The sequence below is a fragment of the Phyllobacterium myrsinacearum genome (assembly GCF_002980555.1).
In the GTDB taxonomy this organism is placed as follows: Bacteria; Pseudomonadota; Alphaproteobacteria; order Rhizobiales; family Rhizobiaceae; genus Phyllobacterium; species Phyllobacterium myrsinacearum.
Genome location: NZ_PVBT01000001.1, coordinates 284,520 through 341,435, shown reverse-complemented (window position 1 = coordinate 341,435; position 56,916 = coordinate 284,520). Strand labels below are relative to the sequence as shown.

Below are 56,916 nucleotides of genomic sequence, written 5' to 3'. Positions count from 1 at the left end.
GCGAGATATTGTCGAGCAGCCCGGCGGGTGCCTCGATCAACAGTTCCGTGCAGCCGTTGACGAAGGCGGGATAGCGGAACTGGCGCGTCAGGATGACCGTGCGCCGCGCCCTGTCATAGAGCAGGATCACCGCGCCATTGCCCCGGTCATAGGTCTCCCGGTTCTGCGTCTGCCACGTGCCGTCACGGCGCAGATAATCGAATGTCGTCTTTTTCAGCACGAACCAGTCATCGGCAAGAATTTTTACGGTCCGGACACGGACACGGTCGGCAAGCTTTGTCATTGGGCACCACCATGGGACAGGATAGGCTTGATAAAACGTGCAACTTCGTGCAGAGTCAAGAAATATCGTGCACAATTTTGAGGAACCCATGCTGACGCAACAGCGCAAGGCGCATATTCTCGCGGTTTTGAAGCAAACGGGACAGGTCGTCGCCAAGTCTCTCAGCGAGCAACTCGACCTGTCGGAAGATACGATCCGCCGGGATTTGCGCGAGCTTGCGGCGGAAGGACTGTTGCAGCGGGTGCATGGCGGGGCTCTGCCTGCGTCCCCCGCCCTTGCCGACTTCTCCGGTCGCCAGGCGATTGCCACCGATGGAAAGAAAGCCATCGGCCGTGCGGCAGCGGCCATGATCCGGCCGGGCCAGGTGGTTTTTGTCGATGGCGGCACGACGACCGTGCAGCTTGTCCGCCATCTGCCGCCGGAACTCGAGGCAACCATCATTACCCACAGCCCCAGCATCGCGGTTGAGCTCGTGAGCCATCCCCGCATCACGGTAGAATTGATCGGCGGGCGGCTGTTCAAGCACTCGGTCGTCGCCGTGGGCGCATCGGCCATCGAGGCCATCGCGCGGTACCGCGCTGACATCTACTTTATGGGCGTCACTGGCATTCACCCGGAAACCGGCCTGACAACGGGCGATTCCGAAGAGGCGGCGGTCAAGCGCGCCTTGTCGCGCCATGCCGCGGAAACCATCGTTCTCGCCTCGTCAGAAAAACTGGGGGCGGCATCGCCTTACGTGATCTTACCGATGAATGAAATACAGGGTTTGATCGTTGAACGCGGCACACGGGACGAAACCATGGCGGCCTATCCTGCGGCCGGGGTGAGCGTGACGGTGGCCTAGAACGGCCAACCGGACGCTATTCCTCGTTCAAGGCAATGACGTTCATCACCTGCTCAAACGGCTCACGCGAGCGCAGCATCCGCGCCAATATCCAGGCGCCTTCCAGCGACACCAGAATCTTCATTGCGAATGCCCTTCCATCCTTCTCCGGATGGAACCGCGTGATCTGTTCGGCAAAACTGCCGATCCAGCTTTCCATGACCTCCTTGATCGCCAGCGACAGCCGCTCGGATTTTGGCGTGGTATCCAGAAGCACGCTGGTGATGGGACAGCCAAGCGTCCAGCCGGACGCCTCGAACGAATCGTAGAGCCGTGCGATCATCAGTTCCGCCCCGGCCCGGAACGTCGGCGCATCGCGAAAACTCTTGTCGAGGACGTGAATGATGTAGCCGCCCGCACTGCGCACCGCGTGCTCGGCCAGTTCTTCCTTGCCGCCGGGGAAATGAAAATAGAAGGACCCCTTCGGCGCCTTTGCCTGGGCAATGATCTCCGACAGCCCCACACCATGATAGCCGTGCGCCTGGAACAGGATGACGGCGGTATCGATGAAGCGGGTCTTGGCATCTGATGGACGTGGCATGGTGCGCATTATGCATGTTGTATGGCGATCGGTCTAGTGCTACGTTCTATGGCGATTGCCATAGAACAGATGGCACTATCCGGGAGACGACCGATGTCTGACCAGCGCGAACATGATTTGACCGGGTGCGAGGCGGCTTTCACACCTTCTCCCGTGCCCCGGTTGTGGCAACGATTGCTCGACCTTACCGGTTATTCGGCCCTGCACTGCCTCGGGCGGCGTGCCGCCGATGGGCAGACGCCGCAAAACTGGGACGGCCTGGAACCCTTCGATTTCTTGCGGGGGTGGCGGAGCGGCGAGGACTGAGTAGCAAGAAAAAACCAGATTTGTCCAAAACTTGAAGCAACGGGACGGCACAGACGCCCGCATCCCGTTTTTCGGGAATTTATGCCGGATAAAATACCTCACCTAAGTATATATGAGGATTTATACACAGTCTTAAGTTGTATAATGAAACCGCCAATATCGTGATTCGAACTGATGCGACGCAGAAAGCGAGGTTTCTGATGGAATCTCAAAAATGGAACCAATTATTTCCATTTATTTTACAATGGTTTAATGTTGCAACTGCGGAATCACATCAAATTTGTGACATAATTGCAACGACGCAAGCCCAACCGGAGCACAACTCCGAGTTGGTAGTTGCTGTCCTCGATAAAACTGCACTAAGCAGTATAGGTCAATCAAGACCTTTTGGGGGACCAATATGACTATGAGAAGTATTCTACTGGGCTCAGCTGCAGCTCTCGTTGCAGTAACCGGCGCCCGCGCTGCTGACGCAGTTGTCGTCGCCGAACCGGAAGCCGTCGAATATGTTCGCGTTTGCGATGCATACGGCAAAGGCTTCTTCTACATTCCAGGCACAGAGACTTGCCTGAAGATCAGCGGCTATGTCCGTTACGACGCCAAGGGCGGCGATGACGTGTACTCCGGCGGCCACGTCAACAATGGCAGCGATCCCAACGGTGACGGCACATACTTCAAGCGCTCGCGCGCTGTCGTGCGTTTCGATGCCCGTTCGGAAACCGAACTCGGCACGCTGCGTTCGTACATTGAAACACAGTTCAACTACGACAACGGAGCAAACAAAGGCGCGTCCCTTCCTCACGCCTATATCGAACTTGGCGGCTTCCGCGTCGGTACGACCGATGAAATCTTCGGTTCGTGGACCGGTTATGCCGGCGACGTCATGAACGACGACGTCATCAACTACCAGTCCGGCCAGTCCAACCAGGTCAGCTACACATTCACTGGCGGCAACGGTTTCTCGGCAATCATCGCTGCGGAGCAGGGTTCGGGCAGCTATAGCGCCATTGATCCTGTAACTGGCCTTGCGATTGGCGGGACCAGCCGTTCCTACCAGATCGACGATTACATGCCGCATGTTCTCGCCGGTGCGAAGTATGAACAGGCTTGGGGCGGTATTTCGGGCGTCGTCGGTTATGACTCCGTCATCGAAGAATGGGCTGGTAAGGTCCGTTTGGATGTGAAGTTCACCGACACTGTCAAAGCCTTCGTCATGGGCGGTTATCAGTCGAACTTTGATGACACTGGCAGGAATCAGAACTGGTTCGGTACATGGACCGGTGACTGGGCTGTTTGGGGTGGTCTGTCCGCCAAGGTTTCCGACAAGGCAACCGTCAACGCACAGCTTGCTTACGAATCCGAAGGCACCTACTCGGGTACTTTGAACCTGGCTTACGAACTGGTTCCAGGCTTCACGATCACTCCTGAAGTCACATACACCAAGTTCGATGGCCTGCGTAAGGCGGCTTCGATTGCCAATGGCGGCAACGACGATGCATTCGGTGGCATGATCCGCTTCCAGCGCAACTTCTAATCGACCACGATTTGGAGAGATCCCGGGGGCACGCCCCCGGGTATACGGCTACGGCCCAAAAAGCATTTATCAATTGCATCTGGCCATGTAGAAGGACTGCATGTCCGGATCTCGATGATGAGATCTCCAGTCACGTCATTACCTTAGAACGGTGGGCCGAAGGCCCGCCGTTTTTTGGCGTTTGGCGGGCCCCTGAAAACGATGCGCCGGATCAGGACATTTTGCGATAGTGTACGCTGAACATGGTATCAGCCTGGCAGCAGATTGGATTTCTGAGGCTTGAGGGAACAGATGGCAATTGAGATCAGACCGGCCGTTCCAACGGATCTGGATGCCTTGGCATCGCTGGATACCGTCGCAGCCGCCCGCCCCCAACGCATCGGTGAAATCAGACAATGGATCGCCGCGAACCAGTGCTTTGTTGCGCTCTACGGCGGTGAAACCGCCGCCTACGGCGTTTTCAACTACCATTTCTTTCACGCTGGCATGATTGAAATGATCATGGTCGGAGCGGACTTCCGGAAAAAGGGCATAGGCGCCGCCCTGCTCCGGCATTTTTCAGACATTTGCACCACACCGAAAATCTGGACCTCCACCAACCTCTCCAACCAGCCCATGCAAAACCTGATTGCCCGGGCCGGGTTCATTGCGAGCGGCTACATTCACAACCTGGATGAACACGACCCCGAACTGATCTTCGTCAAGGTTTTGACGTGAACGGAACCGGCGATGATTGCCACAGGGCAATGGAGATTGGGCCTTTTCAGCACCATCATTGCCGTCATCTCTTGCGCGCCACGATATAAGGCCGGTTGTCATTACCGCCGGTTGCGTGATTTTCGGTCGCGACAATGTCAAAGCCGGCAGCAGATATAAGCCCGTTCAGCTCCGCTGCCCGGAACACGCCCGCATAGGGTGCCAGCCGCAACGCCCGCATTGCAGGCAGCAAAGCCAGCCGGATGAGCGGGTTCATCTCGCCGACGCATGGCGTCTTGGAAATGAACAGGCCCTCCGTTGCGAGCAGGGCATGGATACGGCGCAGCGTGCCGGGCAGATCGCGGACGAGATGCAGGTAGTTGAATCCGAGGATCGCGTCGAATTCATCCACGCCGGGCACCAAATCCTCGGCGGTCGCCGTGCGGAAGGCAAGCGCCGGCATGGCAGGGCCGGCGGCCAGTTTCTCTCCGGCAATCGCGATCATGCCGGCGGAAATATCCACCGCAAGATAGGTTTGCACATCAGCCGCCAGCCGGAGCGCCGTCGTTCCCGTTCCGCAGCCCAGTTCCAGCACCCGCCCGGCCGGCGCCAGCAGTGCATGGGTGCGGTCCAGCGTACGCTCATAGCCGGCCGGATCGGCAACCGCGCCCCTGGCATATTTGCGGGACGTGCGGTCCCAGAAGCGGGCATCGCTGGCTGTGTTCATCGCGGTTCTTCTGCCTCTCACCTGCGGGACGGGCCGTTGGCGGGTTGCGGGCATTCCATTCTGCCCGGCATTTCCCTCGCCCGCTTCAGTTCTAACGCACATTTGCCGCCGTTCAAGCGGCCCGTCATTTCCCATTGATTGAACGCGGCGGGAATGCAAAAAAGTTTGCAACAGTGTCGGGAGTCGGTTCTGCGGTTCGTCCTGCGGCCATATCCATGACAGACGACAGGGAGATCGCGCCATGACCGAGGACAACACCGTAAAGGGCCCCGCTTCATACTTTCCGGCCATCGAAAAGAAGTACGCCAAGCCCATCGGCCACTGGCTGACACTTTTGGCGGATTTGCGGGATCAGAAGCATATGGAGATGGTCGCCTTCCTGAAAACCCAGCACAATATGGGCCATGGGCACGCCAACGCCCTGGTTGCGCATTTCCGGGCTCTCAACGGGAGCTGACTGTTCCGCCGCGCTCCCGGCGAAGGGCGGAAAGGTGCCTGCGCTCGGCGCGAGCGCGGCGCGTTTATTTATCCTGACCTTTGCGCGGCCAGTGCTTGTCGTCGCGTTCCAGTTTCCTCACCGTCAGCACCAGGCCCGTTGTCAAAACAGCGGCCAGAATGACGATGATCAGTATCCAGCTTTCTTCCAGTATCTTGATCATTCCGCCTGCTCCTCCTTGCTGCCGGACTACGCCCGGCCCAAACCATGATAGCAGCGATGCGGGTTGAAATAATGACGCCTTTCACCATTAAAACAGCCCCTGATGCGTTTCCAGCAGGGCACGGCGCCGTGCGGCCGGACCGGTATTGTCGGCGGTCGGGTCGCCGGTGTCCGCACTGCCATCAATCACCGCGCATGCGCTGCAGGGTGCTGTCCCCGGCTTGAATGCCTCACGGATCGCTCCCGGCGTCGAGGCATCGACAACACGGCCCGAATTGCGATCAATGCTGTAGAAGGTCATTCCGTCAGGCATTGGAAACGACCCCGCCCCTTTGCCTTTCACGGCGGTTTTCATGAAGTCGAGAAACACCGGCGCGGCAAGCCCGCCGCCGGATTCGCCCGCGCCCAAATGCCTGGGATTGTCATAACCGATGAAGATGCCGGCAACCAGGGACGGAGTAAAGCCGACGAACCAGACATCTTTCTCGTCATTGGTCGTCCCCGTCTTGCCCGCAACCGGCACCCCCAGCCCTCTGACCGCACGGCCCGTGCCGCGCTCGACGACGCCTTGCAGCATCGAGGTCACCTGATAGGCGGTCATCGGATCAAGAATCTGCTCGCGCTTGTCGACGAGCGCAGGCTCCGCTTGCCCTTTCCATGGACCATTGCACTGGAGGCATTCCGTTTCATCCTGGCGGTAAATGGTCTTGCCCGTTCGATCCTGTATCCGGTCGATCATGCTTGGTTTGACTGACTTTCCACCATTGGCAATCACGGAATAAGCAGACACCAGGCGCAGCAACGTGGTTTCTCCGGCACCGAGCGCCATGGGAAGATAGCGATCCAGATGGTCGTAAAGCCCGAAGTTTTCGGCATATTGCGCAACCAGATCGATCCCCACCTGTTTGGCAAGCCGCACGGTCATCAGATTGCGGCTGAGTTCCAGTCCGACGCGCAGCGTGGACGGACCCGAGAATTTCCCGTCATAGTTTTTTGGACGCCATTCCCTGCCTGTTCCGTCCGGCATGGAGAACGGCGCATCGAGAACCAATGTCGAGGGCGTATAGCCGCTGTCGAGCGCCGCGGCATAGACGAACGGCTTGAACGCGGAGCCCGGCTGGCGATAGGCCTGGGTTGCCCGGTTGAATTCCGATTGCGCATAGGAAAATCCCCCGACCAGAGCCACCACGCGTCCCGTGTGCGGGTCCATCGCCGCAAGCGCCCCCTGGATTGCGGGCCGCTGGCGCAGGAGGTAACCCTCCCCCTGCTTCTCGACAAAAACCACATCGCCAACCGAAAGGACTGTGTCGAGCGCCCGTGCGACCAGTTTCTTTTCAGCGACAACCATTCGCAGGGCCCATCGCGAACCGGACAGGGAAAGCGTTGCATTGACATCGGTCATATCGGGCCGGGCTTTAAGCCGGAGCGTCGCCTTGTCCGCGCTCACCGAGCGGACGATGGCCAGCCGCCACTCCGGGACGTCGGCCAGTTCGGCAAAACCATCGAAGGCTGCTGCACTGTCGGGCTCGCCGACCCGCCCGAGCGCGCCCCTGTAGCCTTGTTCCTGGTCGTATTTGACCAATGCAGACCGCAAAGCTTTCACGGCAGCAGTCTGCAGGGGCATGTCCAATGTCGTTCTGACGGAAACGCCGGCGGTATAGATGGCATCCGACCCGAAAGCCGCTGTAATCTGGCGGCGTACCTCGGACGCGAAATACTCCGTATCATTCCCGAACCGCCGCGTGATGGTTGCGGTCGTACCGAGCGGGGCATGGCTTGCCGCGACCGCATCGGCGGCATTGATGTAGCCGTTCTGCGCCATTCTCAGGATAACCCAGTTTCGTCTGCTGACCGCACGTTCCGGATAAAGGAACGGGTTGTAATTGTTGGGTGCCTTCGGCAGAGATGCCAGATAGGCCGCTTCGGCAATGCTCAGCTCGTTCAATGGCTTGCCAAAATAGGTCAGCGAGGCAGATGCGACGCCATAGGAGCCAAGCCCGAGATAAATACTGTTCATGTACAGTTCGAGGATATGATCTTTTGAATAGACATGCTCGAGCCTGATGGCCAGAACCGCTTCCTGAAGTTTGCGCGAGACTGTCCGCTCCGGCGAGAGGATCAGGTTTTTCACGACCTGCTGGGTGATGGTCGAAGCACCGGCCATCCGCTGGCCCGATCCATAATTGAGGGCATTTGACCAGGCGGCGCGCAGGAGCCCGGTCCACTCTATCCCGCCGTGTTCATAAAAATTCTTATCTTCGGCTGAAAGAAACGCCGCCTTGACCAAGTCCGGCACGGCACCGATCGGCGTGTAAAGCCGGCGCTCAATGCCGGTTTCCGCGATCAGTTCTCCGCGGCTGTCATAGAAGCGTGACAGGAGGGGCGGCGTCCAATCCTTCAGATCGCGATAGTCCGGCAGCGTTTTTTCGAATGTTGCCAAAAGGAGAGAGACGCCCAACGTCAGAATGGTCATCAGCGAAACAGCATCCGACGAAAAGCCAACGATGATTTTCTTCATGTTTTACCCGTGAAGCCAGCCGGATTCACCGCAGCGGGCATCTGTTATATCTGTATGTTTCGATGCCAGCGAATGTCGGCGCAGCGGCAGCCATCATGTTTGGCGAAGCAGGCCGTGCCTCTGTCAAGGTCCGGTAGGTCAGATCAGCGCATTCTCTGGTGGCCGGATTTCAACCGGATACCCCTCATAACACAAATGGTAAATTCTATTGTCTGTCATTAGAAAAACTATGTCTTCAAGCCGCCACTGCGGAAATGGCCGGGAGCATGCCTCATCCCCGCCGCCGGCTGAGATTGCCTGGACGCTGCGCTTTTTCACAGGGCTTGATTCTCGGGGCTGAATGTCGTGAACGCAGTTTCGCATATCCGGCTGCAATGGCCGGCCGATTGGCGAGCCTTCGGACCAACCGCTATATAACTATTTGAATTTATAGGAAAATGGTGGGCCCGGAGGGACTCGAACCCCCAACCAAGCGGTTATGAGCCGCCGGCTCTAACCAATTGAGCTACAGGCCCCACCTGAAAGCACCGAACCTGATGGCCGCTGCCCGTCTTCCCCGCGATCAATAGCGGGAAAAATCACGAATGCAATGCCCGATTTGATCTCATTGCCCGATAGGGCAATTTCGAGCCGAAAATCCACAACTCCCGTGGATTTTCATGCGCTTGGACGGCACGCCGGCGCAGCGCGCCAGCGTGCCCGTTTGATCAGCGCTGTTCCTTGCTGGCCAGAACCAGCAGCTGGCGCGCGCTTTCCTCGTCGGTAATGAAAACCGTCGGCCGGATCAGTTTCATCGCGCCCAGCAGCGCATTGATCTTTTCCTTGCCGCCTGAGGTCAGGACGCGCACCGGCACCTTCTGCAGCGTCTCGATGCCCACCGACATGACGAGATCATGAATCGGGTGATCGACGAGACGGCCCTGCTGGTCGTAGAAATGGAACAGGATATCGCCGACCGCGCCGCGTTCCGCCAGGGACGACTGGTGCTCTTCATTGAGGAAGCCGATGCGGTAGGGCGTGCTCGATGCCGTTTCGATGGCGCCGACGCTGAGCAGCACGAGATCGAGATCCTCGGCCATCTCGAACACGCTTTTCAGGCCGCAGCGCTCGATCAGCGCCGTACGGGTCTCGACGCTGTCCACAAGCGCCGGAGCCGGAATGAGATAGCCATTGCCCTGAAACAGCTGGGCAAACTGCCAGGCGAATTCCGCCGGGTTGAAGCGGCGCGGCTGGCTGATGCCGCCAAGCAGGGAAATCACGGTAAAATCATCCAGCGCCCGCGCTTCCAGGTAGGACAACGTGCTGAGCAGCGTGCGGCCCCAGCCGACGCCGACGCGCATGCCGTTGGCCACCACGCCCGAGAGATAATCGCCGGTGGCGGCGCTGATGGCCGGGATCGGGTCATTGTCCGCCTGCGACAGCGGCGCAATGATCACCTTCTCCAGCCCGAACTGCTGCTCGACCTGCCGTTCCAGCGCAATCAGGTCGGACAGGTATCCCTGGATGCCGATCTTGACCTCGTTGCGGGCACGCGCTTCGGCCAGCATGCGCACGATGGTCACGCGGCCGACGCCGAGCACTTCGGCAATCTCGTTCTGGGTCATCTGCTCGATGTAATACATCCAGGCGGCGCGCATGCGCATGCGGCTGATTTTCGTATCAGGCTGCCCGATATCCAGCGGGGCCTTTTTCGGACTGTTCGGCGCGCTGTTCGCCCGCTTGCGTCGATCGGTCAATTCACATCCCCTTAATTGCTCGTATCCATTTCCCGCCGGCAGCAGATTTGTGTGCTGACAAAACAACGCCGCGCACACTACACTCCCGCAGAATATTGTTTAGCAAGTCACCAAAAGCAGATACAAAGCATTATCCACTTTGCAAGTCGAGGTCTGCCACATGATCAGGGATATTTCAAACGAGATTGTCGTTGGCCTCAAGGACCGGTTGCGCGATGTCAGGCACATGATCCGGGCGAGCCGCAGTGACACGATCAGAACGACCGCCCCCGAAGGTCCGGAAGTCCTGCTGGGTCACGCCGCCCGTGTCGTCGACAAGGCACTGACCGTGGCCGAAAAAATCTCGATTTCACTGGTTTCCCAGGACCCGAAGGCCCATTCCGCCACCATCGAGGCGCGCAGCCTCAATGCCTATTTTCCCGGCGACAGCGCCAAGGGCGAAGCATTGTTCCGCCGCGACGTTTATTACCTGGCGAAACGTATTTTTACCATTCTCGGTTGTGAAAATCCGCTGGTGCACGAGGCCACCTTCGCCGCGGTCCATGCCGCCATGATTCGCCGGCATGCCGGCCGGATCAAGGCGGCGACCGGCACGAACGGCCTGGCCGAGATATCAAGCGCCTGCGCCATCCTGGCATTCGAACTGCAGTCGGGCCACCAGGCCCAGCCGCTGCCGCCGCACATGGCGGGGGAAAACACCCCAGACAAAGCAAGCCAGTTCCTGTGCTTTTCCGCCATTGCGCTTGCCATCGGCCTTGCCAGCTACAGCGCCAATGAAGAGCCGGGCGACGAAAAACTGGTGGAGAGCGCGCTTTTGGCATTGAAGGCGCGCCAGACCAGTCTCATCGAGGCGACTGAGGGCAAAAACCGGACAGATGCGCTGTCCGGCCTTTTCGCTTTCCTCATTCCTGTCCTGCCCTAATCTGCCTTAGAACCTTCCAGAACGCACTTCTTGGCACGCTGGATCGATGACGGGCTCATGCTCAGCTCGGTCAGCCCCATGGCGATGAAGGCCGGGATCAGATCCGGGCGTCCGGCAGCTTCCCCGCACATCCCGACCATGATGCCCGCATCGGTCCCGGCTTTTGCCGTCAGTTCAATGGCGGCCATGACGGCCGGATGGGTCACGTCATTGAGCTTGGCCACCGTCGGGTTGAGCCGGTCGGCAGCCATGATGTACTGCGTCAGATCGTTGGTGCCGATGGAAAAGAATGCGACTTCCCTGGCCAGTGCCGGAGCAATCAGCACGGCAGCCGGTGTCTCGATCATCACGCCGAGATCGAAATGTGCGAATGCTGTGCCGGCGGCGGCCAGTTCCGCGGCGCATTCCCCGATCAGCGTCTTCGTTGCCCGCACCTCGCCAACGTCGGAGATCATCGGCAGCATCACCTTGATGTTGCCGTGGACGGCGGCGCGCAGCAGCGCCCGCAGCTGCGGCTTGAAGATGTCCGGCCGGTCCAGGCACATGCGGATGCCGCGCCAGCCGAGGAACGGGTTTTCCTCATCGGGAAAGTCGACCCCGGCAATCGGCTTGTCGCCGCCGATATCGAGCGTCCGGACGATCACCGCATGCGGTGCGAAGGCCCGGGCGAGGCTGGAATAGGTTTCCGCCTGCAAATCTTCCGACGGCAGGTGGATATGCCGCATGAACAGAAGTTCGGTGCGGAACAGGCCAACACCCATGGCGCCCGCTTCCTTTGCCGCATCGATTTCCTCAAGCGAGCCGATATTGGCGGCAATGTCGATGACCGTGCCATCGGCACGCCGGGGCGTAACGTCCCTATAGGCGGTCAGCGCCTGCTTTTCCGCCCCCGCCTTGGCGATGGCCGCCTGAAAACGGCCTGTGATACCGGCATCCGGATCGGCAAAGACCTCGCCGCTGTCGCCATCGAGCGCAACGGTCCGCGCATGCTTCAGATCAAGCACGGCGCGGCCGAGGCCAAGCACGGCGGGAATGCCGTGGGCACGGGCGATGATGGCGACATGCGAGGTGGCGCCGCCATGGCCGCAGATCACCCCGGCGATGCGCTTCAGGGGCGCGCGGGCGAGATCCCAGGCGCCGATATCCTCCGCAACCAGGATCGAACCCTCGGCAATGGTGTCGAGATTGACGTCTTCCTGCCCCAGAAGGGCCAGGCAGATCTGTCGCCCGACCGCATTCACGTCGTCGGCGCGGGCATTGAGATAGGGATCGTCCATGGTGGCAAAATCGGAGGCGATCTTCGATGTCGCCCCGATCACCGCCGAAACCGCATCGATGCCGCCTTCGACGATGGCAATCGCACCGCCGGTCAGTTCGTCGTCATTGGCGATGTCCTTCAGCGCCGCAACGATGCCCCGGTCGCTCTCAGCCAGACCGGTTTCCGCGAGCGAAGCGTCCATGCGCTTCTGCACGGTGGCAATGGCCTGCTTCAGCCGCAAGACCTCGTCGGCGATCGCGTTGGCCGCCAGCGGGCGGTTCTCGTGCTTGATCTCGGCGGGGAAAAACCCGTAGACGGCACCGATGGCCGCCCCTTCGCTTGCAGCGACACCGCGCAGGGCACCATCGGCGGGAAGACCTTGCGCAGGCTTGCGCGCCGCGGGCTTCCCGGTGTCCTGCTTCTGCGGCTGGACCGCGCCGTCGTCTTCCAGTCCCGCATGCGGGTTTTCGAGATAGCCGATCAGCGCCTCGATGGCTTCAATCGCGTCGGCACCGGTCGCGCGGACGGTGATTTCCTCGTTTTCCTTGACGCCAAGCAGCATGAGTTTGACCGAGCTCTTGGCGCTGACCGATCTGTCATCCTTGACCAGCTCGATATCGGATTCGAAACTCTTGGCGAGTTTGACAAACCGGGTGGCCGGCCGCGCATGCAATCCGTCATGCACCCGCACAATCGTCGAGCGTTCCATGCTTTACTCTCTTTGGTATTTCGTTCTGTTTCCGCCGTCAGTCCTGAACCCTATCCGATGGTGATCGTCGCCCCCACCTTGAGGGTTGAGACCAGTTCGCCGGTATCCACTTCCGATGCGCAGATTTCACCGGGGCGGTCAACGTGATCGGACCCGTTGAATGTGATGACAACATGGCCGATATCCCGGACTTTTTGCCAGGCATAGTCACCGATACCGGTTATTTTGGCCGAGAGATCGCCGATGCGGATCACCGTGCCAACAGGCGGCGTTGCTTCCGACGGCGTACCGTCGACCAGGTGCAGGATCGAAACTTCGGCGAGTTCCGGCGGTGCACCATCGGCAAACAGGATGACAACGCCTCCTTCTGCGAGGTCCGCCACCTCGGGACCCACGGCTGTTACCCGTGTTTTCAAAAGAACTGACATGATGGCGAACCTCTTCTTGTTAATCGGGTTTAGAATACGATCAGGCTGACAACCCAGGCGATCAGCACCGAGACGGGACCCATGATCTGACGGCTGATCAGAACCGCGGGAACACCGATCTCGATTGTCTTGGGCTTGGCTTCACCCAGCGCCAGCCCGACCGGCACGAAATCACAACCAACCTGCGTATTGTAGGCAAACAGCGCAGGCAGGGCCATTGCGGGCGAAATCGTGCCATTGGCGATCTGCGGGCCGATGATGGCCACGCCGATGACCTGCGCAATCACCGCGCCCGGTCCCAGAATGGGTGACAGGAACGGCAGGCCGCAAATGGCCGAGATGATCAGAAGGCCGACGATGTTGTTGGCAAGCGGGCCCATCGGCTGAGCCAGCACATCGCCGATCCCCGTGTAGAGGATGAAGCCGATGAGCATGGTCACGAAGGCCATGAAGGGCAGGACGTTGCGGATGACCTGATCGATCGTGCGGCGGCCGGCATTGAAGAAAATGCCGACGACGCGGCCCATGACCCGGCCAACCGAACTGATCAGCCCGATCAGGCCGCCCTCGCCGTTGTCCGATGCCGCAGCCGTGCGGCTGGACATGGCGGCGGCCATTTCCGCCGGTGTCGGCGTTGCGGCCGCCCCGGCAGCCGCGGCGTCCTGCGACCCGTCGGCCAGCTCGATATTGGCTTCCTTGACGCCGGAGACATAAATGTCCTCGGTGATGAACTGCGCGAGCGGGCCGGACTGGCCGACCGGCGTCAGATTGACAGTGGGAATGCGCTTGCGCGGATAGACGCCGCAGCGGGCGGTACCGCCGCAATCGACGACGACAACGCCCATTTCGCCTTCGACCGGCGGCGACTTGAAGCCGTCGACGGCTTCACCGCCGGTGAGTTCGGCGATGCGGCGCGCCACGGGATGAATCCCGCCGCCCGTGACCGAAACAACCTTGTTGCGCTGCGGTGTCAGCTGGATGGTCAGCGGGCCGCCCCAACCGTTCGAGCCCTTGGAAATCTTGACTGGTTTATAGGTCTTCGACATTGTTTTTCTCCCCACCCCTGACTTAAAGCTCGACGCCCTGGCGCCGCGCCATGATGGCGGTGATGCGCTCGGTCAGCATGCCTTTGAGGAGGATGACCACGAGACCGACAATGGCGTACCAGATCGCCACCCGGATGTGATAACCGGCGGGAACAAGGCCCTTCTTTTCCAATTCGAGCAGGGCCACCAGAATGCCGCCCCAGACGAAATACTCGCCGGGATTGATATGCGGGAACAGGCCGAGCGGCGGATGCACATAGGACACGGCAGCGTCATAGAACGCCGGCTTGTGCTTTTCTTCGAGGAACGATCCGAACGTATAGGCCATCGGATTGGTCAGGAAGAACACCGAGAGCAGCGGCAGCACGGTGTAACGGGTCAGGGCAATACGGCCCGCGCCGCGCGCAATGCCATGGACGCGTTCTTCACCGACCAGCTCGGTCAGCGCGTAGAAAGCGGTCATCAGCACGACCAGTGTCGGGATGATGCCGGTGACGAAACCGGCAAAGACTTCGCCGCCCTTCTGGAAAATACCGATGAAGTATTTACCGGCGCTGGTGAGCCAGCCGAGCTGCTCTTCCTTCTGCACGTTCTGCAGCTTGTTCTTGAATTCCTCGACGGAAATATCGCCGCTGGATTGCGCCAGCACCACGAGGTCATTGCCCGTGTGGTGGATGGCCTGTTTGCCGTGCAGCGCAGCATCCGAGACCATCGACCCTGCCACCGACAGATGGTGCATGGTGACGTCGGCATGCTGCGCCAACATTGTTAGAATTGACATGTTCCCTCCTCCTTATCGGCCATTTGCTTGGGTACGGCCACCCCCGGGCTTGCCCCTATGCGTTGACTGTCTTGATTCCTGCCAGCCCCGGCTGCTTCGGCTCGGCACGCGCGCGGTCGATCTGCTCGATGGCGCGTTCTGCCGCCTTGGCCAGGGCCGGGTCTTCCACACCGGATAGGAGCGGATCGGCGCGCAGGGCGTTCAGCGTGATTCCCTCGAACTCCGGCCGCCGCGCAAACTTCGCGAAAACCGAACGGCCGCGCATCACCAGGAAGCGCTGCACCACGAGATCCGGCGTCACCACCACGAGAGCGATGACGCCTTTGCCGAAACGTCCGCGCACATTGCCTGCACCGACATATCCGTCGTTGTATTTCGACGTAATTCCCTTCATCACATCGCCATAATGGCGCATCTGGTACCAGACGCCCAGCGACTGCAAAGCCCAGAGAACTCCAAGGGCAAGCAATCCCCATTGCCACATCGCCATGTCTTCAACCTCCCATTGTCCAGCCAGCAACATATGCTATGCCGGAACGGAAAAATATAGAACATTTGTTTTTTGCAATGTCAATATGTATGATTTCGTGTATCATTGAAAACTTGGCTTCCTGCGCATTGAAGCGTAAGACATTGATGGAACTGATCAGAGAGATACGGCATGGATTTTCTGTTTCGCGATGAGCTGGTGAATACGCCCGACCTGCGTCACCGCCTGCGGCGGCTGCGCTGGTTCCGCATGGCCTTTCGCAAGAATGTCGCGCTCATTGCCGGGCATTACGGCTATCGCTTCGTCATTGACGAAACGAAGCTGACGGCCGCCTTCCTCAACTGGATCGAAACCGTCGAGCAGCAAAAATCCTTTTCCCGCATTGACCGCAAGGATTTCATCATCTTCGCCGCCGGTCTGGTGCTAAAGGAACTTATTGCCGAGGCGCCCGCCAGGGTCGAGGGCCATACGCCGCAGACCAATGCCGACGCCACCGAAATGGCCGATATCATCGCCTTCTGGCCGGAAGGGTTTCTCTACACCAATTTCTGCGTCGGCACGATTGCCGCCATCTACGAACAGGAATTCGGTACAGCGCCGCAAATCGCCAGTTGCGCCAACGACCTGCGGACCTGGTGGTCCTACAAGGAAAATGTCACGGAAATGCCGGGCTATGCCGTGGCCTTTCTCGACAAGTTCCTCGGTGCGGAGCCAAACTGGGTCATGCCCAACCTGGCATCCGCCCGCAGCGCCATCCAGCGTGCTTTGATCGCTTCGAAAGGCGGCAGCCGCTTGACCGCAACTACCCCGCCGACCGGCTGATTTCGCGCAGGATCCGCACGACCTTTTCCCGCTCTTCCAGCTGCGGCATGTGCCCCGTTCCGGCAAAGATATGCACGGCAATCTCGCCCGGCAGCCCTGACGCCTGCGTGGCAGGGATAATCCGGTCCGCCGCGCCGAAAATCACCCGAACCGGCATCGCCAATGCAGCAAGGTTTCTGCGGATATCGAAGACCTGCGTGCCATCGGCAAAGAAGCGGTCGGCCACCAGCTTTTGCGCCTCACGCAACCCTTCGTCCTGCGACTGGGCAAGTGTTGCCTTGACGAAGGATTTGGTCAGGAGACCCTCGTCCTGCACCAGAAGCTTCATCCAGGCGATGAGACTGGCTTCCGCCCTTGCGCGGACGAACCCCTGCAGGAACGCGCCGTTGATCTCAGGGCCAAGCCCGGCAGGCGCAATCAGCGTCAGGGCGCGGATATCGAGGTTGCCGCGCGCCGCGACCTTGGCTGCAATCGCCGCGCCGAAGGAATGCGCCGCCACCACGACCGGTCCCGCATGATGGGCGGCAATCGTCTGTTCGACCCGCGCGGCGATGGTTTCGATATCTGCCGGAATGTCGCGCGGTGATTCGCCATGCCCCGGCAGATCAATCGCCAGGACCGGGCTATCCAGTGTTGTTCCGGCCAGCATCGGCCGCCAGCTGTTGAGATCGGAACCAAATCCGTGGATCAGCACCAGAGGCGCGCGCGTCGCATCATTGCCCTGCCGCAGCCAGACCGCATGCAGCGGCGCCGCGCCGGTTTTGGCCTGCACGGAAACAGTGACAGCCGGTTTGGCCGCCGCCGGCCGTGCCTGCGGAACATTGGCTTCGACGTCCCTGCGCTGAATCCGGCCCTTGGGGCCGGAGCCCGCAACGGACGCAAGGTCGATCCCGCTTTCCCTTGCGATCCGCCGCGCCAACGGCGTTGCGCGGACACCGTCCGCGACAGCAGGCAGGGTTTGCGCGACCGCGGCAACCGGCGCGGCAATGGCGGCCTCCAGCGGCTTGCTGGGAACGGCAGGCTCGACCGCATCCGGCTGACTTGCCGGTGCGGCATAGGTTTCGCCCTCGGCAAAAATCCAGGCGACGCACTGGCCGACGGGCACAACCGCGCCTTCCCCGGCCTTGACGTCACGCAGGATGCCGGAAGCTGGCGCATCCACTTCCATGGCGGCCTTGTCCGTCTCGATTTCGAACAGCAGTTGGCCCTTGGAAACGCTGTCGCCCTCCTTGGCGTACCAGCGCGAGATCTGGCCGGTCTCCATATCCATGTCGACCTTGGGCAGGATGACTTCGGTAGGCATGAGCTATCGCACCCCCTTCACGAGATCGCGGGCGCTGGCGAGAATGCCCGGCACCTGCGGCACGGTGGCCTTTTCCAGCTCCGGATTATAGGGGATGGGTGTTTCCGCCCCGCCCAGCCGCACAATCGGCGCATCGAGATAATCGAAGGCCTCGCTTTCGGCGATCATGGCGCTGACTTCCGCGCCGACGCCGAGGGTTTTCACGCCCTCATAGACGCACATCAGCTTCGACGTCTTCTTGACGCTGGCGATGATGGTGTCCTTGTCCATCGGCCGGACGGTTCTCAGGTCAACGACTTCAACGTTGATCCCTTCCTTTTCCAGCTCCTTGGCCGCTTCCAGCGCCTTGTGCACCATGATGGCCGACGCAACGATGGTCAGGTCCGTGCCTTCGCGCACGACCGCCGCCTTGCCGATCGGCACGGTGTAATAGCCTTCGGGCACCGGGCCCTTCATCTTGTAGAGCAGCTTGTGCTCGAAGATCATCACCGGGTCCGGGTCTTCGATGGCCGCAAGCAGCATGCCCTTGGCATCGTAGGGCGTGGCAGGCTGGATGACTTTCAGGCCGGGAACGTGGCCGAGCCAGGCTTCGAGGCTCTGGCTGTGCTGTGCCGCCGCGCCCGTGCCGGAACCGGCGGGAAAGCGCATGACCAGCGGCACCGAAACGGCACCGCCCAGCATGTAGCGGATTTTCGCCGCCTGGTTGACGATCTGCTCCATGGCCAGCGCCGCAAAATCGGAGAACTGGAACTCGAAGATCGGCCGCATGCCGGTCAGCGCCGCGCCGACGGCAACGCCCGCACCGCCAAGCTCGGAAATCGGCGTGTCCATCACCCGGTCCTCGCCGAAGCGGTGCACGAGATCGCCCGTGACCTGGAAGGCGCCGCCATAGACGCCGATATCCTCGCCCATCAGGAACACCCGGTCATCGGCCTCCATGGCAAGCGCCATGGCTTCCTGGATAGCCTGCGAATAGCTCAGCTCGCGGATTGTCTCATTCATCTGGAAAGTCTTTCAGTCCGTGTACACGTCGCGCGTGAGATTGTTCAGATCAGGGGATGGGCTGTTCCTGGCAAATTCGATCGCCTCGGCGATTTCCTTCTCCGCATCCGCGCGGATGGCTTCGATATCCCTATCGGTGACGAAGCCGAATTCCTTCAGCTGGGTCTCGAACAGGTCGATGGGATCGCGATTGGCAATCCAGTCCTCGATCTCTTCCTTGGTGCGGTAGCGGTTGCGGTCGCTCTTGGAATGGCCGCGGTGGCGATAGGTCTTGCACTCGATCAGCGTCGGGCCCTCGCCGCGCCGCGCCCGCTCGACCGCCGCGTTGGATGCCTCGGCCACATCCGACAGGTTGTTGCCGTCGACGATCACGCCCGGCATGTTGTAGCCGGCGGCACGATCCGCCACATTCGGCACCGCCGTCGACCGCTTGGTCGAGGTGGACATGCCGTAGCCATTGTTCTCGCAGACGAAAACCACCGGCAGTTTCCAGATCGCCGCCATGTTCAGCGCCTCGTGAAAAGCACCCTCATTGTTGGCACCGTCGCCGAAATAGGAAATGACGACCTTGCCATTCTTCTGTTTCTTCGCCGACAGCGCGGCGCCGACGGCAATCGGAATACCGCCGCCGACGATGCCGTTCGCTCCGAGATTGCCCTTGGACACATCGGCGATATGCATGGAGCCGCCACGGCCCTTGCAATAGCCGGTTTCCTTGCCGAAGAACTCGGCGAACATTTTTGACACTTCCGCGCCCTTGGCGATGCAATGGCCATGGCCGCGATGGGTCGAGGTGATCATGTCATCGTCGTGCAGTGGCAGGGATATGCCGACGGCGCTGGCTTCCTGCCCGATGGACAGGTGCATCGTGCCGTGGATAAGCCCGCGCGTGTAGGATTCTTCCGCGCCCTCTTCGAAGCGGCGGATGAGATACATCTTGCGCAGAGCCTCCTTCAGCTGCTCCGGAGAATAGTGCCGGAACGCGAAAGGAAGATTGCTGCCATCGTCCTTGAATTTGGCGTTTGTGGCGGGAGCCATGCTTGGCACTCCTTAGCTGTTTGCCCTGAATTCTGGTTGCTGGACGTCACGCGCCATAAACGAGCTTGTCCTGCCGCTGTCTGAGTTCGACGATTTTCGAGCCGGGGATGGGGGCGGCGTTGGCGCTGGTGATGAGCGCGCCCTTGGCGATGGGCGCCGTCACCGTGCCGCCCTGGAGGAGGCCGCAGGGGATGGCTCCGGCGGCGCGCGCCTCCGGTGCCGTCATGATCCAGGCGCGGTAGCAATATTCGCCGATCGCATCGAGCGTGTCGCCAACCTTGAGGTCCTTCTTCGCCACGGCGCAGACTTCCGCGACGGGTTTGGCCAAAGGCACCATGTCGGCCTTGCCGTAGAGCACGACGCGCGCGCAGGTCAGCGGCACTTCCAGCGACGTCAGGTGATAGGGCCGGTGGAAGGTGAAATACGGGCCCTTGCCCATCTTCAGATCCTCCATCCGCTCCGAAATGCGCGGATGCGACATGTCGGCAACGACGAACACGCCCGGCGCCACGCCCTTGCCGATGGAATAGTCGACAACGCCAACGCGCGACAACAGCCCGCCATCCCTCTGCGGGATCAGCGTCTTGTTGAGCTGGTCCAGCGTGGCGGCGGGGCCGTGCATGCCCGCCTTGTCGGGCACGAGACCCGTGGCATTGGCGATGGCCGCCATTTCCACCATGGTCTTCGAGCCGTCGACGAATTCCACCAGCATGCGCACATTCATGTGGCGGCGCGCCGCCTCTTCCTGGTAATCGTCGGGAATGGCGTCGATGTTGAGCGGATTGTTCTTGCCCTTGCCGGCGGCCACGATCGGATGGCCCATGGCCGAGACGAACTCGATCAGCTCCATGCAGGAGGACGGCTCGTCGCCCGCGCCGAGCGAATAGGTCACGCCCAGGCGATCCGCCTCGCTTTTGAGATACGCGCCGATGGTCACGTCAGCCTCGACATTCATCATCACGAGATGCTTGCCGTGCTCCATGGCGCGAAGGCCGATCTCGGCACCCACCGCCGGAACGCCCGTCGCATCGATCACCACGTCAATGAGGCCGTTTTCGAGGATGAGGTCGGCATTGCCGGTGACGGCGATCTTGCCGCCTTCCATCGCCGCGGTCAGGGCCGAGGCGGTGCTCACTTCCTTGGCATGGCCGGGTTCCCGGTAGGCGATATCGACGGCTTTGAGCGCATTGGGCAGGTTCAGTTCGGAAATCGCGCCGATCTCGACGCCCGGCATATGCGCCACCCGCGTGACGATGTCCGTGCCCATCTCGCCCGAGCCGATCAGCCCGATGCGGATCGGACGCCCCGCATCCGCCCGCGCCTGCATGTCCCGCGCCAGTCCCGTCAATGCTACATTGCTCGCCATGCTGAAATCGCTCCTCAAAAGGCTTCCGGTGCGATGCCGGAAACCATTCTCATCCTGCCAATCGAATATTGAACATTTGTATTTTAGTCAACACCTATGTGCATTATAAGGATGATAAGGATGATCCCGTAACAACGGCGTCGACCCATGGAACACAGACCCGGAAGAGAGATGAAAATGCCGCAAAACAGGTTTGATCTGATCGTTTTTGATTGTGACGGCGTGCTGGTGGACAGCGAGCCGCTGGCGGAACTGGCCTATCACAATGTTTACGCCAGCCATGGAATGGACCTGCCCGCGGGCACCATCGCCCAGTGTGTCGGCATGAAGCAGGCCGATATCATCCGGCGAATCGGCGAGCTGACCGGCTTTCACCTGTCCGATGCGGGTGAAGCCGGGCTGTGGCCGGAGACGAAACAGGTCTTCAGCCAGTTCCTGCAGCCGACGGCCGGAATAGCCGCCCTGCTCGCGGGATTGGAAACGCCCCGCTGCGTTGCCTCGTCATCGTCGCTGGAGCGCATTCACTTCAGCCTGAAAACCACGGACCTTGCCGGATATTTCGGCGAAGCGATCTACAGCTCGTCCATGGTCAAGCGCGGCAAGCCCGCGCCGGACCTGTTCCTGCACGCGGCCAAGGAGATGGGCCACGAACCGTCGGCCTGCGTTGTCATCGAGGATTCGCCCTACGGTGTCGAAGGCGCCGTGGCGGCTGGTATGACGGCCATCGGCTATACCGGGGGCGGCCACACCTACACGGCCCATGCCCAGACCCTGCTCGACAAGGGCGCGAGCGCCGTCTTCGCCGACTGGAAGGATATTTCCTACTGGATGCGCGCCGCCAACGATTGACCGGCCGCTTGTACGCGCAAACAAAAAGGGTGCCTTACGGCACCCTTTTCATTTTTTTGGCTCGTCGACGGATTTAGTTCTTCAGCTCGAACGTCACATTGACCGTGACGTTGTAGCTGTTCTCGCCCGCCGCCACCGGAACCGAATCGGAGGCTTCGGCCGCCATCATCTTGGCGCGCGGTGCACCGCCATAGGGGCGCGGCTGGAACGTCTGTTCGCTGATCTCGATGACCTTGCCGACTTCCACGCCGGCCGCAGCTGTCAGGGTCTTCGCCTTGGCAATGGCATTGGCCACGGCCTTCTTGCGCGCTTCCTCGACGATAGTCTCCGGCTTGTCATTGGTGAATGTCAGGTTGCCGCCCTGGTTGACGCCCAATGTGACGGACTGGTCGAGAATCTCGCCGACCTTCTTCAGGTCACGCACCCGCACGGACAGCGAATTGGAGACGGCATAGCCGACGATCTTCGGTGCCTGCGGCGGCTGGCCCTGCTTGTTTTCCGGATAGACATAGCGCGGATCGATATTGAAACCCGATGTCTGCAGGTCGCGCTCGGCGATTCCAGCCTTCTTCATCGCGTCGAGAACCATGGCCATGGTCTCGTTGTTGGCGGTCAAAGCTTCCCGAGCGGTCGGCTTTTCCTGCAGCACGACGAGTGAAACGATAGCCATGTCAGGCGCGGCAGTGGCTTCGCCTTCCCCGCTTACCGTAATGCGCGGGCGCGGTGCTTCCTCTGCCATGGCAGCGAACGGAACGGCCATCATTGCGGTTGCGGCAAAAGCCACGGCTAGAAATTTTGGTGTCATGGATGATCTCCCCAAGATGAAGTGACACAGCTGCGTCGCAGCCGATTATGGGCGCAATAGGGCGAAAGGTACAACTTTCGCCCTGCGCATACATTACATGTGCAGATGAAATCAGCGGATGACCGGGCAACCCGGTGCACGGGCGAAGACAATGGCCGAGCGATGACCATAGCGCCAGCCGGTGACACGGACCACGTTGCGGTTGACGACGGCGCGCGGGTTGCGGATACCCATGCGGCTTGCCTTGTTCAGGGCCTGGTTGACGCTGCAGGCGCGGACGGGACGATAGCCGCCATGATAGCGGTGGCCATAGCGGTGATCCGCCTTGACGATATTGGACACCGGACCGGCGGCATCAGCCATGGACGATGCGACAGGCGCTGCCGAGGCGGCACTCACGCCAAACACGGAACCGAGCCCGAGAGCAGCGGTCACGGCGAGCATCTTGATGGACATGCGGGACATGGGCGTTTCTCCTTTGTTGGTTGTTACTCCGGACGGGAAAGTCCGGAAGGTGACCGTTTGTTCCACTATTCACCTGAACAAAGCTTCAACGCGCCGTTCATCTCCCGTTCAGTAGAATTAATTTTCCAAAGAAGGCGATTCCGCCATCATCATATGGTCGAAATAATCTTCGTCCGTCTTCAGATCGTGATCATAGGCGGTAACCTTGCCGCGCACCGAAATGCCGGCCTCGTGCACGGTTTCCATGCTGCCCGAAACCAGCGGATGCCACCAGTACAGGTCTTTTCCCTCGTCGATCAGCCGGTAGCCGCAGGTATCGGGCAGCCAGTCGACCTCGCGCACGATTTCCGGGGTCAGGAAGACGCAATCGGGAACTTTCTTCTTGCGGTGCACATAATCCGAGCACTGGCAGGTCCCCGCGTCGAGCAGGGTGCAGGCCACGGTGGTGAAATAGATTTCTTCGGTGTCTTCATCCTCGATCTTGTGCAGGCAGCAGCGGCCGCAGCCGTCGCACAGGCTCTCCCATTCCGAGCGGTTCAGCTCGTCGAGCGTCTTGGTTTTCCAGAATGGTTCCTTGGGCATGCGCTGCAATACATCGGCCGCGGCGCCGCGTCCAGAGTTTTGCATGAACGCAAGATGAACAGTGCCTTCACACGGGATACAGGCGCGCCCGTGCAATCTTGCTGTAATCGGATTCGGGCAGGATCACATATGTACCGGTGAAAGGCCCAAGGAATCTGGTGAGAAGGCCGCGATGGACAATCGGCTGCCACAAAGCTGGCACAACCTGCGGTCACAAACATTTGACATGGTTCCTTGAGAGGGAACGCAAGACAGGGATGACAATGAAACGTACAGCGCTCTTTTTTGCTTCGACAGCAATCCTGTTCTCCTCGCCCTCGGCGATGGCCGAACAGTCGCCTCTCCCTCGCCCCTACATCTCCTCCAACACCAATGAAGCACCGTTGCTGATGGCCCAGGCCGAAGCGGATCCGGCTGCTGAGCAAGCGAAAAAGCATCAGGAAGAAGCACAAAAGGCAGCCGAGCACGAAGCCGCCGCCCGTGCCGAAGAAGCTAAGCAGCGCGCGGAAAAGGACGCTGCCGCTGCGGCCCATGCCCAGCAGCAGGCGGAAGAACTGGCCAAGAAACGGGCCGAGGAAGCCGCCCATGCCGCCGAAGCGCAGGCAGCCGAACGCGCCCAGGAGGCCAAGCGCGCCGCTCAGGAAGAAGCGCAGAAGGCGGCCGAGCAGCAGAAGGCGATAGAAGCGCAGGCCAAGCAGAAAGCGGCTGAAGAGGCGCAGGCCGCCAAGGCTGCCGAAAAAGCCGCCGCCCAGGAAGCCGAACAGGCCAAGCGCGCCGCTCAGGCCGAAGCACAGAAAGCAGCCGAGCAGCAAAAGGCCCAGGAAGCAGAGGCCAAGCAGAAGGCCGCTGAAGAGGCGCAGGCTGCCAAGGCCGCCGCTGCGCAAGAGGCTGAACAGGGCAAGAAGGCAGCCGACAAGGCGGCGAAGGAAGCCCCGGCCGCCGAACAGCCCGCCGAAAAACCGGCACAGCCCAAGCCGCAGAAGCCTGCACCGGAACAACCCGCCGTTGAAAAGCCTGCGCCGGTCACCGAACCTGCAGCGGGCGAAAAACCGGCCAAGCCGGTCGAAGGCCAGAAGCCTGCGGCCGAACAGCCCGCGCCCGCAAAACCAACTGCTGAAAAACCCGCGCCGGTCACCGAACCTGCAGCGGGCGAAAAGCCGGCCAAGCCGGTCGAAGGCCAGAAGCCTGCGGCCGAACAGCCCGCGCCCGGAAAGCCAGCCGTTGAAAAGCCTGCGCCGGTCACCGAACCCGCAGCGGGCGAAAAACCAGCCAAGCCGGTCGAAGGCCAGAAGCCTGCGGCCGAACAGCCCGCGCCCGCAAAACCAACTGCTGAAAAACCCGCACCGGTCACCGAACCTGCAGCGGGCGAAAAGCCGGCCAAGCCGGTCGAAGGCCAGAAGCCTGCGGCCGAACAACCCGCGCCCGGAAAGCCAGCCGTTGAAAAACCCGCAACCCCTGTCGAAGCCGGAAAGCCCGCACCGAAGGAACCCTCGCCCTTGCCGGAAAATGCCGCGCCGGTGCTCGACAGCCAGAAACCGGCACCGCCGGTCAAGGGCACGGGCGGCCAGACCGCCGACAAGCCGGCTGGAGAAAAGCCGGTTGTCCAGCAGCCCGCTGTTCAGGTTCCGGCCACCCCGCCCGCACCGCCGCCCAAGAACGACGCGGACGTGCAGAAGGCACTTGTCCCGGTCAAGATCGAGCCCATCCGCACCGAGGAAGGCACCCGTATCAAGCAGGCGCCGCGCGAGGAGCGCCCGGCCGACGTGCAGGTGATCAAGCAGATCGACAACCGCACCATCGTCGAAGTCAACAACAACATCTTCGTGGAAAGCTCCGACCGTCCGCGCATGTCGCGCGATGCGCAGGACGTCTATTATGAGAACCTGCCGCGCAACCGTACCCGCGAAACCATTGTGCGCGACAATGGCGTTCAGGTCGTCACGATCCGCAACCGCTATGGCGATGTGATCCAGCGCTCGCGCGTGATGCCCGACGGGCGTGAGGTTCTCCTGAGCTACACGCCGGACTACGACCGCGAAGAGCGCTATGAATGGCGCGATCCCGGCCTTGATCTGCCGCCGCTCGTGCTCGATATCCCGATCGCCGACTATATCCTCGATGCCGACCAGGTGCCGGAAACGGAAGTCTATGACTTCTTCTCCCGCCCGCCGGTGGAGCGCGTCGAACGCATCTACTCGGTCGACGAGGTCAAGCGCTCGGCCCGTATCCGCGACAAGGTCCGCCGCATCGATCTGGACACCATCACCTTCAAGTTCGGTTCGGCCGATATCACCGAAGACCAGATCCCGCATCTCGACAGCGTTGCCAAGGCCATGGCCGAGATCCTGAAGAAGAACCCGGCGGAAACCTTCCTGATCGAAGGCCACACGGACGCCGTCGGGTCCGATCAGGCCAATCTCGTGCTGTCGGACAAGCGGGCTGAATCGGTCGCCCAGGCGCTGACCAATGTCTTCGGCATCCCGCCGGAAAACATGGCGACGCAGGGCTACGGCGAACGCTATCTCAAGATCAAGACCGACGGTCCCGAGCAGCAGAACCGCCGCGTTGCCATCCGCCGCATCACCCCGCTGGTGCAGCCGCTGGCCAGCAAATAGCCTGATCCGCAGGCTGTCATGCAAAAACCCGGACTTCGGTCCGGGTTTTTTGTGATTGCCGGCGGTTTTGTCTTGAGTTCGTCACCGGCATCGCTATCTCATGCACAACATCAACCGGACCCTGCCTATGAAACGTATCGAAATATTCATCGAAAACATCATCCTTGCGTCGCGCTGGCTGCTTGTCGTCTTCTATCTCGGCCTTGCGGTGGCTCTGGCCATCTATGCCTTCTCCTTTGCCGGAAAGCTCTTGGACTTCGTCATGAAGGTGACGAGCCTCGACGAAACCGACACGATCCTCAAAATGCTGGGGCTGATCGATGCCGCGCTGGTCGCCAGCCTCGTGGTGATGGTCATCATCTCCGGCTACGAAAATTTTGTCAGCCGCTTTGACCAGGCCGATGACGTGCATTGGCTGGGGACCATCGACGCCGGTTCGCTCAAGATCAAGGTGGCATCGACCATCGTCGCCATCTCGTCGATCCATCTCCTGCAGGTGTTCCTCAACCTGACCAAATACACGACGGAACAGCTGACGTGGTTCACGGTGATCCACCTCGCTTTCGTCTTCTCCGCGCTGTTCCTCGCCTATATCGACAAGATCATGGCCAAGGACAAGGGCGGGAAAAAATCCAACGAGCCTTCGCTCTGACCATCAAAAGCCCGGATTTTTCCGGGCTTTTTCTTGTCTGCCCTCGCCTTTCCGCCGGCGGCTGGTCCCGCAAAGCAAAACGGGATGGGTTTTCACCCATCCCGTTTTCATTTCCAGCGATTGCCCGTAGCTTAGCTGTCGAGGAAGCTGCGCAGCTTGCGCGAGCGGCTCGGATGCTTGAGCTTGCGCAGCGCCTTGGCTTCGATCTGGCGGATACGCTCGCGCGTCACCGAGAACTGCTGGCCGACTTCCTCAAGCGTATGGTCGGTGTTCATGCCGATGCCGAAGCGCATGCGCAGGACACGTTCCTCGCGCGGCGTCAGCGAAGCGAGAACACGGGTTGTCGTGTCGCGCAGATTGGCCTGGATGGCCGCATCGATCGGCAGGAGCGCATTCTTGTCCTCGATGAAATCGCCGAGGTGTGAATCTTCTTCGTCACCCACCGGTGTTTCCAGCGAAATCGGTTCCTTGGCGATCTTCAGCACCTTGCGCACTTTTTCCAGTGGCATGGCCAGCTTTTCCGCCAGTTCTTCCGGTGTCGGTTCACGGCCGATTTCATGCAGCATCTGACGCGATGTCCGGACGATCTTGTTGATCGTCTCGATCATGTGCACCGGAATACGGATGGTGCGGGCCTGATCGGCGATCGAACGGGTGATCGCCTGACGGATCCACCAGGTCGCATAGGTCGAGAACTTGTAGCCGCGGCGGTACTCGAACTTGTCGACCGCCTTCATCAGGCCGATATTACCTTCCTGAATGAGATCGAGGAACTGCAGGCCGCGATTGGTGTACTTCTTGGCGATGGAAATCACGAGACGCAGGTTTGCCTCGACCATTTCCTTCTTGGCGAGAGCCGCTTCGCGCTCGCCCTTCTGCACCTGATTGACGATGCGGCGGAATTCCGAAATCGAGATCGCAGTTTCCTGCGCCATGTTCTGGATTTCCGTGCGCAGGTTCTTGATCGTGTCTTTTTCGTTCTTGGTGAACTCTTTCCAGCCACGGGTGGTCAGGTTGGAAACAGCCTTCAGCCAGTTCGGGTCAAGTTCGTTGCCCTGATATTCCTTGAGAAAGTCCTCGCGGCGCACGCCATAGGATTCGGCAAGACGCAGCAGGCGGCCTTCGTTCTGCACCAGACGCTTGTTGATGTCATAGAGCTGGGCAACCAGTGCTTCGATGCGGTTCTGGTTCAGCGACAGCGACTTCACCGCCTTGATCAGCTGATCCTTCAATTCCTTGTAGCGGCGTTCCTGGCTTGGCGACAGCGAACCGGAAGCAGCGAGGCGGTTTTCCACCTGCTGGTCCTGCAGCTTGCGCAGCTTCTTGTAGGTGTCGGCGATGACGTCGAGCGTTTCCATGACCTGCGGACGCAGCTCGGCTTCCATCGCGGCAAGCGACAGATTGGCTTCATCATCCTCGTCATCATCGTCTTCAACGGGCGTATCGCCGCCGACATTGGTGATGTCGTCATCGTCGCGGCGGCTGCGCGAGCGGTCATTGCCGGCAGCCGGCTTTTCTTCCTCGACGCGCTCGATCACCGGAGCCTGCTTGGCCTCGGGGCCGGCATAGGTGGTTTCGAGATCGATGATTTCGCGCAGCAGAATCTGCGAGTCGTTCAAGGCATCGCGCCAGATGATGATGGCCTGGAAGGTCAGCGGGCTTTCGCACAGCCCGGATATCATCGTCTCGCGCCCGGCCTCGATGCGCTTGGCAATGGCAATTTCGCCTTCGCGCGACAGAAGCTCGACGGTGCCCATCTCGCGCAGATACATGCGCACGGGGTCATCGGTGCGGTCGGTCGGCTCTTTCTTGGTCGTGGTCGGTGCAACGGCGGTGCCGGTTGCGTCGGCAAGCTCGCGGGCATCGCTCTCGTCGTCGCTGTTGTCAGCTTCTTCGGCGTCCGCATCCTGCTCGTCGTCTTCGACAACGTTGATGCCCATGTCACTGAGCATGGCCATCGTGTCTTCGATCTGTTCGGAAGTGACCTCTTCGGACGGCAGAACGGCATTGAGCTCGTCCATCGTCACATAGCCGCGCTTTTTGGCGAGCTTGATCATCTTCTTGACAGCGTCATCGGAAAGGTCGAGAAGCGGTCCGTCCGGCGCGCCTTCGCGCTCGACTTCTACTTCTTCGTTTTCCTTTGCTTTCGTTGCCATATTCTATGTCTCCAAGCGACGTTTCGCTTTGTTCATGCATGGGAACCAACGAGTGCGGTGGCGCACCGGTTCCCCTACAGCGTCAAGGTAATAAATGATCGACTAGCCGAAATCCCGTTAATGCCGGATTAACCTTGTTATTCCGATGGCGAGCACATTGTATATTTGCCGTATTTGCCGGTTTTTCAGCCAAACCTACAAACATCAACCCAATATTTTCAATTCCGCGCAATCTGATTCCGTCATTATTGACCCACGTCAACCCCGACTCAACTGATTCGCGGCAAAAAAGCGAATCAATTTCGTCAAAAACCCTTTCCGGACCGTCCGGACGGGATTCCAAAGCCCTCGATCAGTGCTTCCGTCGCCTGGGCGTTGCGGATGTCGTTCTGAATATCGAGCAGCCGGTTGAGGTTTTCGTCGGTCGTTTCCGTCGCCAACGCGGTTTCAGCTACTTTCAGCTCTTTATGTAGTGTGCTTGCGCGCTGATGCAAGTGAACGGCCTGCCGCAAGGCCTCCAGCGCATCCTCTTCCGCCGCTTCCGCCGTGGCGGTCCACATGCGGGCGCGCCGCACAAGCGCCTCGAGCGCCTCGATCAGCGTGCCATGTCCGGCATCGGCCATGGCCTTGCGCATTTCCAGCCCGTCCACCACGTGGTGCTCGGCCAGGGCATTGAGCATGGCGGAATGAAAGCGTTTCAGGTCCGGGTGGCTGAATTCCAGCCGCACCACCGTTTCGAAATCCTCTTCGATCAGCCGGGGATGGTTGAACAGGGTCATCAATATGGCGGTCTCGCGCAGCGGCGGCGCCGCCGACGTGGTCTTCACCAGTACCGAGCGGGCAAGACTGTCGGAAACGGCGAGCCGCCCCGAGGCCGCACCCCTGCCCCTCTGGCCATAGCCATTCTGGCCGCCAAAACCATTCTGGCCATTGCCGCGCTGGTCGCCATCGCGCCGGTTGTTGCCCCCGCGCTGGTTCGAGCCGAAGAACTGCTGGATACGGTCGCGCACATCCTGGGCATAGTGGCGGCGCACATTCTCGTCGGCAATCAGCGCCGTCATCTGCTTGAGCCGGGATTCCAGTTCGGCGCGCCGCTCCGGCGTGTCGAAAACGCCGCCGCTGGTCTCGCGCGCCCACAGCATGTCAGCCAATGGGCGGGCATCGTCCAATACGGCCTGGAAGGCCTGCGGGCCCGATGCCTTGACGAGGTCATCGGGGTCCTTGCCTTCCGGCAGCACGGCAAAGCGCAGCGACCGGCCCGGCTTCAGCGCCGGCATGGCCAGATCAATGGCGCGGTAGGCCGCCTTGATCCCGGCCTGATCGCCGTCGAAACACAGCACCGGCTCCGGCGACATGCGCCAGAGCAGATCGAGCTGGTCTTCCGTCAGCGCCGTGCCGAGCGGCGCAACCGCCTGACCGAAACCCGCCTGCGCCAGCGCAATGACGTCCATATAGCCTTCGACCGCAATCACGGCCTTGGCGGCCTGCCCCGCCTGCGGCTGCGCCGCGCGCCGCGCGCGCAGGGCGTTGAACAGCACCTTGCCCTTGTGAAACAGCTCGGTCTCGTTGGAATTGAGATATTTGGCCGGGGCATTGGGCGTCAGCGCCCGGCCGCCGAAAGCGATGACCCGCCCGCGCAGATCCTCGATCGGGAACATGATGCGGTCGCGGAAGCGGTCATAGGAGACCGGCTTGTCGTCGCCATAGACCACGAGGCCGCAGGCCTCGATCTGTTCGCGTGTTGCGCCCTTCAGCGCCAGATGCTCCTTGAGCGCATTGCGGCTCTCCGGCGAATAACCCAGCCGGTAGGCATGCTGCGTCGCCGCCGACAGGCCGCGGTCACGCAGGTAGGCCCGCGCCTTGGCGCCCGCAGCCGACTGCAGCTGCTCCTCGAAGAATTTCGTCGCCATGTCCATGACGTCATAGAGCGTGGCGCGCTTGGCCTCGCGCATTTCCATTTCGGCATCGCGCGCCGGCATGGGAATACCCGCCATGTCAGCCACGCGCTGCACCGCTTCGGGAAAGCTCAGCCCCTCAAGCTCCGTGAGGAACTTGAAGTGATCGCCCGTCACCCCGCAGCCGAAGCAGTGATAGCGGCCCTTGCGGTCCTCGCAGTGGAAGCTTGGCGATTTCTCGCCATGAAACGGGCAGCACGCCCAGAAATCGCCCTTCGGCGCATTGGTTTTTTTCCGGTCGAAGGACACCCGCGTGCCGATCACACTGGAAATCGGTACACGCTCCCTGATCTCATCGAGAAAGGACGGCGGAAATCGCATGCTGTTCTTCGTTCACTCAATCCGGCGATTCCCGGGCCTGAGCCCCGAATGCCTCCATTTTTCACGGTTTCCACAGCTGTCTGCAGAACCGGTTCCATATTGCATCATATCGTGGGGCGGTGAAAGGTCTGCAAGCCGGTCATCCCCTGCTCATCCTATCTTTTTGATTTAATTACCGGATCGGATATTGAAAAGCCGGCTTATCATATAGGATGCGGGTAAAAGCTGTCATAAAACTGTTACACTTTGTCAAATGCGACATATTTTTTCTTAGCCGGAACATATTTTTTCCCCTTTTGGATTGATATGTTATCTTAATAATTGGCAACTAGAATTGGTCTGGTTGTATACCGCATTTTTCCACCTCGTTAGGATTGGCTCAAGTGAACGGTTCGACAGTTTTATTGCATCTTGCAGGTGCGGTGGCCCTTCTGCTGTGGGCGACACGCATGGTGCGCACCGGCGTCGAGCGCGCCTATGGCGAACGCATGCGCCAGAGCCTGCGCGGTGTGCTGCACAATCCCGTCCTTGCCGTCCTCTGGGGCACGATGCTGTCGATTGCGCTGCAAAGCTCGACGGCCGTCAGCCTGCTCGTCGGCTCCTTCGTCGGGTCCGGCATTGTCAGCGGCATTTCCGGGCTGATGGCGGTGCGCGGCGCCGAGGTCGGCTCGGCGCTCGTCGTCCTGATCCTGAGCTTTGATCTCACGCTGCTGGTACCTTTGTGCCTGCTCGCCGGCACCGTCATCTTCATGTCCACCGAGCGCGGCGACTGGCGCCAGATCGGCCGCATTCTCGTCGGCATCGGCCTGCTCGTCCTGTCGCTCGAGATGACCGGCCAGGCCACCGAGCCGCTGCGCAACAGCGACCTTCTGCCTGTCATCGTCAGCTATCTGAGCACCGACCCGGTCACCGCCTTCATGCTGGCGGCGCTGATGACGTGGCTGTTCCATTCCAGCATCGCCGCCATTTTGCTGCTCGTCACGTTCGCATCGCGCGGCCTCATCGATCCGGAACTCGGCGTCGTCATGGTGTTCGGCGTCAATCTCGGCTCGTCCTTCATCGCGCCGCTGCTGACCCGCAATGCCGCGCCGCAGGCCCGGATCGTGCCGATGGGCAACCTGTTGATGCGCGGCGCCGGTTCCCTCATCATCCTCATTGCCTACCTCACCTTCAAGCCGTCGGTGGCCTTCCTTGGTGCGGCGCCGGCTGACCAGATCATCCATGCGCATATCCTCTTCAACATCATCATCCTGCTTGCCGGCGTGCCGCTGTCCGGCCTTGTCCTGAAGGCCACCAAGGCCATTGTTGCGCTCAATGCCCCCGTCCCGCAGGCCCCGTCGCTGGAACAGGCGGAACTCAGCGCACTTGATGAAAGCGTGCTCGATGCGCCGAGCCTTGCCCTTGCCAATGCCACGCGCGAGACCGTGCGTGTCTGCGAAACCGTGGAAATCATGCTGCAGCGGATCATCGGGCTCTACGAGAATCCCGAGCAGGCGCGCATCGACGAATTGTCGGGCCTCGATGACAAGGTCGACCGCAAGCATGCCGCGATCAAGCTTTATCTCGCCAAGCTGACGACGCGCGCCCTGTCGCCGCAGGAGGTCAGCCGGGCCCAGGAACTGCTCGGCGCCTGCGTCAAGCTCGAACAGGTCGGCGATATCATCGTGCGCAACATGCTCGCGCTGGTGCAGAAGAAGATGGACCGCAAGCTGAAATTCACCGATGAGGGCTGGCTGGAACTCAGCAACTTCCACGCAAAGGTCCTGACCAATGCGCGCATGGCGTTCAACGTGCTGGTGTCGCGCGACAGTGAGATGGCGCACCAGCTGGTGCTGGAAAAGGATCACCTGCGCGATCTGGAAAAGCAGAGCAGCCAGCGCCATTTCAGCCGCCTGCGCGAGGGAACACTGCGCAGCCTGGAGACCAGCTCGATCCACCTCGATACCATCCGCGACCTGAAGCAGATCAACTCGCTGCTGGCCGCCATGGCCTATCCGGTGCTGGAGGAACAGGGCCTGCTCAACACCACACGGCTGCGCGCGCTGAACAACTGAATTGTCGCTCCTTACCCCCCTCTGGGCTGCCGCCCTCCGGGGCGAGCCACGGGTCTCGCCCGTCCTTCGGACCCCCCACAAGGGGGGAAATCACATTGGCATCAACGGCTTTCGGTTGTCTTCAATGTTGAAGATTGGCTGAAACAGCAATGACAGCTGATCTCCCCCCTTGTGGGGGAGATGTCCGGCAGGACAGAGGGGGGTGGGAACAGCCAAGCTGTTGTTTTATAAGAAATTCAACACCAACTTATCCACGTTCTCCCAACCTCGCTTATCCTTCTCCTCGTCCTTTCCGGCGGGAATGCTTCCGGAAACTTTCGAAAGTCGGGAAAGGATCGGCGCTTTGGCTTCACGAGGGAAAAACCTCGTGCGGCCGGGGAGGTTTGGCTCCGTGGTGGTACACCGGGCAAAACCTGAAAACGCCGGGGCGGGTGGTCCTTGGATCGCAAGCATCGCATACAGCATACCCCAAGACCCGCGTTCCAAGGACCGCCCGTCATTCTCCTCTTTCAACAGCCAGACGCATTTGCGGGCGTGGCAACGGGAAAACGCAGCAGGCCGTTCAGCAGATCCTTGATGCCTTCCACTGCCCGCCGCGATGTGGCTTCCGGTTCGGGTGAATTGGCGATCCACGACGCCGCATGCAGCAGGGCGCCATTGAGCAGGCGCGCCAGCGCCTCAGGATCGCCCGGCCGTATGATGCCGTCCGCGCTCAGGCGCTTCAGATTGGCCGACATGGAAAGGATGCACTTGTTCTGGTTGGGCCAAGTGGCGGGATCGCCGAGCACGGAGGGGCCATCGCGCAGCACGATGCGCTGGATTTCCGGCTCGAGCGCCATTTCCAGATAGGCGGTGCATTCGTCGACAAACCCCTGCCACTGGCTCTGCGACCGGCTGGAGACGGCAAGCAGGCGCGCATCCATTTCCGCGTCGATCTCGGCAATAACCGCTTCAAGCAGACCCTTCTTGTCGCCGAAATGGTGATACAGCGCACCGCGCGTCAGGCCGACAGCCGATGTGAAGTCATCCATGGACGCATCGGCATAGCCCGCCGTGCCAAAAGCCTGTCGCGCCGCCGCAACCAGCTTGGCCCGCGTTTGCGCAATCATTTCAGCCCGGGGTTTGTGCATTTCATGAATTCCCTTTACATACGCGGCGTATATTAATTGACATACGTCTCGTATGCAACTAATACATCGACATACGCTGCGTATGTTATTATACGCCCGCTGCACAAGGGAATGTTCACCATGACCAATCCATACCGGGATATCTTCAAGGCGCCGGGCAGTTTCGCCTTCTCCGCCTCCGGCCTGATCGCCCGCCTGCCCGTGTCGATGATCACGCTCGGCATCGTCACCATGCTGTCGCAGACCCATGGCACCTATTGGCTGGCCGGTGCCGTATCGGCCGCCTTTGCCCTGTCCAATGCCTTGATCGCCCCGCAAATCTCGCGCCTGATCGACCGCTACGGACAGCGCCGCGTCCTTCCGCCTGTCACGGTCATCACCGTGCTGGCACTGACGGCGCTGATGCTGTCGGCGCGCTATGGCGCATCGAGCTGGATGCTGTTTCTGTTCGCCATATCGGCTGGCTTCATGCCCAGCATATCCGCCATGGTGCGGGCGCGCTGGACGGCGATCTATCGCGACACACCAAAACTCCACACCGCCTTCGCGCTGGAATCGGTTGTCGATGAAATTGTCTACATGGTTGGACCCATCGTCTCGATCGGGCTGAGCGTTGCACTCTTTCCGGAAGCCGGCCCGCTGGCAGCAACGTTGTTCCTGACCGTCGGCACGCTGCTGTTCATTGCCCAGCGTTCGACGGAACCGCCTGTTCATGCGCAGGACAAGAGCAAGGGAACATCGGTTATCCGCCTGCGCCCGCTGCAATGGATCGTGCTGACGCTGGTGGCCATCGGCGCCATTTTCGGCACCGCCGAGGTGACGGCCATCGCCTTTGCCGGGGAACAGGGCCAGAAGGCAGCCGCCAGCATCGTTCTGGCCAGCTACGCCGCCGGATCGCTGATCATCGGCCTTGTCTTCGGCACGCTCAAATTCAGACGACCGCTGGCAACGCAGTTCCTCTATGCCATCGCGCTGGCCATGCTGACGACTTTGCCGCTGCTGTTCGTGACCAGCATTCCGATGCTTGCGGTGATCCTGTTCCTGGCCGGTGCCGCCGTGTCGCCCACCATCATCATCTCCATGGGGCTGATCGAGCGTCTCGTGCCGGCGTCCAAACTCACCGAAGGCATCACATGGGCAATGACGGGCATCGGCATCGGAATGGCGCTGGGCTCGTCCCTGTCCGGACTGGTGATCGACGCCTATGGCGCCCGGTCCGGGTTCTGCGTCTCCATCGGCGCTGGCGTGGCCGCCCTGATGATCGCCGTGATGGTGTACCGCAACGCCCGCTCGCCGGCACCCGTACCAATGGAAACCGCCGTTTCAGCCCATTGCTGAAACGGCGGCTGTATATCCCGCACCTGTTTGTGTAACCCGCAGCTTACTGCAGGATTTCCTTCACGATACCGCTGGCCTTGGTGAAATCCATCTGGCCGGCGTATTTTTCCTTCAGCGCATTCATGCACTTGCCCATGTCGCGCAGGCCGCCCGCGCCGATTTCCTCGATAACCTGCGAGCAGGCCTGGCGGATATCCTCGTCGCCCAGCTGCTTGGGCAGGAAACCCCGGATGATCTCGATCTCGCTGCGCTCCTGCTCGGCAAGCTCAAGACGGTTGCCGTCCTCGTACAGCTTCGCGGATTCCTCGCGCTGCTTGATCATCTTGGCCAGAATCGCGCTGATCTCATCGCTCGTGACCGGGTCCTTGCCCGATCCGCGATTGAGAATATCCCGATCCTGAATGGCGGCCATGATCAGGCGCAGCGTCGAGACGCGGCGCTTGTCCTGTGCCTTGATGGCGGTTGTCAGTGCCCCGGCGATGGTATCGCGCATGGCTTTACTCTCCTGTTGTGTCAGCACCCTACCGGCGGGTCCGAACGAAATCAATCATCGCGGCGGGCCGGTTCGGCACCGATTTCCACGAAGAGTTGTCGTGTCGCAATTGACCGGAAGCGCGGTTTTCTCTAAGGTCCGTGACCTAGCCAGATATCTTAGGTTGTTGCAGCGGTGGTAAGGTCAATCGACCACCGCGTTCAGCCATGTCATATGGAATACCGAACGGCATTTTTCAATGCCCAATGAAGAACGACGACGCAAGCCCACGCAGGAGTGCCGCATGACCGCCCCGATAACGACAGACGCAGGTGCAAAGACCGCAGCCTGGACAGAATTCAAGCCGACAGCAGTGCTGGTTCTGGCCGATGGAACGGTGATCGAGGGCAAGGGACTGGGTGCAACCGGCGCCTGCGAAGCGGAAGTGTGCTTCAACACCGCGCTCACCGGTTACGAGGAAATCCTCACCGATCCCTCCTATGCCGGCCAGATCGTCACCTTCACCTTCCCCCATATCGGCAATGTCGGCACCAACAGGGAAGACATTGAAGACCTGACCCCGGCCAACCGCGCCGGTGCCGTCGGCGCCATCTTCAAGGCCGACATCACGGCACCCTCGAGCTACCGCGCCGCCGAACATCTCGACGATTGGCTGAAGGCGCGCGGCGTGATCGCCCTTGCCGGTGTCGATACCCGTGCGCTCACCGCCCTCATCCGCGAAAAGGGCATGCCCAATGGCGTCATCGCCCACGATCCGGAAGGCAAGTTCGACATCCCTGCCCTGACCAAACGCGCCGCCGCCTGGCACGGCCTGCTGGATCTCGATCTGGCCAAGGACGTCACGTCAGGCCAGAGCGCGGTCTGGACCGAGAAGCCATGGGTGTGGAACGAGGGTTTTGATCAGCAGACCGCACCGGAATTCCACGTGGTTGCCATCGACTACGGCATCAAGCGCAACATCCTGCGCCTTATCGCCGGTCTCGGTGCCAAGGTCACCATCGTTCCGGCCACGGCAACGGCGGACGACGTGCTCGCCCACAAGCCCGATGGGATTTTCCTGTCGAACGGCCCGGGCGATCCCGCTGCGACAGGCAAATACGCGGTTCCGGCCATCCAGGACCTGATCAAGACCGACATTCCCGTCTTCGGCATCTGCCTTGGCCACCAGATGCTGGCGCTGGCGCTCGGCGGCGACACCAAGAAAATGCACCAGGGCCACCATGGCGCCAATCATCCGGTGCGTGATGACACAACCGGCAAGGTCGAGATCGTTTCGATGAATCACGGCTTTGCCGTCGATGCGGATTCCCTGCCCGATGGCGTTGAAGAAACCCACGTCTCTCTGTTCGACGGCAGCAATTGCGGCCTGCGCGTCACCGGCAAGGCCATTTTCTCGGTGCAGCACCATCCGGAAGCCTCGCCCGGCCCGCAGGATTCGCACTACCTGTTCCGCCGCTTCGCCAATCTGATCCGCGCCCGCCGCGGTCTAGCGCCCCTGCCCGAGCGCGATCAGGCCGCCTGATCAGGCAACATCCCGGCCGGTACTGGCTTTCAGGATGGCAAACCACTGCTGGCGCTCGAGCGTGATATCGAGCGCCGCCACCATTTTCGCCAGGCGCTCCGGCTTCAGGCTGCCGAGCACCGGAACAAGCCGCGCCGGATGACGCAACAGCCAGGCAATGGCAATCGCCGCGATATCATCCACACCGAGTTCAGCGCCAACGGCCTGCAACGCAGCGCGCACGCGCTGTTCCTGCTCGCCCGTGCCGGTAAACAGGCTGCCGCCGCCAAGCGGTGACCAGATCATCGGCGCGTAGCGCAGCCGCTGGGCATGATCGAGGCTGCCATCGGTGAGCGGCGCCGTTGCGGTGACCGACATCTCGATCTGGTTGGTCACCACGGCAAACGGCAGGCGCGAAGCCAGCAGATCGATCTGCGACGGCGTGAAATTCGACACGCCCACGGCGCGCACCTTTCCGGCCTCCACAACCGCCTGCAATCCCCCCGCCGTGTCATCCGCATCCATCAGCGGATCAGGACGGTGCAGCAAAAGCACGTCGATATAATCGGTCTTCAGATTCTGCAGCGAGCGGTCGACGGACGCCTTGATATGCGCCGCGCTGGTATCGTAGTGCTTCACCCGGTTTTCCGTGCGCTGGTCGGAGGTGAGCATAATATCGCATTTGGTGATCAGTTCGATCGACTGGCGCTTGCCGCTCCAGCCGGCAAGACCCGCGCCGAAAGCCACCTCGACACCGTAATTGCCATAGATATCGGCGTGGTCGAAACTGGTCAGGCCGAGCGCGATCGCCTCGTCGATCAGGCGCGCCACCCCGGCGGCGGACGGCTTGGCGCCCTGATCGAGCAGCCGCCAGGCGCCCAGCACCAGCCGGGACAGCGACAGACCACCGGAATTGAGCGGAATACGTTTTTCAATGGACATGGAAACCTCGTTTCGGCAGGTGGGACCCTTTGCATAGCGCAAAGACGCAGCCAGTCAAAGGCGGCGCATGTGAATCTGCGATCGACGTTGACAACAATGGATGGCAATTGTACCTATCGATACAGACTTTACCGATCAGTACAAACCATGGAGACGACCATGCCGGAACAACGCCCGCCCCTTCCTCCTTTCACCCGCGAAACTGCAATCCAGAAGGTCAGGGCCGCAGAGGATGGCTGGAACAGCCGCAATCCCGAACGGGTGGCGCTCGCCTATAGCGTGGACAGCGACTGGCGCAACCGTGCCGAGTTCGTAAAGGGCCGTGATGCCATCGCCGCGTTTCTCACGCGCAAATGGAACCGCGAGCTCGACTATCGCCTGATCAAGGAGCTGTGGGCCTTCACCGGCAACCGCATCGCCGTGCGGTTTGCCTATGAATACCATGATGATTCCGGCAACTGGTTCCGGGCCTATGGCAACGAAAACTGGGAGTTTGACGAGAATGGCCTGATGCGCACGCGCTTTGCCTGTATCAACGATCTGCCGATCGCGGAATCCGAGCGGAAGTTTTTCTGGGACCGCGCCGCCTCCCGCCCGGCTGACCATCCGGGCCTGTCGGAACTCGGCCTCTGAACATGGCCAAAACCATCACCGAGCGCGCCGACATCATACCTGTTCTCGCCGAGATCTTTCGCGAATATGGTTTTGAGGGAGCAAGCCTCGCCGTCATCGGCGACAAGACCGGCCTTGGCCGCGGCAGCCTTTACCACTTCTTTCCCGGCGGCAAGGAAGAGATGGCAACAGCGGTCCTGCACCATATCGATACGTGGTTTGAAGACCGGATTTATCGCCCTCTGCGCGAGTCGGACGATCCCGCCGCAGCCATCGGCGCCATGTGCCGGGCCGTGTCGGATTATTTTCATTCCGGATGCCGCATCTGTGTCGTGGGTGCATTTGCGCTCGACAATGTTCGGGATCGCTTTGCCGGCGCCATCCTCGACTATTTCGCGAAATGGCGGCATGCGCTTGCGATAGGCTTGCAGAAGACCGGCCACGCCCCTGATCAGGCAATCGACCTCGCGGAAGAAACGGTGGCCAACATTCAGGGCGCATTGGTTCTTGCCCGCGCGCTGGATGATCCTGCCGTGTTCGAACGGGCCATGCAGCGGATCGAAAAGCGCTTGTTATGAGGCTTCGCTCGAGACCAGCGCCTCCGGTTCCAGCAGTTCGTGCGCGGGATTAGCCGGTTTCTCCACCTTGAGGACAAAGACGGCGACGGCGATCACCACGAAGAGCCCGCCCAGCACATAGGGCGCGCCGCCAAAGGCGATCGCTGCTGCCGGTGCGGTGAACATGGCAAAGATCTGGGTAAACATCAGCGGCCCGATCACATTGGTGATGCTGAACAGACTGGTCATGGCACCCTGCAACTCGCCCTGCTCCGACGGCGGCACCTTGGCGGCGGCAATGCTGCGCATGGCCGGATCCGCCAGGCTTTCCAGGCAGGTCGCGACAATGACCGCATAGACCATCCAGCCCTGCCACGCCGCGGCATAGCCAAAAAAGGCGAGCGCGGTGAAAACCAGCCCGATCACCGCCGTGCGCCACTCGCCGAAGCGGGCGACGACGTGCGGCAGGATGAAACCCATGACCAGCGCGCCGCCCATGCCGAACACGCCGAGCGACAGGCCGATGTCGCGCTGGTTCCAGTCATAGCGATAGGCGCCGACGAACGACCACACGGAGGGATAGGCCATGTGGCCAAGGGTCAGCATGAAGAAGACGAGGCCGATCCACAGAATCCCCCGGTGGCCGCGCATCTGTTTGAGAGCGCCGAGCGGATTGGCGCGCTTCCAGTCAAACGTCCGGCGGTTCTTCGTTTCAAGCGTTTCCGGCAGGAAGAAATAGGCCACGAGAAAATTGAGGAAGGCGATCAGCGCCGCACCGAAGAACGGCACGCGCGGCCCGAACTCACCGAGCAGCCCGCCAATGATCGGACCAAGGATAAAACCCACGCCGAAGGCAATGCCGAGAAGGCCGAAATTCTTGGCACGGTTCTCGTCCGTGCTGACATCGGCGATATAGGCGGAGGCGGTGGAAAAGCTCGCGCCGCTGATGCCCGCCAGCACGCGGCCGATGAACAGCATGGCGAAACTGGTGGCGAGCGCGCAGATCAGATTGTCGATGGCAAAGGTAAACACCGAGGCAAGCAGCACCGGACGGCGGCCGTAACGGTCGCTCAGATTGCCGATCAGCGGGGCAAAAACGAACTGCATGGCAGCATAGACGAAGAGCAGCCAGCCGCCGTCAATCGCCGCATGGCTGACATCCGATCCCGTCAGCTGTTCGAGATAGGCCGGCATGACCGGCACGATGATCGCAATGCCGATGACATCCATAAGGAGCATGACAAAGACAAGAGTCAGCCCGCGCTTGGCAAGGACAGGATCAATCATCGAAACTCACTTTTGGCGTTCCGGAGCGAAATTGATCCGGAAAATGCTCATAATCGATTTCTACGAGCGAAACAATACGTGAACATGATCAGAAAACCGCTACGGACGGAGATATCCTGACACGTACTGCCAAAGAGGAAGAGGAGCGGCAGCCCAGAGGGGGTGGTTTGATGTAACGGCAAACGCGGGGATTGCAGGATATAACACCCTGCAATCCGCTCCATCCTCATGGTGAGCGTGTCGAACCACGCACCACGCGCTTTGCCGCTCAGATCGCGCCGCTGAACGTGTCGCAGCTTTCGAGCTTGCCGCTGTCAAAGCCGCGCTTGAACCACGAGCTGCGCTGGGCAGACGTGCCGTGGTTGAAGCTTTCGGGAACCACATAGCCCTGCATCTTGCGTTGCAGGGTGTCGTCGCCGATCTGCTTGGCGGCATTCAGCGCTTCTTCCAGGTCGCCTGCCTCAAGGATACCCTTCTGCTGGGTGAAATGTCCCCAGATACCGGCAAAGCAATCCGCCTGCAGTTCGACCCGCACGGACATGGCATTGGCGTCGGCCTCGCTCATGTTCTGGCGCATCTGGTTGAACTTCGGCAGGACACCGATCAGGTTCTGCACGTGGTGACCGACTTCATGGGCAAGCACATAGGCCTGGGCAAAGTCGCCTGATGCGCCGAACTTCTTGTCCAGCTCGTTGTAGAAGTTCAGATCGATATAGACCTTGCGGTCGCCCGGACAATAGAACGGTCCGCTCGCCGCACTGGCGGAACCGCAGGCCGAACGGGTCTGTCCATTAAACAGCACCAGGGTGGGCGGCGGATACTGCTTGCCTTCCGCCTGGAAGATGCCGCTCCAGACATCCTCGGTCTCGGCCAGGACGGTCTTGACGAACTGGGTCATCTGGTCATTGGCCTGCGCCGTCGGGCGCGAGGCCGGTGACTGCGATTGGCTTTGGCCGGGCGATGATTGATCCATCATGCCGCCATCCACCAGAATCTGCATCGGATCGATATTGGTGCAGAATTTCAGGAACAGGAAAATGGCCGCAAGCACAAGGATACCCGATATGCCGCCGCCGCGCACGGACTGTATGCCGCCGCCGCTGGGAAAGCGGAAGCCGCCGCCATTGCCCATGCCGCCGGGAATGCCGCCATCATCACCATCGGTGCGGCGGTCCTCAACATTGTCACTTTGCCTACCGCCTTGCCAGCGCATTACCCACCTCCAGATGAACCCTCGGCCATGCCGCTGATATGTTGCACATCAACAGTATAGCCCCTTATTTGTTCCATGCACGATGCTATTTTCAACTGTTGGCTGCAATCAGTTCACGATCAATTTTCATGACTGAATAATGCAGAGTCCGCCCGTTGTTTCAGACCCGGATGCGCGCAAAGCGCCGCCGCATACCTGATCCATGCGAAACTGCGGCGAAAAAGCATGGATTTGCGCGTTTTTGGGGTTACGTAATCCAATCGCTTTGCCTATAAGGCAGCCTTAGCCTCGCATTAGGAATTTTGTGTCTGCCCGTACGGTCAAGTCCGTGCGGTTTTTTGTGCAGCACGCTGTTGATAGGAAGAAGCCATGCCAAAACGCACCGACATCAAATCTATTCTGATCATCGGCGCAGGACCGATCATCATCGGTCAGGCATGTGAGTTCGATTATTCCGGCACGCAGGCCTGCAAGGCGCTCAAAGAGGAAGGCTACCGCGTCATCCTCGTCAATTCCAATCCGGCCACCATCATGACCGATCCGGAACTGGCCGATGCCACCTACATCGAGCCGATCACCCCGGAAGTCGTCGCCAAGATCATCGCCAAGGAGCGCCCGGACGCCCTGCTGCCGACCATGGGCGGTCAGACTGCGCTCAACACCGCCCTGTCGCTGCGCCGCATGGGCGTGCTCGAACGCTACAATGTCGAAATGATCGGCGCCAATGCCGAAGCCATCGACAAGGCCGAGGACCGCGCACTGTTCCGCGAGGCCATGGCCAAGATCGGTCTTGAAACACCCAAATCCATGCTGGCCAATGCCACCGAGGTAAAGGACCTTGACCGCCGCCTGCACAAGGAACAGCGCGAAGTCGTCAAGGCCAAATATTCCGGCGCCGAACTCGATGCGGCGCTCGACAAGCTGGAAACCGAATGGCAGCTGGGCGAAGGCGACCGCAAGCAGCGTTATGTCTCGCACGCGCTCGGCATGGCCGGTGCGGCGCTCGACCATGTCGGCCTGCCCGCCATCATCCGCCCCTCCTTCACCATGGGCGGCACCGGCGGCGGCATCGCCTACAACCGTACCGAATTCTACGAGATCATCGGCAGCGGTCTCGATGCCTCGCCGACCACCGAAGTGCTGATCGAGGAATCGGTTCTCGGCTGGAAGGAATATGAAATGGAAGTCGTCCGCGACAAGGCGGACAACTGCATCATCATCTGCTCCATCGAGAACATCGATCCGATGGGCGTCCATACCGGCGACTCGATCACCGTTGCCCCCGCCTTGACCCTGACGGACAAGGAATACCAGATCATGCGCAATGCCTCGATTGCGGTGCTGCGCGAGATCGGCGTCGAGACCGGCGGATCGAACGTGCAGTTCGCCGTCAATCCGGAAAACGGCCGTCTGATCGTCATTGAAATGAACCCGCGTGTGTCGCGCTCCTCGGCGCTGGCCTCCAAGGCCACCGGTTTTCCCATCGCCAAGATCGCAGCCAAGCTTGCGGTCGGCTATACGCTTGACGAGTTGGAGAACGACATCACCGGCGGCGCCACCCCGGCCTCGTTCGAACCGTCCATCGACTATGTCGTCACCAAGATCCCGCGCTTTGCCTTCGAGAAATTCCCCGGTGCCGAACCGACCCTGACAACGGCGATGAAATCCGTCGGCGAGGTCATGGCCATCGGCCGCACCTTCAAGGAATCGCTGCAGAAAGCCCTGCGCGGCCTTGAAACCGGTCTGACCGGCCTCGATGAAATCGCCATTCCCGGCCTTGGTGAAGGCAGCGACAACAATGCCATCCGCGCCGCCATCGGCACGCCGACGCCGGACCGCCTGCGCATGGTGGCGCAGGCGCTGCGCATGGGCATGTCGGTCGAAGACGTGCACGAGGGCTGCAAGATCGACCCGTGGTTCCTGCAGCAGATGGCGGAAATCATTGCCACGGAAGAGCGCGTGCGCGAGCACGGCCTGCCGCAGGACGCGCAGAACCTGCGCATGCTGAAGGGCATGGGCTTCTCCGATGCCCGCCTTGCCAGCCTGGCCAAGGTCGACCCCAATGAGGTGGTCAAGCTGCGCAAGAAGCTTGACGTGCATCCTGTGTTCAAGCGCATCGACACCTGCGCCGCCGAGTTCGCCTCGCCAACCGCCTATATGTACTCGACCTATGAAGTGCCTTTCGCCGGCGCGCTCGCCTCGGAAGCCCAGGTTTCCGACCGCAAGAAGGTCGTTATCCTCGGCGGCGGCCCCAACCGTATCGGTCAGGGCATCGAGTTCGATTATTGCTGCTGCCATGCCGCCTTCGCCCTGCGCGATGCCGGCTATGAAGCCATCATGATCAACTGCAATCCCGAGACGGTATCGACGGACTATGACACCTCGGACCGGCTGTATTTCGAGCCGCTGACCGCCGAAGACGTGCTGGAAATCCTGCGCGCCGAACAGACCGCCGGAACGCTGCACGGCGTCATCGTCCAGTTCGGCGGCCAGACGCCGCTCAAGCTTGCCGATGCGCTGGAGAAGGCGGGCATTCCGATCCTCGGCACCTCGCCGGATGCCATTGACCTGGCGGAGGATCGCGACCGCTTCCAGAAGCTGTTGATCAAGCTCGACCTGACGCAGCCCAAGAACGGCATCGCCTATTCCGTCGAACAGGCGCGCACCATTGCCGGTGAACTCGGCTTCCCGCTGGTTGTGCGCCCGTCCTATGTCCTGGGCGGCCGCGCCATGCAGATCATCCATGACGAACGCGCGCTGCAGAGCTATCTGCTCGACACGGTTCCCGAACTCGTGCCGGAAGACATCAAGCAGAAATATCCGAACGACAAGACCGGCCAGATCAATACCCTGCTCGGCAAGAACCCGCTTTTGTTCGACCGTTATCTCAGCGAAGCCATCGAAGTCGACGTGGATTGCCTGTGCGACGGCAAGAACACCTGGGTTTCCGGCATCATGGAGCATATCGAGGAAGCCGGCATTCACTCCGGCGACAGCGCCTGCTCGCTGCCGGTGCATTCGCTCTCTCCCGAGATCGTCGCCGAACTCGAGACGGAAACCGCCGCGCTGGCAAAGTCGCTCAACGTCGTCGGCCTGATGAACGTGCAATACGCCATCAAGGACGGCACCATCTACGTGCTTGAAGTCAATCCGCGCGCCTCGCGCACGGTGCCCTTCGTTGCCAAGACCATCGGCAAGCCGATCGCCAAGATCGCCGCGCGCATCATGGCGGGCGAAACGCTGGACGAGGCGCTGGCCAATTATGGCGGCAAGCCATCCGGCACCGCCCGCACGCACATCGCTGTCAAGGAAGCTGTCTTCCCCTTCGCCCGGTTCCCCGGCGTCGACATCCTGCTCGGACCGGAAATGCGTTCGACCGGCGAAGTGATGGGCCTCGATTACGATTATGCGCTGGCCTTCGCCAAGGCGCAGCTCGGCGCCGGTGTCGATCTTCCGCGTGACGGCACACTGTTCGTCTCGGTGCGCGACGAGGACAAGCAGCGCATTCTTGCGCCGGTCAAGCGGCTGGCCGATCTCGGCTTCAAGGTGCTGGCGACCGGCGGCACGGCGCGTTTCCTCGCGGAAAACGGCGTTGCCGCGCAGAAGATCAACAAGGTTCAGGAAGGCCGTCCGCATGTCGAAGACGCCATCCGCAACCGGCAGGTGCAGCTGGTGTTCAACACCACCGACAGCGCCAAGGCGATCTCGGACTCAAAGTCGCTGCGCCGCGCCACGCTGATGCAGAAGGTGCCCTATTACACCACCCTGTCGGGTGCCGATGCGGTGGCCGAAGCCATTGCCGCGCTCAAGGCTGGCTCGCTCGAAGTGCGCCCGCTGCAGGATTATTTCTGACCATGGCTCCGGTCGCGGCCCATGCCGTGACCGGATTTTCCCTCACTCAGTTGGGCGTGGCGTCGGGATCGCCCTTCTGCAGCGCCTGCAGATAATCCTCGAGCCGGTCGAGGCTCTCGTCCCAGAAGCGCCGGTAGTGGTCGAGCCAGTCCGATACTTCGCGCAGCGGCCCGGCTTCCAGGCGGCAGGGGCGCCACTGCGCCGCGCGGCCGCGCGCGATCAGCCCGGCCCGCTCCAGCACCTTCAGATGCTTTGAAACCGCCGGCATGCTCATATCGAACGGTTCTGCCAGTTCGGTGACGGATGTTTCGCCTTCGGCAAGACGCGCCAGAATGGCACGCCGCGTTGGATCGGCGAGTGCAGCCAGAATGCCGCTGAGACGGTCAGGCGTCATATTTTTTACATTACCCCTAGGTTAAATAACCAAATAGTTTAGTATTGCAAATCCGGCGGGATGTCAAGATTCCGCACCCCGATGGCAGCGGCGGCAGGAACCCGAAACCGGACCCGCCGGGCCTTGGACAAAATGCCCCTTTCGCAGGATTGACCTCAACTTAAGTTGAGGTTTTATAACCTTGGCTTCGACCGGAATCCATCCACCCAGGAGCACGCATGTTGACCGATATTGAAAGACTTACCGACGCACAGTTTCTCCGGCTGTTCCAGGCAAAACGGTTTCTCGTCACGGGCGCGACAGGCAATGTCGGGCGGCACGTCGTCAATGAACTGCTGGAGAACGGCTATCTCGTGCGGGCGCTCACCCGCGATGCGCGGCGCGCCAATCTGCCTGCGGGCGTCGAGGTGGTCGAGGGCGACCTGACGCGGACGGAAACATTCGAACGGGCGCTGGCCGGCGTGGCCGGTATGCATCTGATCACCATCGGCGGCGATGACTACACCCCGCTCGACAACGGCGCCGAGATTGTCCAGCTGGCGCGCTGGGAGGGTGTGCAGCGCATCTGCGTGCTCAGCGACGGGCGGACCGGAAGCGTCGAGGCGGCGGTGGAGGCAAGCGATCTGGAATGGACGATCCTGCAGCCGGTCGATCTCATGTCCAACACGCTGGGCTGGATCAAGAGCATCAGGTCGTCCAATGTCGTGCGCGAGCCCTATGGCAGCATGGCGCGAACCCTCATCCACGAGGCGGATGTGGCGGCGGTCGCCGCCCGGATTCTCAGCCATGGCGGCCACGCCCGCAAAACCCTCAAGCTGACGGGCTGCGAAGTCCTGACCATACCGGACAAGATCAAGGCGATCAGCGCCGCCACCGGCAAGCCGATCCGTTATGTCGAGGTGAGCGAGGAGCACACCCGGCAATCCATGCGTGAACTCGGCATCGGCGAAGATGTCATCGACTATGTGGTGGCGTGGAACAGCAATCCGCCGCCGGAAGGGCGTGCCGTCACCGGAAATGTTCAGCAGGTCATCGGCCGCCCGCCCCGCCGCTTCAGCCACTGGGTCAAGGAACACGCCCCGCTGTTCATGTGAGGGCATGTGGGCTGCCGGTTATTGGCGCAGCGGCAAAGCCTCTAGACGCCGCTCAGCCCTTCGGCTTCCATGCCATGCCCGGTGGGATCGCTGACAAAGTGCAGCACCTTGGAGAACACGTGATCGCTCGTGTCCTCCCGCCCGATATGCACCACGGTCGACGCGGCAAGCTTGTCGCGCAGCACGGCCATCACCCGCTCATGCGCGTCGGCTTCCATGGCATCCAGGGATTCGTCGATGACCACCCAGCTCGGCTTGTGCAGCATCAGCCGGGCAAAGGCCAGCGACTGCTGTTCGTCATCGCTCAGTTCCCGGTCCCAGCGCGCGCGGAAGTCGAGCATGGTCTTGAGGCGGTCCAGCCCCAATTCATGCAGGGCTGAAACAAGCTCGCCGTCGGGAAAGGCATCCTTCCCGAGCGGATAGGACATCACTTCGCGCAGGCTGCCGGGCGGAAAATACGGCGAGCGCGGCATATAGAGAATGGAGGTGTCCTTGGGCAGGGCGATATTGCCCGATCCCCAGGGCCACAGACCGGCAATCGCGCGGAACAGCAGCGTCCTGTCAATGCCGGGCTCGCTGGTGATCAGCACCCGCTCGCCCTCCTTGACCACGGCTTTCCGCTCCTTCAGACGCACGGTCGCCAGCGGTGCCGTGATCTTCAACGTGTCGAAAACCAGCTGGTTGGTCTCGGATTGCGAAAACTTGATCCGCTGCTCGACACTGTTCAGCGTGTCCATCGACTGCACGGCCTGCCGGAACGAGGTGACACGCAGAAGCGTGGCGCGCCAGTCGGCGATCGCCCCGAAATTATCGACGAACCATTTGAGCGAGGCCTGCAGCTGATTGAACGAGCCAACGGCGATGATCATACCGCCAAAGGACAGGTTGCCGGTGAAATAGACGGGAGCAGCGACGAGATAAGGCGCGACATTGGTGAACCAGCCATAGCCCGAGGTTACCCAGACCAGTTGTGTCCAGGCGGACACCAGCTTGCGGATGGCAGCGAGCAGCGCATCGACATCCAGCCCCAGCCTGACCTTTTCGTCCTGCTCGCCGCGATAAAGCGCAATGGCGTCGATATGCTCGTTCACGCGCATCAGTGAAAACCGCAGGTCGGACTCGCGCTGGTAGCGGTCGGCATTGAGCTTGATCAGCTTGCGTCCGACAAACCAGCTGATTGCCGATGCCGAACCGGCATAGAGGAATGCCGCCCACACCATGTAACCCGGAATGGAAAAACTGTAGCCGTAGACGTTGAAGACAAAGCCGCTGGAAAGCCCCCAGAGCACGCCGATGAAACTGGCCACCAGAATGGAGGCCTGCAGCAGGCCAAGACCGAGATCCGTCGACATTTCAGCCAGATGGCGCGCATCCTCATGCAGACGCTGATCGGGATTGACGCCGATCGGCCCGGAATTGGACAATTTGAAAGCCCGCCGGGGGACCAGCCATTCGCCGATGAGGTCCCGGGTCAAGCCTTCGCGCAGTTTCATGCGCGTCATCTGGTTGAACCAGGCCTGCGCGACGGCCAGAACCAGCAGAACGCTGGCAATCCCCAGGAACACCAGCAGCTCACTGAGAAATGCCGGGAAATCGCGATGGGACAGCGCATCAAGGAAGCGCCCGTTCCATTGCACCAGACGGACCTGGCCGGCCGACGTGATGATGATGATGGCGAACAGCGTGAGCAGCAGGAGCACGAGCCGGTTGCGGACGGGTGATATCCAGTAGACATCGAGGATAACGCGGAGCTGAGAAAGAAATCCGACCTGAACTTCGCCGGCAACGGCGATGGCGGACGTCTTGCTCTGTTTGTCTTCCGCCATGAGCTAGCCTCTCTGGACGGCCGTGATTCGGCTCATCCACTCTATCATTGTTGGTTCAGTTGCACCGGATAAAGCTTCGGATTTACCCAAGGGAAGTAAGGCTGAATTTTGCCCGGTCAAGGGCGGGCGCGTGACGGCGGCACGGGGCCGATTTGAATCCCGCTTGTTTCGGCTCCGATTCTGTCTTATGTATCCCGCATCGATTTATCGGTCGAGTGACTTTGCGACCTGCGTAACCCGTTGCGCTTCCTGATGAACTCCATTGCATAGGTTCGATTCCCTGGGCAGCATAGCTGTATGTTGCCTGTCTTATATCTCTGAAAGGAATTTCCCATGGCTACGGGAACAGTGAAATGGTTCAACAGCACTAAGGGCTATGGTTTCATCCAGCCTGACACCGGCGGTGCAGACGTATTCGTACACATCTCCGCTGTTGAGCGCGCAGGACTGCGCGGCCTCAATGACGGCCAGAAGGTCAACTACGAAATCGTACAGGACCGTCGTTCGGGCAAGTCGTCCGCTGACAACCTCAGCGTTGCTGGTTAATCGCCGCACGCGAAAATCGACAGGTTTTCGAATTTACAAATTTGGAAAGGCGGGATTTTAATCCCGCCTTTTTGCATTTCACCGATCGCTTGCCCTGTCTCAGCCGATCTCGACAACCACCTTGCCGAACGGTCCGCGCTCCAGATGATCGAGCGCATCGGGAAAATCCGCCATGGTGTAAACAGCATCGATGACCGGAGTGACACCCGACAGTTCGACCGCGGCAACCAGATCCTCCAATGCCCGCCGGTGTCCGACCTGAATGCCCTCGACGGCCACGCGCTTGCGGGCAAACGGGCCGAAGCCGCCGGATATCTCAAAACCCTCGATGACCCCGATCAGCGAAATGCGCCCGCCGACCGCCGCCGCGCGCAGGGACTTGTCGAGATGGGCGCCGCCGATCGTCTCGACGATATGGTCGGCACCGTGATCGCCGGTCAGCCGGTAGACGGCTTCGACCCAGTCCTCCGCCTGGCGGTTGATCCCATGGTGGGCACCGAGTTCCCTGGCCCAGGCGAGCTTCCTGTCGTCGCCGGAGACAACGATGACTTCAGCGCCGTGCATCAGCGCAACCTGCATGCCGAAGATCGACACGCCGCCCGTTCCGATGACGACCACGGTCTGCCCCGCCTTGAGCTTGCCGCGCTCGACCAGAGCGGTCCATGCGGTAAGGCCGGCGCAGGGCAGCGTGCTCGACTGCAGACCGGTCAGCGTGCGCGGCGCCCGGACCGCCCAGTCCTGGTGCAGCACGACATATTCAGCCAGAACGCCCTGCATCGGCCCGCCAAGGCTGCGGCCGTTGGGATCGCGCGCCGTGCCGGGACCGCTGCCGTCGATCCAGTCCGGCAGGAAGGTCGAGATGACGGCGTCACCCGCGGCGAAGCGCGTCACACCGGGGCCGACCGCCGCGACCGTGCCGGACAGATCCGACAGCGGCGTGAGCGGTTCCGTCTGCGGCACCGGCAATCCAAAGCCGAGATCGACCAGCAGCTTGTCACGGTAATTGAGCGACGCCGCCGTGGCCTTGACCAGAATTTCACCCGGCCCCGGTGTTGGCACCGCGGCCTCGACCAGTGTGAGATTGTCGCGTCCCGCCCCATTCAGCGTCCAGCGTTTCATCATCTTCGTCATCATCTCTGTCCTTGCATGCCCCGCCAGCCGGGGTGAGGACAGTGTTTTATATGATCGTTGTACGATGCTGTTGCGCCCATTCCACCCATTATTGTATCGTTCCATTCTACAATGGAGCGTAGTATGGACCGGCTTGCGGGTATTCAGGAGTTTGTCACGGTGGTGGATGCCGGCGGTTTTTCCGCCGCCGCGCAAAAACTGCATTTGTCACGCTCGGCCGTCGGCAAGGCGGTCGCCCGGCTGGAGGAACGGCTTGGCGTGCGTCTCTGCCACCGCACCACGCGGGCATTCACGCTGACGAGCGACGGCAACGCCTTCTACGCGCATTGCGTGCGCATCCTGGCCGAACTCGACATGGCGGAAGGTGCCCTGGCTTCCGACAGGGAACAACCGGCGGGCCGCCTGCGCATCAGCGTACCCGTGATATTCGGCCGTTACTGCGTCGCGCCCGTCATCGCCGACCTCTCCCGCCAATACGCGGCGTTGCGCTTCGACGTGTCTTTCACCGACCGGCCGGTGGACCTGATCGAGGAAGGCTATGACCTTGTTGTCCGCAACGCAGTCCTGCCCGACAGCGCCGTCCTCACCGCCCGCCGCATTGCGCGCCAGCGCATGACCATCTGTGCAGCGCCGTCCTATCTCGCCGCACGTGGAACCCCGCGCGCCATCGAGGATATCGCCGGGCACGACTCCATCGTCTATGGCCGCGACGGCAATACCCGGCCCTGGCTTTTCCCTGACGGCAAGGGCGGTACCTATGCGGCCCCGGCCCGCACCCGGCTGATCCTCGATGATCTGGATAGCGCTGCCGATATGGCGGTCGCGGGCATGGGGCTCGCCTGGCTGCCCTGCTGGCTTATTCGCGCGCGGGTGCACAGCGGTAGCCTTGTCCGGGTCCTGCCCGACGTCGAACCGCTGGTTTTCGACACCTATGCGGTCTGGCCGCGGGCGCCCTTCATGCCGGCGCGCATGCGCGTGCTGATCGATGCCCTCGCCTCCCGCCTGCCGGGCATGACCGGAACGGGCGATGAGATCAAATCAGCCGCCTGACGCCTCCGGCAGCCAGGTGATCGGCACGTGCCCCTCGTCGCCGGCAACCCGGCTCAGCCATTTCGCCACGGACGGATAGGCCGAAAGGTCATAGCCGCCCTGGTTCGCCTCGTGGGTATAGGCATAGAGCGCGATATCGGCGACGCTGATCGCGTCACCGGCGAAATAGGGCGTCTTCTGCAACTGCTGTTCCATGACGAGCAGCGCCTTGTTGCCGCCTTCCAGCGTTGCCGCCAGCCGCTCCGGCGTCGCATCCTTCGCCCGCTCCGGATAGACCAGCAGGGCGCGGCGCACCGCAATATTGGGTTCATGCGTGTACTGTTCGAAGAACAGCCATTGATACATCAGTGCGCGCGCATAGGAATCATCAGGGATGAACCGGGTTCCCTCGGCCAGATAGAGCAGGATGGCATTGGACTCCGCCAGGAACCGGCCGTCGTCAAGCTCCAGCAGCGGCACCTTGCCATTGGGATTCTTGGCGGTGAATTCCGGTTTTCGCGTCGATCCGTCCGCCGATGAAATGGCCACATGCTCGAACGGCAGGCCAAGCTTCGCCATCAAGAGGCGCGGCTTGTAGCAATTTCCGGAACTGAGCTGCGAATAGAGTATCGGCATGGCTGGTCTCCTGTGGCGGGCAAATATCACCGCTGGTGTCCGGTCTCATCGGTTTGCGTGAAACATCCCATGAACGGGGCTGATGCTTTGAATGTTTCATGTCACACCCTGCATAGAAACAGCGCGATGTGAAGCCTTTTGCGCACGCTTTTGCTTGCGATTCCCCGCCTGTTGCGACATAGCAGACCCGCACACCGGCTACCCCTTGTCAAACACCCGCTTCAGGAGAACGATACCATGGCATTCCTCGCCGACGCCCTTTCCCGCGTGAAGGTTTCCGCAACGATTGCGATCACCCAGAAAGCACGCGATCTGAAAGCCGAAGGCCGGGACGTGATCTCGCTCTCCGTTGGCGAGCCGGATTTTGACACGCCCGAGAACATCAAGGAAGCCGCCATTGCCGCCATCCGCCGCGGCGAAACCAAGTACACTCCGGTTTCCGGCATCGTGCCGCTGCGCGAGGCGATTACCCGCAAATTCAAGCGCGAGAACGAACTGGAATACAAGCCGAGCCAGACCATCGTCTCCACCGGCGGCAAGCATGTCATCTACAACGCGCTGCTCGCCACGCTCAACCCCGGCGACGAAGTCATCTGCGTTGCGCCATACTGGGTAAGCTATCCGGAAATGGTGGCGCTGTGCGGCGGCACGCCGGTCATCGTATCGGCCACGCAGCAGCATGAGTTCAAGCTGCAGCCGGAGGACCTCGAACGCGCCATCACGCCGAAGACCAAATGGGTCATTCTCAATTCGCCATCCAATCCGTCGGGTGCCGCCTACAGCTGGGATGAGCTGAAGAAACTCACCGATGTTCTCGTGCGTCATCCGCATGTCTGGGTTCTCACCGATGACATGTATGAGCACCTGACCTATGGCGACTTCAAATTCGTCACCCCGGCGCAGGTCGAGCCAAGCCTCTATGACCGCACGCTGACCATGAACGGCGTGTCGAAAGCCTATGCCATGACCGGCTGGCGCATCGGTTATGCCGCCGGACCGCAGGCGCTGATCAACGCCATGGACATGGTGCAGGGCCAGCAGACATCCGGCACCAGCGCCATTTCGCAGTGGGCTGCCGTCGAGGCGCTGGATGGCACGCAGGAACACCTGCCGGTGTTCAAGAAGGCATTCGAAGGCCGCCGCGATCTCATCGTCTCCATGCTGAACCAGGCGCCGCTGCTGCAGTGCCCGAAGCCGGAAGGCGCATTCTACGTCTATCCGTCCTGCGCCGCGGCCATCGGCAAGACAGCGCCGTCGGGAAAGGTGATCGAAACCGACGAGGATTTTGTCAGCGAACTGCTGTCGAGCGAAGCCGTTGCCGCCGTGCACGGCTCGGCCTTCGGCCTTGGACCGAACCTGCGCATTTCCTACGCGACATCGGATGCCAAGCTCGAGGAAGCCGGCAAGCGCATCCAGCGCTTCTGCGCCAGCCTTCGCTGATCGTACAACCGGATTGAAAATACCAGGGGCCGTATCGGCCCCTTTTTCTTTGCCGCAAAAGCTTCACGGCTTTGTGTTGATCGTTCTTGCGTGGAAATGGCATATTTCCACCGCAACGCCGCAGAGATGAAAGAACAGTCATGGCCGCCATTCACCGCAAGCCCGCCTGGGCGATAGCCGAAACCCTGGCAACCCCGGAGGCCGCGTTTCTGAACCGGCGATCGATCCTGCAGGCATGGGGTCTTGGTGCGCTGGCAACCGCTGCGCTCACAGCATTACCAAAAGTGGCGCGCGCCGAGGGGGAGCATAAACCTGCGGGCAACCCGGCGCTCTATCCGGCCAGACGCAACGGTGCCTACACGCTCGACCGCAGCCTGACACCGGAAGCGATCAACGCGACATACAACAATTTCTACGAGTTCGGATCGGACAAGGGCATTTATGCCGAGGCGCGGAGCCTCATCACCAACCCATGGGCGATCGACATCGACGGCATGGTGGAAAAACCTTTCATCATCGAATTTGCCGACCTTGAAGCAAAAATTCCGCTGGAGGAGCGTCTCTATCGGCACCGCTGCGTCGAGGCCTGGTCGATGACCATTCCCTGGACCGGCTTTTCCCTGTCCAGGCTGGTCGAACTGGCGAAACCGCTCGCCTCGGCCAAATATATCCGCTTCGAGACCTTCAACGACCCAGCCATGGCCAGCGGCCAGAACGGCTTTCTCTATAGCTGGCCCTATGTGGAGGGCGTCACCATGGCGGAGGCCGCCAACGAGCTCGCCTTCCTGGTGACAGGCGCCTATGGCAAGCCCCTGCTCAACCAGTTCGGCGCGCCGATCCGCCTCGCTTTGCCGTGGAAATACGGGTTCAAGTCAATCAAATCGATCCGCAAGATCAGCTTCACCGACAAGCGGCCGGTGAGTTTCTGGGAAGAGCTGGCATCGAACGAGTACGGTTTCTGGGCCAACGTCAATCCGGCGGTGGCGCATCCCCGCTGGAGCCAGGCGCAGGAGCGCGTGCTGCACACGGGTGAAACCGTGCCGACCCTGCTGTTCAACGGCTATGGCGATCAGGTCGCGTCCCTCTATACGAGGCTTGAAAACGAAACGCTCTATCGCTGATTTTTTGGAAACATACCCCAGAAAAGAAAAGAGGCCGGACAATTGCCCGGCCTTAAGTTTTGAAGGATGCCATTTCTGGCAAAACCTCCAGAGGGGAACACTAGCGGATGCGCAATGGGAGGAGGAGACGCATCGGCTAGTGATGTGGATATGGGCCCTTTAACCGCTTCTTGCAATCCCCCAATTGTGCAATGCACCCATGCACCAAATGCATACCGACAATTTATCGGCATTTTTGAAATGAGAGCGCGCCTTTGCGATGCAATCCGGCAAGATCATGCTCCGAATCTGCCCGCTTTCGAAAGAAAAATTTTTCGCAAAAATGCGGAAACAGCCGGTCAGTACGACCAGGTGCGCGCCTTCGAGAAAAGGAAATCCCGAAACACGTGCAATTTCGCTGCGTTCTTGATTCCCTCGGGATAGCAGAAGAACGTATCGAAGGATGGCAGCTCCATCTCCGGCAACAGGCGCACCAGGGTCGAATCTTTCTCGACCATGTAATCGGGAAGCACACCGAGGCCGACGCCCTTCTGGATGGCGCGCTTGATCGACAGGAGATTGTTGATCTGCAGAACGGCGGGCCGCAGATTGCCGTCGGACCGGCCGATCCCTTCCAGCCAGTTGAGATTGGTGAGGTACGACGGCGCCGGTTCGCCAAAGCTGACGATGCGGTGGGAATCGATCTCGTCGATGTTTTCGATCTTGCCGTATTTGGCGATATAGCCCGGCGAGGCGTAGACGTGCATATGCACGGTGAACAACCGCCGCTGGATCAGATCGGGCTGCTGCGGCTGGCGCAGGCGAATGGCGCAATCCGCATGGCGCATCGTCAGATCCAGCTCTTCATTGTCGAGCAGCAGCTGCAGCTGCACTTCCGGATAAAGCTCGATGAATTCCTGCACCCGCTCGATCAGCCAGCCGGAACCGAGACCGACGGTGGTGGTGACGCGCAGCTTGCCCGACGGGCGGTCCTTGCTTTCGGTCAGGCGCGAGCGGACATTTTCCAGCTTCATCAGCACTTCATGCGCCGTGCGGTACAGCACCTCGCCCTGCTCGGTCAGGATCAGGCCGCGCGCATGCCGGTGAAACAGGGGAACGCCGACATCCTGTTCCAAAGCGCTCACCTGGCGGGAGATGGCCGATTGCGACAGATGCAGCGTCTCGGCGGCATGGGTGAACGACCCAGCCTCCGCCGCAGCATGGAATATTCGCAATTTGTCCCAGTCAAGCGACATGGCGCAGTCTCTCCCCCATTCCGGTTCCGCATATCGCA

General features: G+C 60.8%; 51 protein-coding genes and 1 tRNA gene (1 of these 52 cut by a window edge). 21 read left to right on the top strand and 31 right to left on the bottom strand.

Features of this window, described 5'->3' with window-relative positions:
• Window positions 1–283, bottom strand: partial view of an NUDIX domain-containing protein gene (locus C5750_RS01630; RefSeq protein ID WP_105732120.1) — the beginning only. 302 nt of this gene lie to the left of the window's left edge; 283 of the gene's 585 nt are visible here — the first part of the coding sequence; the start codon lies at window positions 281–283; its stop codon lies off the left edge, out of view.
• Between the two features lie 88 nt (window positions 284–371).
• On the opposite strand from C5750_RS01630, the gene C5750_RS01625 reads away from it, so the two are divergent.
• The gene (locus C5750_RS01625; protein WP_105732119.1) at window positions 372–1,127 is read left to right on the top strand and encodes a DeoR/GlpR family DNA-binding transcription regulator; all 756 of its coding nucleotides are present in this window, start codon (window positions 372–374) and stop codon (window positions 1,125–1,127) included.
• A 16-nt stretch (window positions 1,128–1,143) separates the two neighbouring features.
• Here the strand turns inward: C5750_RS01625 and C5750_RS26890 are convergent, their stop codons facing one another.
• Window positions 1,144–1,707 carry a TetR/AcrR family transcriptional regulator gene (locus C5750_RS26890; RefSeq protein ID WP_280952381.1) on the bottom strand — a complete coding sequence of 188 codons (564 nt, stop codon included), beginning with the start codon at window positions 1,705–1,707 and terminating at the stop codon, window positions 1,144–1,146.
• Between the two features lie 93 nt (window positions 1,708–1,800).
• Between C5750_RS26890 and C5750_RS01615 the strand changes: the two genes are divergently transcribed.
• The 3 genes from C5750_RS01615 (at window position 1,801) to C5750_RS01605 (ending at window position 4,264) form a co-directional block, all read left to right on the top strand.
• Complete coding sequence (locus C5750_RS01615; RefSeq protein ID WP_105732117.1) at window positions 1,801–2,013, top strand: hypothetical protein; 213 nt, start codon at window positions 1,801–1,803, stop codon at window positions 2,011–2,013.
• 400 nt (window positions 2,014–2,413) lie between these two features.
• Window positions 2,414–3,547: a porin gene (locus tag C5750_RS01610; RefSeq protein ID WP_105732116.1), complete on the top strand. Its 1,134-nt coding sequence runs from the start codon at window positions 2,414–2,416 to the stop codon at window positions 3,545–3,547.
• Window positions 3,548–3,838: 291 nt separating this feature from the next.
• Window positions 3,839–4,264, top strand: a complete 426-nt coding sequence (locus C5750_RS01605; RefSeq protein ID WP_105732115.1) for a GNAT family N-acetyltransferase — start codon at window positions 3,839–3,841, stop codon at window positions 4,262–4,264.
• A gap of 64 nt (window positions 4,265–4,328) precedes the next feature.
• Here the strand turns inward: C5750_RS01605 and C5750_RS01600 are convergent, their stop codons facing one another.
• Window positions 4,329–4,970, bottom strand: coding sequence for a class I SAM-dependent methyltransferase (locus C5750_RS01600; protein WP_105732114.1), 642 nt, complete (start codon window positions 4,968–4,970; stop codon window positions 4,329–4,331).
• A 241-nt stretch (window positions 4,971–5,211) separates the two neighbouring features.
• On the opposite strand from C5750_RS01600, the gene C5750_RS01595 reads away from it, so the two are divergent.
• Complete coding sequence (locus tag C5750_RS01595; protein WP_105732113.1) at window positions 5,212–5,427, top strand: DUF4287 domain-containing protein; 216 nt, start codon at window positions 5,212–5,214, stop codon at window positions 5,425–5,427.
• Window positions 5,428–5,491: 64 nt separating this feature from the next.
• On the opposite strand, the gene C5750_RS26475 is transcribed toward C5750_RS01595, so the two are convergent.
• The 4 genes from C5750_RS26475 to C5750_RS01580 form a co-directional block, all read right to left on the bottom strand.
• Complete coding sequence (locus tag C5750_RS26475) at window positions 5,492–5,629, bottom strand: hypothetical protein (protein ID WP_158531230.1); 138 nt, start codon at window positions 5,627–5,629, stop codon at window positions 5,492–5,494.
• Between the two features lie 87 nt (window positions 5,630–5,716).
• Window positions 5,717–8,146: a penicillin-binding protein 1A gene (locus tag C5750_RS01590; RefSeq protein ID WP_105732112.1), complete on the bottom strand. Its 2,430-nt coding sequence runs from the start codon at window positions 8,144–8,146 to the stop codon at window positions 5,717–5,719.
• A 438-nt stretch (window positions 8,147–8,584) separates the two neighbouring features.
• Window positions 8,585–8,661: transfer RNA gene (locus C5750_RS01585), tRNA-Ile, on the bottom strand.
• A 192-nt stretch (window positions 8,662–8,853) separates the two neighbouring features.
• A complete protein-coding gene (locus tag C5750_RS01580) occupies window positions 8,854–9,882 on the bottom strand; it encodes a sugar-binding transcriptional regulator (protein ID WP_105732111.1) in 1,029 nt (342 codons plus the stop codon).
• Window positions 9,883–10,042: 160 nt separating this feature from the next.
• Here C5750_RS01580 and C5750_RS01575 point away from each other — a divergent pair, with 160 nt between their 5' ends.
• The gene (locus C5750_RS01575) at window positions 10,043–10,804 is read left to right on the top strand and encodes a hypothetical protein (RefSeq protein ID WP_105732110.1); all 762 of its coding nucleotides are present in this window, start codon (window positions 10,043–10,045) and stop codon (window positions 10,802–10,804) included.
• On the opposite strand, the gene ptsP is transcribed toward C5750_RS01575, so the two are convergent.
• From ptsP to C5750_RS01550, 5 genes are read right to left on the bottom strand one after another with little or no spacing between them, the layout of a single operon-like run.
• Entirely contained in the window at window positions 10,801–12,771 is a 1,971-nt protein-coding gene (gene ptsP / locus C5750_RS01570) for a phosphoenolpyruvate--protein phosphotransferase (RefSeq protein WP_105732109.1), read from the bottom strand. The genes C5750_RS01575 and ptsP overlap by 4 nt on opposite strands.
• A gap of 50 nt (window positions 12,772–12,821) precedes the next feature.
• Window positions 12,822–13,199, bottom strand: coding sequence for a PTS glucitol/sorbitol transporter subunit IIA (locus tag C5750_RS01565; RefSeq protein WP_105732108.1), 378 nt, complete (start codon window positions 13,197–13,199; stop codon window positions 12,822–12,824).
• Between the two features lie 29 nt (window positions 13,200–13,228).
• Window positions 13,229–14,245 carry a PTS glucitol/sorbitol transporter subunit IIB gene (srlE, locus tag C5750_RS01560; RefSeq protein ID WP_105732107.1) on the bottom strand — a complete coding sequence of 339 codons (1,017 nt, stop codon included), beginning with the start codon at window positions 14,243–14,245 and terminating at the stop codon, window positions 13,229–13,231.
• A 22-nt stretch (window positions 14,246–14,267) separates the two neighbouring features.
• The gene (gene srlA, locus C5750_RS01555; protein ID WP_105732106.1) at window positions 14,268–15,026 is read right to left on the bottom strand and encodes a PTS glucitol/sorbitol transporter subunit IIC; all 759 of its coding nucleotides are present in this window, start codon (window positions 15,024–15,026) and stop codon (window positions 14,268–14,270) included.
• Between the two features lie 55 nt (window positions 15,027–15,081).
• Window positions 15,082–15,516: a transcriptional regulator GutM gene (locus C5750_RS01550; RefSeq protein ID WP_105732105.1), complete on the bottom strand. Its 435-nt coding sequence runs from the start codon at window positions 15,514–15,516 to the stop codon at window positions 15,082–15,084.
• Window positions 15,517–15,687: 171 nt separating this feature from the next.
• Here C5750_RS01550 and C5750_RS01545 point away from each other — a divergent pair, with 171 nt between their 5' ends.
• The gene (locus C5750_RS01545; RefSeq protein ID WP_105732104.1) at window positions 15,688–16,338 is read left to right on the top strand and encodes a hypothetical protein; all 651 of its coding nucleotides are present in this window, start codon (window positions 15,688–15,690) and stop codon (window positions 16,336–16,338) included.
• Here C5750_RS01545 and C5750_RS01540 read toward each other — a convergent pair.
• The 4 genes from C5750_RS01540 to C5750_RS01525 are packed head-to-tail and all read right to left on the bottom strand — an operon-like array spanning window position 16,319 to window position 21,047.
• Window positions 16,319–17,641 (bottom strand): acetoin dehydrogenase dihydrolipoyllysine-residue acetyltransferase subunit, encoded by a 1,323-nt coding sequence (locus tag C5750_RS01540; RefSeq protein ID WP_105732103.1) that lies wholly within the window; start codon window positions 17,639–17,641, stop codon window positions 16,319–16,321. The two genes, C5750_RS01545 and C5750_RS01540, sit on opposite strands and share 20 nt — an antisense overlap.
• Before the next feature lie 3 nt (window positions 17,642–17,644).
• A complete protein-coding gene (locus C5750_RS01535) occupies window positions 17,645–18,643 on the bottom strand; it encodes an alpha-ketoacid dehydrogenase subunit beta (RefSeq protein ID WP_105732102.1) in 999 nt (332 codons plus the stop codon).
• Between the two features lie 12 nt (window positions 18,644–18,655).
• The gene (pdhA, locus tag C5750_RS01530) at window positions 18,656–19,681 is read right to left on the bottom strand and encodes a pyruvate dehydrogenase (acetyl-transferring) E1 component subunit alpha (RefSeq protein ID WP_105732101.1); all 1,026 of its coding nucleotides are present in this window, start codon (window positions 19,679–19,681) and stop codon (window positions 18,656–18,658) included.
• A gap of 46 nt (window positions 19,682–19,727) precedes the next feature.
• On the bottom strand, window positions 19,728–21,047 hold the full coding sequence (locus C5750_RS01525; protein WP_105732100.1) for an NAD(P)H-dependent oxidoreductase: 1,320 nt from the start codon (window positions 21,045–21,047) through the stop codon (window positions 19,728–19,730).
• Between the two features lie 177 nt (window positions 21,048–21,224).
• Between C5750_RS01525 and C5750_RS01520 the strand changes: the two genes are divergently transcribed.
• Window positions 21,225–21,896, top strand: a complete 672-nt coding sequence (locus C5750_RS01520; protein WP_105733058.1) for an HAD family hydrolase — start codon at window positions 21,225–21,227, stop codon at window positions 21,894–21,896.
• Between the two features lie 73 nt (window positions 21,897–21,969).
• On the opposite strand, the gene C5750_RS01515 is transcribed toward C5750_RS01520, so the two are convergent.
• The 3 genes from C5750_RS01515 to C5750_RS01505 all read right to left on the bottom strand — a co-directional run bounded on the left by C5750_RS01515 (window position 21,970) and on the right by C5750_RS01505 (window position 23,748).
• Window positions 21,970–22,701 carry an SIMPL domain-containing protein gene (locus C5750_RS01515; RefSeq protein ID WP_105732099.1) on the bottom strand — a complete coding sequence of 244 codons (732 nt, stop codon included), beginning with the start codon at window positions 22,699–22,701 and terminating at the stop codon, window positions 21,970–21,972.
• A gap of 111 nt (window positions 22,702–22,812) precedes the next feature.
• Window positions 22,813–23,166: an antifreeze protein gene (locus C5750_RS01510; protein WP_105732098.1), complete on the bottom strand. Its 354-nt coding sequence runs from the start codon at window positions 23,164–23,166 to the stop codon at window positions 22,813–22,815.
• 117 nt (window positions 23,167–23,283) lie between these two features.
• The gene (locus tag C5750_RS01505; protein WP_105733057.1) at window positions 23,284–23,748 is read right to left on the bottom strand and encodes a YcgN family cysteine cluster protein; all 465 of its coding nucleotides are present in this window, start codon (window positions 23,746–23,748) and stop codon (window positions 23,284–23,286) included.
• Window positions 23,749–24,011: 263 nt separating this feature from the next.
• Here C5750_RS01505 and C5750_RS01500 point away from each other — a divergent pair, with 263 nt between their 5' ends.
• Both C5750_RS01500 and C5750_RS01495 read left to right on the top strand, forming a co-directional pair.
• Window positions 24,012–26,363: an OmpA family protein gene (locus tag C5750_RS01500; protein ID WP_105733056.1), complete on the top strand. Its 2,352-nt coding sequence runs from the start codon at window positions 24,012–24,014 to the stop codon at window positions 26,361–26,363.
• Window positions 26,364–26,490: 127 nt separating this feature from the next.
• Entirely contained in the window at window positions 26,491–27,015 is a 525-nt protein-coding gene (locus C5750_RS01495; RefSeq protein ID WP_105733055.1) for a TIGR00645 family protein, read from the top strand.
• Window positions 27,016–27,146: 131 nt separating this feature from the next.
• Here C5750_RS01495 and rpoD read toward each other — a convergent pair whose 3' ends face one another.
• On the bottom strand, window positions 27,147–29,171 hold the full coding sequence (gene rpoD / locus C5750_RS01490; protein ID WP_105732097.1) for an RNA polymerase sigma factor RpoD: 2,025 nt from the start codon (window positions 29,169–29,171) through the stop codon (window positions 27,147–27,149).
• 305 nt (window positions 29,172–29,476) lie between these two features.
• Window positions 29,477–31,447 carry a DNA primase gene (gene dnaG / locus C5750_RS01485; protein ID WP_105732096.1) on the bottom strand — a complete coding sequence of 657 codons (1,971 nt, stop codon included), beginning with the start codon at window positions 31,445–31,447 and terminating at the stop codon, window positions 29,477–29,479.
• Window positions 31,448–31,830: 383 nt separating this feature from the next.
• On the opposite strand from dnaG, the gene C5750_RS01480 reads away from it, so the two are divergent.
• On the top strand, window positions 31,831–33,501 hold the full coding sequence (locus C5750_RS01480; protein WP_105732095.1) for a Na/Pi cotransporter family protein: 1,671 nt from the start codon (window positions 31,831–31,833) through the stop codon (window positions 33,499–33,501).
• A 509-nt stretch (window positions 33,502–34,010) separates the two neighbouring features.
• Here the strand turns inward: C5750_RS01480 and C5750_RS01470 are convergent.
• Entirely contained in the window at window positions 34,011–34,631 is a 621-nt protein-coding gene (locus C5750_RS01470) for a TetR/AcrR family transcriptional regulator (protein WP_105732093.1), read from the bottom strand.
• Window positions 34,632–34,751: 120 nt separating this feature from the next.
• On the opposite strand from C5750_RS01470, the gene C5750_RS01465 reads away from it, so the two are divergent.
• A complete protein-coding gene (locus C5750_RS01465) occupies window positions 34,752–35,969 on the top strand; it encodes an MFS transporter (protein ID WP_105733054.1) in 1,218 nt (405 codons plus the stop codon).
• Between the two features lie 43 nt (window positions 35,970–36,012).
• On the opposite strand, the gene C5750_RS01460 is transcribed toward C5750_RS01465, so the two are convergent.
• Window positions 36,013–36,462, bottom strand: a complete 450-nt coding sequence (locus tag C5750_RS01460; protein WP_105732092.1) for a GatB/YqeY domain-containing protein — start codon at window positions 36,460–36,462, stop codon at window positions 36,013–36,015.
• A 283-nt stretch (window positions 36,463–36,745) separates the two neighbouring features.
• On the opposite strand from C5750_RS01460, the gene carA reads away from it, so the two are divergent.
• Window positions 36,746–37,984: a glutamine-hydrolyzing carbamoyl-phosphate synthase small subunit gene (carA, locus tag C5750_RS01455; RefSeq protein ID WP_105732091.1), complete on the top strand. Its 1,239-nt coding sequence runs from the start codon at window positions 36,746–36,748 to the stop codon at window positions 37,982–37,984.
• Here the strand turns inward: carA and C5750_RS01450 are convergent, their stop codons facing one another.
• The gene (locus C5750_RS01450; protein WP_105732090.1) at window positions 37,985–38,905 is read right to left on the bottom strand and encodes an aldo/keto reductase; all 921 of its coding nucleotides are present in this window, start codon (window positions 38,903–38,905) and stop codon (window positions 37,985–37,987) included.
• Between the two features lie 159 nt (window positions 38,906–39,064).
• On the opposite strand from C5750_RS01450, the gene C5750_RS01445 reads away from it, so the two are divergent.
• On the top strand, window positions 39,065–39,538 hold the full coding sequence (locus C5750_RS01445; RefSeq protein ID WP_105733053.1) for a nuclear transport factor 2 family protein: 474 nt from the start codon (window positions 39,065–39,067) through the stop codon (window positions 39,536–39,538).
• 2 nt (window positions 39,539–39,540) lie between these two features.
• On the top strand, window positions 39,541–40,095 hold the full coding sequence (locus tag C5750_RS01440) for a TetR/AcrR family transcriptional regulator (RefSeq protein WP_105732089.1): 555 nt from the start codon (window positions 39,541–39,543) through the stop codon (window positions 40,093–40,095).
• Here C5750_RS01440 and C5750_RS01435 read toward each other — a convergent pair.
• Entirely contained in the window at window positions 40,090–41,361 is a 1,272-nt protein-coding gene (locus C5750_RS01435; RefSeq protein WP_105732088.1) for a TCR/Tet family MFS transporter, read from the bottom strand. The genes C5750_RS01440 and C5750_RS01435 overlap by 6 nt on opposite strands.
• Window positions 41,362–41,629: 268 nt before the next feature.
• Window positions 41,630–42,574 (bottom strand): KPN_02809 family neutral zinc metallopeptidase, encoded by a 945-nt coding sequence (gene ypfJ / locus C5750_RS01430; protein WP_105732087.1) that lies wholly within the window; start codon window positions 42,572–42,574, stop codon window positions 41,630–41,632.
• A gap of 369 nt (window positions 42,575–42,943) precedes the next feature.
• Here ypfJ and carB point away from each other — a divergent pair, with 369 nt between their 5' ends.
• Window positions 42,944–46,426 carry a carbamoyl-phosphate synthase large subunit gene (gene carB, locus C5750_RS01425; protein WP_105732086.1) on the top strand — a complete coding sequence of 1,161 codons (3,483 nt, stop codon included), beginning with the start codon at window positions 42,944–42,946 and terminating at the stop codon, window positions 46,424–46,426.
• Between the two features lie 46 nt (window positions 46,427–46,472).
• Here carB and C5750_RS01420 read toward each other — a convergent pair whose 3' ends face one another.
• A complete protein-coding gene (locus C5750_RS01420; RefSeq protein WP_105732085.1) occupies window positions 46,473–46,820 on the bottom strand; it encodes an ArsR/SmtB family transcription factor in 348 nt (115 codons plus the stop codon).
• A gap of 218 nt (window positions 46,821–47,038) precedes the next feature.
• Here C5750_RS01420 and C5750_RS01415 point away from each other — a divergent pair, with 218 nt between their 5' ends.
• On the top strand, window positions 47,039–47,914 hold the full coding sequence (locus C5750_RS01415) for an NAD(P)H-binding protein (protein WP_105732084.1): 876 nt from the start codon (window positions 47,039–47,041) through the stop codon (window positions 47,912–47,914).
• 41 nt (window positions 47,915–47,955) lie between these two features.
• On the opposite strand, the gene C5750_RS01410 is transcribed toward C5750_RS01415, so the two are convergent.
• Window positions 47,956–49,740, bottom strand: a complete 1,785-nt coding sequence (locus C5750_RS01410) for an ABC transporter ATP-binding protein/permease (RefSeq protein ID WP_105732083.1) — start codon at window positions 49,738–49,740, stop codon at window positions 47,956–47,958.
• Window positions 49,741–50,073: 333 nt separating this feature from the next.
• Here C5750_RS01410 and C5750_RS01405 point away from each other — a divergent pair, with 333 nt between their 5' ends.
• Window positions 50,074–50,286 carry a cold-shock protein gene (locus C5750_RS01405; RefSeq protein ID WP_027233379.1) on the top strand — a complete coding sequence of 71 codons (213 nt, stop codon included), beginning with the start codon at window positions 50,074–50,076 and terminating at the stop codon, window positions 50,284–50,286.
• A 99-nt stretch (window positions 50,287–50,385) separates the two neighbouring features.
• On the opposite strand, the gene C5750_RS01400 is transcribed toward C5750_RS01405, so the two are convergent.
• On the bottom strand, window positions 50,386–51,417 hold the full coding sequence (locus C5750_RS01400; protein ID WP_105733052.1) for a zinc-dependent alcohol dehydrogenase family protein: 1,032 nt from the start codon (window positions 51,415–51,417) through the stop codon (window positions 50,386–50,388).
• Between the two features lie 123 nt (window positions 51,418–51,540).
• Between C5750_RS01400 and C5750_RS01395 the strand changes: the two genes are divergently transcribed.
• Entirely contained in the window at window positions 51,541–52,467 is a 927-nt protein-coding gene (locus C5750_RS01395; protein ID WP_105732082.1) for a LysR family transcriptional regulator, read from the top strand.
• Here C5750_RS01395 and C5750_RS01390 read toward each other — a convergent pair.
• On the bottom strand, window positions 52,456–53,082 hold the full coding sequence (locus C5750_RS01390) for a glutathione S-transferase family protein (protein WP_105732081.1): 627 nt from the start codon (window positions 53,080–53,082) through the stop codon (window positions 52,456–52,458). The two genes, C5750_RS01395 and C5750_RS01390, sit on opposite strands and share 12 nt — an antisense overlap.
• Before the next feature lie 237 nt (window positions 53,083–53,319).
• Here C5750_RS01390 and C5750_RS01385 point away from each other — a divergent pair, with 237 nt between their 5' ends.
• Together C5750_RS01385 and msrP are read left to right on the top strand one after the other, a co-directional pair.
• Window positions 53,320–54,522, top strand: coding sequence for a pyridoxal phosphate-dependent aminotransferase (locus C5750_RS01385; protein ID WP_105732080.1), 1,203 nt, complete (start codon window positions 53,320–53,322; stop codon window positions 54,520–54,522).
• A gap of 140 nt (window positions 54,523–54,662) precedes the next feature.
• The gene (gene msrP, locus C5750_RS01380; RefSeq protein ID WP_105732079.1) at window positions 54,663–55,643 is read left to right on the top strand and encodes a protein-methionine-sulfoxide reductase catalytic subunit MsrP; all 981 of its coding nucleotides are present in this window, start codon (window positions 54,663–54,665) and stop codon (window positions 55,641–55,643) included.
• Between the two features lie 338 nt (window positions 55,644–55,981).
• Here the strand turns inward: msrP and C5750_RS01375 are convergent, their stop codons facing one another.
• Window positions 55,982–56,878, bottom strand: a complete 897-nt coding sequence (locus tag C5750_RS01375; RefSeq protein WP_105732078.1) for a LysR family transcriptional regulator — start codon at window positions 56,876–56,878, stop codon at window positions 55,982–55,984.
• Window positions 56,879–56,916 lie beyond the last annotated feature (38 nt).

Coding starts and splice junctions, on each gene's coding strand:
- msrP (WP_105732079.1), top strand. CDS start 54,663: ATGGCCGCCATTCACCGCAAGCCCGCCTGGGCGATAGCCGAAACCCTG.
- C5750_RS26890 (WP_280952381.1), bottom strand. CDS start 1,707: ATGCCACGTCCATCAGATGCCAAGACCCGCTTCATCGATACCGCCGTC.
- C5750_RS01590 (WP_105732112.1), bottom strand. CDS start 8,146: ATGAAGAAAATCATCGTTGGCTTTTCGTCGGATGCTGTTTCGCTGATG.
- ptsP (WP_105732109.1), bottom strand. CDS start 12,771: ATGGAACGCTCGACGATTGTGCGGGTGCATGACGGATTGCATGCGCGG.
- C5750_RS26475 (WP_158531230.1), bottom strand. CDS start 5,629: ATGATCAAGATACTGGAAGAAAGCTGGATACTGATCATCGTCATTCTG.
- C5750_RS01420 (WP_105732085.1), bottom strand. CDS start 46,820: ATGACGCCTGACCGTCTCAGCGGCATTCTGGCTGCACTCGCCGATCCA.
- carB (WP_105732086.1), top strand. CDS start 42,944: ATGCCAAAACGCACCGACATCAAATCTATTCTGATCATCGGCGCAGGA.
- C5750_RS01395 (WP_105732082.1), top strand. CDS start 51,541: ATGGACCGGCTTGCGGGTATTCAGGAGTTTGTCACGGTGGTGGATGCC.
- C5750_RS01520 (WP_105733058.1), top strand. CDS start 21,225: ATGCCGCAAAACAGGTTTGATCTGATCGTTTTTGATTGTGACGGCGTG.
- dnaG (WP_105732096.1), bottom strand. CDS start 31,447: ATGCGATTTCCGCCGTCCTTTCTCGATGAGATCAGGGAGCGTGTACCG.
- srlA (WP_105732106.1), bottom strand. CDS start 15,026: ATGTCAATTCTAACAATGTTGGCGCAGCATGCCGACGTCACCATGCAC.
- C5750_RS01440 (WP_105732089.1), top strand. CDS start 39,541: ATGGCCAAAACCATCACCGAGCGCGCCGACATCATACCTGTTCTCGCC.
- C5750_RS01505 (WP_105733057.1), bottom strand. CDS start 23,748: ATGCCCAAGGAACCATTCTGGAAAACCAAGACGCTCGACGAGCTGAAC.
- C5750_RS01400 (WP_105733052.1), bottom strand. CDS start 51,417: ATGACGAAGATGATGAAACGCTGGACGCTGAATGGGGCGGGACGCGAC.
- C5750_RS01375 (WP_105732078.1), bottom strand. CDS start 56,878: ATGTCGCTTGACTGGGACAAATTGCGAATATTCCATGCTGCGGCGGAG.
- C5750_RS01550 (WP_105732105.1), bottom strand. CDS start 15,516: ATGGCGATGTGGCAATGGGGATTGCTTGCCCTTGGAGTTCTCTGGGCT.
- C5750_RS01385 (WP_105732080.1), top strand. CDS start 53,320: ATGGCATTCCTCGCCGACGCCCTTTCCCGCGTGAAGGTTTCCGCAACG.
- C5750_RS01460 (WP_105732092.1), bottom strand. CDS start 36,462: ATGCGCGATACCATCGCCGGGGCACTGACAACCGCCATCAAGGCACAG.
- C5750_RS01510 (WP_105732098.1), bottom strand. CDS start 23,166: ATGTCCCGCATGTCCATCAAGATGCTCGCCGTGACCGCTGCTCTCGGG.
- C5750_RS01470 (WP_105732093.1), bottom strand. CDS start 34,631: ATGCACAAACCCCGGGCTGAAATGATTGCGCAAACGCGGGCCAAGCTG.
- C5750_RS01445 (WP_105733053.1), top strand. CDS start 39,065: ATGCCGGAACAACGCCCGCCCCTTCCTCCTTTCACCCGCGAAACTGCA.
- C5750_RS01525 (WP_105732100.1), bottom strand. CDS start 21,047: ATGGCGAGCAATGTAGCATTGACGGGACTGGCGCGGGACATGCAGGCG.
- C5750_RS01465 (WP_105733054.1), top strand. CDS start 34,752: ATGACCAATCCATACCGGGATATCTTCAAGGCGCCGGGCAGTTTCGCC.
- C5750_RS01495 (WP_105733055.1), top strand. CDS start 26,491: ATGAAACGTATCGAAATATTCATCGAAAACATCATCCTTGCGTCGCGC.
- rpoD (WP_105732097.1), bottom strand. CDS start 29,171: ATGGCAACGAAAGCAAAGGAAAACGAAGAAGTAGAAGTCGAGCGCGAA.
- C5750_RS01610 (WP_105732116.1), top strand. CDS start 2,414: ATGACTATGAGAAGTATTCTACTGGGCTCAGCTGCAGCTCTCGTTGCA.
- C5750_RS01415 (WP_105732084.1), top strand. CDS start 47,039: ATGTTGACCGATATTGAAAGACTTACCGACGCACAGTTTCTCCGGCTG.
- C5750_RS01405 (WP_027233379.1), top strand. CDS start 50,074: ATGGCTACGGGAACAGTGAAATGGTTCAACAGCACTAAGGGCTATGGT.
- C5750_RS01605 (WP_105732115.1), top strand. CDS start 3,839: ATGGCAATTGAGATCAGACCGGCCGTTCCAACGGATCTGGATGCCTTG.
- ypfJ (WP_105732087.1), bottom strand. CDS start 42,574: ATGCGCTGGCAAGGCGGTAGGCAAAGTGACAATGTTGAGGACCGCCGC.
- C5750_RS01540 (WP_105732103.1), bottom strand. CDS start 17,641: ATGCCTACCGAAGTCATCCTGCCCAAGGTCGACATGGATATGGAGACC.
- C5750_RS01600 (WP_105732114.1), bottom strand. CDS start 4,970: ATGAACACAGCCAGCGATGCCCGCTTCTGGGACCGCACGTCCCGCAAA.
- C5750_RS01625 (WP_105732119.1), top strand. CDS start 372: ATGCTGACGCAACAGCGCAAGGCGCATATTCTCGCGGTTTTGAAGCAA.
- C5750_RS01515 (WP_105732099.1), bottom strand. CDS start 22,701: ATGACACCAAAATTTCTAGCCGTGGCTTTTGCCGCAACCGCAATGATG.
- carA (WP_105732091.1), top strand. CDS start 36,746: ATGACCGCCCCGATAACGACAGACGCAGGTGCAAAGACCGCAGCCTGG.
- C5750_RS01450 (WP_105732090.1), bottom strand. CDS start 38,905: ATGTCCATTGAAAAACGTATTCCGCTCAATTCCGGTGGTCTGTCGCTG.
- C5750_RS01595 (WP_105732113.1), top strand. CDS start 5,212: ATGACCGAGGACAACACCGTAAAGGGCCCCGCTTCATACTTTCCGGCC.
- pdhA (WP_105732101.1), bottom strand. CDS start 19,681: ATGGCTCCCGCCACAAACGCCAAATTCAAGGACGATGGCAGCAATCTT.
- C5750_RS01545 (WP_105732104.1), top strand. CDS start 15,688: ATGGATTTTCTGTTTCGCGATGAGCTGGTGAATACGCCCGACCTGCGT.
- C5750_RS01500 (WP_105733056.1), top strand. CDS start 24,012: ATGAAACGTACAGCGCTCTTTTTTGCTTCGACAGCAATCCTGTTCTCC.
- C5750_RS01435 (WP_105732088.1), bottom strand. CDS start 41,361: ATGATTGATCCTGTCCTTGCCAAGCGCGGGCTGACTCTTGTCTTTGTC.
- C5750_RS01565 (WP_105732108.1), bottom strand. CDS start 13,199: ATGTCAGTTCTTTTGAAAACACGGGTAACAGCCGTGGGTCCCGAGGTG.
- C5750_RS01615 (WP_105732117.1), top strand. CDS start 1,801: ATGTCTGACCAGCGCGAACATGATTTGACCGGGTGCGAGGCGGCTTTC.
- C5750_RS01390 (WP_105732081.1), bottom strand. CDS start 53,082: ATGCCGATACTCTATTCGCAGCTCAGTTCCGGAAATTGCTACAAGCCG.
- C5750_RS01535 (WP_105732102.1), bottom strand. CDS start 18,643: ATGAATGAGACAATCCGCGAGCTGAGCTATTCGCAGGCTATCCAGGAA.
- srlE (WP_105732107.1), bottom strand. CDS start 14,245: ATGTCGAAGACCTATAAACCAGTCAAGATTTCCAAGGGCTCGAACGGT.
- C5750_RS01410 (WP_105732083.1), bottom strand. CDS start 49,740: ATGGCGGAAGACAAACAGAGCAAGACGTCCGCCATCGCCGTTGCCGGC.
- C5750_RS01575 (WP_105732110.1), top strand. CDS start 10,043: ATGATCAGGGATATTTCAAACGAGATTGTCGTTGGCCTCAAGGACCGG.